Annotated in this window: 52 protein-coding genes, 1 other RNA gene and 1 other annotated feature (1 of these 54 running past the window's edge); of the genes, 27 read left to right on the plus strand and 26 right to left on the minus strand. The window is 55.3% G+C overall.

The window, feature by feature from the left end:
• The coding region (locus K5E19_RS11145) for a hypothetical protein (protein WP_221551244.1) at nucleotides 1–263 on the plus strand (263 nt) is incomplete at its 5' end.
• A 144-nt stretch (nucleotides 264–407) separates the two neighbouring features.
• Here K5E19_RS11145 and clpB read toward each other — a convergent pair.
• The 3 genes from clpB to rluD all read right to left on the minus strand — a co-directional run bounded on the left by clpB (nucleotide 408) and on the right by rluD (nucleotide 4,819).
• Entirely contained in the window at nucleotides 408–2,981 is a 2,574-nt protein-coding gene (gene clpB, locus K5E19_RS11150; protein ID WP_221551245.1) for an ATP-dependent chaperone ClpB, read from the minus strand.
• A gap of 129 nt (nucleotides 2,982–3,110) precedes the next feature.
• Nucleotides 3,111–3,842, minus strand: coding sequence for a purine nucleoside phosphorylase YfiH (gene yfiH / locus K5E19_RS11155; RefSeq protein ID WP_221551247.1), 732 nt, complete (start codon nucleotides 3,840–3,842; stop codon nucleotides 3,111–3,113).
• Nucleotides 3,839–4,819, minus strand: coding sequence for a 23S rRNA pseudouridine(1911/1915/1917) synthase RluD (gene rluD / locus K5E19_RS11160; RefSeq protein WP_221551249.1), 981 nt, complete (start codon nucleotides 4,817–4,819; stop codon nucleotides 3,839–3,841). The genes yfiH and rluD overlap by 4 nt, the downstream gene beginning before the upstream one ends.
• Before the next feature lie 131 nt (nucleotides 4,820–4,950).
• Here rluD and bamD point away from each other — a divergent pair, with 131 nt between their 5' ends.
• The 4 genes from bamD (at nucleotide 4,951) to pheA (ending at nucleotide 7,726) form a co-directional block, all read left to right on the plus strand.
• The gene (gene bamD / locus K5E19_RS11165) at nucleotides 4,951–5,688 is read left to right on the plus strand and encodes an outer membrane protein assembly factor BamD (RefSeq protein ID WP_010434129.1); all 738 of its coding nucleotides are present in this window, start codon (nucleotides 4,951–4,953) and stop codon (nucleotides 5,686–5,688) included.
• 269 nt (nucleotides 5,689–5,957) lie between these two features.
• Entirely contained in the window at nucleotides 5,958–6,299 is a 342-nt protein-coding gene (gene raiA, locus K5E19_RS11170) for a ribosome-associated translation inhibitor RaiA (protein WP_008502470.1), read from the plus strand.
• Nucleotides 6,300–6,409: 110 nt separating this feature from the next.
• Nucleotides 6,410–6,535: a sequence feature (Phe leader region), on the plus strand.
• Nucleotides 6,411–6,458, plus strand: a complete 48-nt coding sequence (gene pheL / locus K5E19_RS11175; RefSeq protein ID WP_100249759.1) for a pheA operon leader peptide PheL — start codon at nucleotides 6,411–6,413, stop codon at nucleotides 6,456–6,458. It overlaps the preceding feature by 48 nt.
• 30 nt (nucleotides 6,536–6,565) lie before the next feature.
• A complete protein-coding gene (gene pheA, locus K5E19_RS11180) occupies nucleotides 6,566–7,726 on the plus strand; it encodes a bifunctional chorismate mutase/prephenate dehydratase (protein ID WP_010434130.1) in 1,161 nt (386 codons plus the stop codon).
• On the opposite strand, the gene K5E19_RS11185 is transcribed toward pheA, so the two are convergent.
• The 3 genes from K5E19_RS11185 to aroF are packed head-to-tail and all read right to left on the minus strand — an operon-like array spanning nucleotide 7,723 to nucleotide 10,857.
• Nucleotides 7,723–8,595, minus strand: coding sequence for an SMP-30/gluconolactonase/LRE family protein (locus tag K5E19_RS11185; protein ID WP_221551250.1), 873 nt, complete (start codon nucleotides 8,593–8,595; stop codon nucleotides 7,723–7,725). The two genes, pheA and K5E19_RS11185, sit on opposite strands and share 4 nt — an antisense overlap.
• A gap of 59 nt (nucleotides 8,596–8,654) precedes the next feature.
• Nucleotides 8,655–9,776, minus strand: coding sequence for a bifunctional chorismate mutase/prephenate dehydrogenase (gene tyrA, locus K5E19_RS11190; protein WP_126544790.1), 1,122 nt, complete (start codon nucleotides 9,774–9,776; stop codon nucleotides 8,655–8,657).
• A 10-nt stretch (nucleotides 9,777–9,786) separates the two neighbouring features.
• Nucleotides 9,787–10,857 carry a 3-deoxy-7-phosphoheptulonate synthase AroF gene (gene aroF, locus K5E19_RS11195; protein ID WP_010434135.1) on the minus strand — a complete coding sequence of 357 codons (1,071 nt, stop codon included), beginning with the start codon at nucleotides 10,855–10,857 and terminating at the stop codon, nucleotides 9,787–9,789.
• A gap of 214 nt (nucleotides 10,858–11,071) precedes the next feature.
• Here aroF and K5E19_RS11200 point away from each other — a divergent pair, with 214 nt between their 5' ends.
• The 4 genes from K5E19_RS11200 to K5E19_RS11215 all read left to right on the plus strand — a co-directional run bounded on the left by K5E19_RS11200 (nucleotide 11,072) and on the right by K5E19_RS11215 (nucleotide 13,845).
• Nucleotides 11,072–11,446, plus strand: coding sequence for a DUF2799 domain-containing protein (locus tag K5E19_RS11200; protein WP_221551251.1), 375 nt, complete (start codon nucleotides 11,072–11,074; stop codon nucleotides 11,444–11,446).
• A gap of 153 nt (nucleotides 11,447–11,599) precedes the next feature.
• A complete protein-coding gene (locus K5E19_RS11205; protein WP_409334603.1) occupies nucleotides 11,600–12,136 on the plus strand; it encodes a YfiR family protein in 537 nt (178 codons plus the stop codon).
• Nucleotides 12,129–13,349, plus strand: a complete 1,221-nt coding sequence (gene dgcN, locus K5E19_RS11210; RefSeq protein ID WP_221551253.1) for a diguanylate cyclase DgcN — start codon at nucleotides 12,129–12,131, stop codon at nucleotides 13,347–13,349. Before K5E19_RS11205 ends, dgcN begins: the two co-directional genes overlap by 8 nt.
• 13 nt (nucleotides 13,350–13,362) lie before the next feature.
• Nucleotides 13,363–13,845 (plus strand): OmpA family protein, encoded by a 483-nt coding sequence (locus K5E19_RS11215; RefSeq protein WP_108416517.1) that lies wholly within the window; start codon nucleotides 13,363–13,365, stop codon nucleotides 13,843–13,845.
• Nucleotides 13,846–13,847: 2 nt separating this feature from the next.
• Here K5E19_RS11215 and K5E19_RS11220 read toward each other — a convergent pair whose 3' ends face one another.
• The 7 genes from K5E19_RS11220 to ffh form a co-directional block, all read right to left on the minus strand.
• Nucleotides 13,848–15,218, minus strand: a complete 1,371-nt coding sequence (locus K5E19_RS11220) for a PepSY domain-containing protein (protein WP_221551254.1) — start codon at nucleotides 15,216–15,218, stop codon at nucleotides 13,848–13,850.
• 38 nt (nucleotides 15,219–15,256) lie between these two features.
• Nucleotides 15,257–15,661: a DUF2946 domain-containing protein gene (locus K5E19_RS11225; RefSeq protein ID WP_221551255.1), complete on the minus strand. Its 405-nt coding sequence runs from the start codon at nucleotides 15,659–15,661 to the stop codon at nucleotides 15,257–15,259.
• A gap of 132 nt (nucleotides 15,662–15,793) precedes the next feature.
• On the minus strand, nucleotides 15,794–16,141 hold the full coding sequence (rplS, locus tag K5E19_RS11230; protein WP_002914145.1) for a 50S ribosomal protein L19: 348 nt from the start codon (nucleotides 16,139–16,141) through the stop codon (nucleotides 15,794–15,796).
• 43 nt (nucleotides 16,142–16,184) lie between these two features.
• On the minus strand, nucleotides 16,185–16,952 hold the full coding sequence (gene trmD, locus K5E19_RS11235; protein WP_221551256.1) for a tRNA (guanosine(37)-N1)-methyltransferase TrmD: 768 nt from the start codon (nucleotides 16,950–16,952) through the stop codon (nucleotides 16,185–16,187).
• A gap of 31 nt (nucleotides 16,953–16,983) precedes the next feature.
• Entirely contained in the window at nucleotides 16,984–17,523 is a 540-nt protein-coding gene (gene rimM, locus K5E19_RS11240) for a ribosome maturation factor RimM (RefSeq protein WP_021241995.1), read from the minus strand.
• A 15-nt stretch (nucleotides 17,524–17,538) separates the two neighbouring features.
• Entirely contained in the window at nucleotides 17,539–17,787 is a 249-nt protein-coding gene (rpsP, locus tag K5E19_RS11245) for a 30S ribosomal protein S16 (protein ID WP_003863133.1), read from the minus strand.
• Between the two features lie 271 nt (nucleotides 17,788–18,058).
• Nucleotides 18,059–19,420 carry a signal recognition particle protein gene (ffh, locus tag K5E19_RS11250; protein ID WP_221551257.1) on the minus strand — a complete coding sequence of 454 codons (1,362 nt, stop codon included), beginning with the start codon at nucleotides 19,418–19,420 and terminating at the stop codon, nucleotides 18,059–18,061.
• 166 nt (nucleotides 19,421–19,586) lie between these two features.
• Here ffh and K5E19_RS11255 point away from each other — a divergent pair, with 166 nt between their 5' ends.
• Nucleotides 19,587–20,378, plus strand: a complete 792-nt coding sequence (locus K5E19_RS11255; RefSeq protein ID WP_041951454.1) for an inner membrane protein YpjD — start codon at nucleotides 19,587–19,589, stop codon at nucleotides 20,376–20,378.
• Nucleotides 20,379–20,396: 18 nt separating this feature from the next.
• Nucleotides 20,397–21,683, plus strand: a complete 1,287-nt coding sequence (locus tag K5E19_RS11260; protein ID WP_221551447.1) for an HlyC/CorC family transporter — start codon at nucleotides 20,397–20,399, stop codon at nucleotides 21,681–21,683.
• A 50-nt stretch (nucleotides 21,684–21,733) separates the two neighbouring features.
• Here K5E19_RS11260 and grpE read toward each other — a convergent pair whose 3' ends face one another.
• Entirely contained in the window at nucleotides 21,734–22,327 is a 594-nt protein-coding gene (gene grpE / locus K5E19_RS11265) for a nucleotide exchange factor GrpE (RefSeq protein WP_221551259.1), read from the minus strand.
• 122 nt (nucleotides 22,328–22,449) lie between these two features.
• Between grpE and nadK the strand changes: the two genes are divergently transcribed.
• The 3 genes from nadK to bamE all read left to right on the plus strand — a co-directional run bounded on the left by nadK (nucleotide 22,450) and on the right by bamE (nucleotide 25,552).
• On the plus strand, nucleotides 22,450–23,328 hold the full coding sequence (gene nadK / locus K5E19_RS11270) for an NAD(+) kinase (RefSeq protein ID WP_042717523.1): 879 nt from the start codon (nucleotides 22,450–22,452) through the stop codon (nucleotides 23,326–23,328).
• A gap of 85 nt (nucleotides 23,329–23,413) precedes the next feature.
• Nucleotides 23,414–25,075: a DNA repair protein RecN gene (recN, locus tag K5E19_RS11275; RefSeq protein WP_221551261.1), complete on the plus strand. Its 1,662-nt coding sequence runs from the start codon at nucleotides 23,414–23,416 to the stop codon at nucleotides 25,073–25,075.
• A gap of 138 nt (nucleotides 25,076–25,213) precedes the next feature.
• Entirely contained in the window at nucleotides 25,214–25,552 is a 339-nt protein-coding gene (gene bamE, locus K5E19_RS11280) for an outer membrane protein assembly factor BamE (protein WP_014884883.1), read from the plus strand.
• A 108-nt stretch (nucleotides 25,553–25,660) separates the two neighbouring features.
• Here the strand turns inward: bamE and K5E19_RS11285 are convergent, their stop codons facing one another.
• Together K5E19_RS11285 and K5E19_RS11290 are read right to left on the minus strand one after the other, a co-directional pair.
• Entirely contained in the window at nucleotides 25,661–25,948 is a 288-nt protein-coding gene (locus tag K5E19_RS11285; protein ID WP_100165715.1) for an RnfH family protein, read from the minus strand.
• Nucleotides 25,938–26,375 (minus strand): type II toxin-antitoxin system RatA family toxin, encoded by a 438-nt coding sequence (locus K5E19_RS11290; protein WP_010434164.1) that lies wholly within the window; start codon nucleotides 26,373–26,375, stop codon nucleotides 25,938–25,940. Before K5E19_RS11290 ends, K5E19_RS11285 begins: the two co-directional genes overlap by 11 nt.
• Nucleotides 26,376–26,531: 156 nt before the next feature.
• Between K5E19_RS11290 and smpB the strand changes: the two genes are divergently transcribed.
• Complete coding sequence (gene smpB, locus K5E19_RS11295; RefSeq protein ID WP_174340940.1) at nucleotides 26,532–27,014, plus strand: SsrA-binding protein SmpB; 483 nt, start codon at nucleotides 26,532–26,534, stop codon at nucleotides 27,012–27,014.
• A gap of 89 nt (nucleotides 27,015–27,103) precedes the next feature.
• Nucleotides 27,104–27,467: a transfer-messenger RNA gene (gene ssrA, locus K5E19_RS11300) on the plus strand.
• Between the two features lie 265 nt (nucleotides 27,468–27,732).
• Here ssrA and K5E19_RS11305 read toward each other — a convergent pair.
• The 3 genes from K5E19_RS11305 to K5E19_RS11315 all read right to left on the minus strand — a co-directional run bounded on the left by K5E19_RS11305 (nucleotide 27,733) and on the right by K5E19_RS11315 (nucleotide 30,380).
• On the minus strand, nucleotides 27,733–28,272 hold the full coding sequence (locus K5E19_RS11305; protein WP_221551263.1) for a 3-isopropylmalate dehydratase: 540 nt from the start codon (nucleotides 28,270–28,272) through the stop codon (nucleotides 27,733–27,735).
• Nucleotides 28,262–29,617, minus strand: a complete 1,356-nt coding sequence (locus tag K5E19_RS11310) for an aconitase/3-isopropylmalate dehydratase large subunit family protein (protein ID WP_221551265.1) — start codon at nucleotides 29,615–29,617, stop codon at nucleotides 28,262–28,264. The genes K5E19_RS11305 and K5E19_RS11310 overlap by 11 nt, the downstream gene beginning before the upstream one ends.
• Before the next feature lie 109 nt (nucleotides 29,618–29,726).
• On the minus strand, nucleotides 29,727–30,380 hold the full coding sequence (locus K5E19_RS11315) for an MFS transporter (protein ID WP_260411755.1): 654 nt from the start codon (nucleotides 30,378–30,380) through the stop codon (nucleotides 29,727–29,729).
• 257 nt (nucleotides 30,381–30,637) lie between these two features.
• On the opposite strand from K5E19_RS11315, the gene K5E19_RS11320 reads away from it, so the two are divergent.
• Complete coding sequence (locus K5E19_RS11320) at nucleotides 30,638–31,417, plus strand: L-threonylcarbamoyladenylate synthase (RefSeq protein WP_221551267.1); 780 nt, start codon at nucleotides 30,638–30,640, stop codon at nucleotides 31,415–31,417.
• 152 nt (nucleotides 31,418–31,569) lie between these two features.
• On the opposite strand, the gene K5E19_RS11325 is transcribed toward K5E19_RS11320, so the two are convergent.
• A complete protein-coding gene (locus tag K5E19_RS11325; protein ID WP_042713371.1) occupies nucleotides 31,570–32,484 on the minus strand; it encodes a LysR family transcriptional regulator in 915 nt (304 codons plus the stop codon).
• A 340-nt stretch (nucleotides 32,485–32,824) separates the two neighbouring features.
• On the opposite strand from K5E19_RS11325, the gene K5E19_RS11330 reads away from it, so the two are divergent.
• The 3 genes from K5E19_RS11330 (at nucleotide 32,825) to K5E19_RS11340 (ending at nucleotide 35,504) form a co-directional block, all read left to right on the plus strand.
• Nucleotides 32,825–34,231, plus strand: coding sequence for an MFS transporter (locus K5E19_RS11330; RefSeq protein WP_221551448.1), 1,407 nt, complete (start codon nucleotides 32,825–32,827; stop codon nucleotides 34,229–34,231).
• 184 nt (nucleotides 34,232–34,415) lie between these two features.
• On the plus strand, nucleotides 34,416–34,772 hold the full coding sequence (locus K5E19_RS11335; protein WP_221551268.1) for a hypothetical protein: 357 nt from the start codon (nucleotides 34,416–34,418) through the stop codon (nucleotides 34,770–34,772).
• 174 nt (nucleotides 34,773–34,946) lie between these two features.
• Nucleotides 34,947–35,504, plus strand: a complete 558-nt coding sequence (locus tag K5E19_RS11340; RefSeq protein WP_221551269.1) for a YceI family protein — start codon at nucleotides 34,947–34,949, stop codon at nucleotides 35,502–35,504.
• On the opposite strand, the gene K5E19_RS11345 is transcribed toward K5E19_RS11340, so the two are convergent.
• Genes K5E19_RS11345 through K5E19_RS11355 form a run of 3 tightly spaced genes read right to left on the minus strand, consistent with a single transcriptional unit; the run spans nucleotide 35,496 to nucleotide 37,349 of the window.
• Nucleotides 35,496–36,287 carry an anti-sigma factor gene (locus K5E19_RS11345; RefSeq protein WP_221551270.1) on the minus strand — a complete coding sequence of 264 codons (792 nt, stop codon included), beginning with the start codon at nucleotides 36,285–36,287 and terminating at the stop codon, nucleotides 35,496–35,498. The two genes, K5E19_RS11340 and K5E19_RS11345, sit on opposite strands and share 9 nt — an antisense overlap.
• Nucleotides 36,284–36,814: an RNA polymerase sigma factor gene (locus tag K5E19_RS11350; protein ID WP_221551271.1), complete on the minus strand. Its 531-nt coding sequence runs from the start codon at nucleotides 36,812–36,814 to the stop codon at nucleotides 36,284–36,286. Before K5E19_RS11350 ends, K5E19_RS11345 begins: the two co-directional genes overlap by 4 nt.
• Before the next feature lie 7 nt (nucleotides 36,815–36,821).
• Complete coding sequence (locus tag K5E19_RS11355; RefSeq protein WP_221551272.1) at nucleotides 36,822–37,349, minus strand: tetratricopeptide repeat protein; 528 nt, start codon at nucleotides 37,347–37,349, stop codon at nucleotides 36,822–36,824.
• A gap of 763 nt (nucleotides 37,350–38,112) precedes the next feature.
• Between K5E19_RS11355 and K5E19_RS11360 the strand changes: the two genes are divergently transcribed.
• From K5E19_RS11360 to nudI, 6 genes are all read left to right on the plus strand, one after another.
• Complete coding sequence (locus K5E19_RS11360; RefSeq protein WP_221551273.1) at nucleotides 38,113–48,528, plus strand: BapA/Bap/LapF family large adhesin; 10,416 nt, start codon at nucleotides 38,113–38,115, stop codon at nucleotides 48,526–48,528.
• A 79-nt stretch (nucleotides 48,529–48,607) separates the two neighbouring features.
• A complete protein-coding gene (locus tag K5E19_RS11365) occupies nucleotides 48,608–50,011 on the plus strand; it encodes a TolC family outer membrane protein (protein WP_221551274.1) in 1,404 nt (467 codons plus the stop codon).
• Nucleotides 50,008–52,200, plus strand: a complete 2,193-nt coding sequence (locus K5E19_RS11370; RefSeq protein ID WP_221551276.1) for a type I secretion system permease/ATPase — start codon at nucleotides 50,008–50,010, stop codon at nucleotides 52,198–52,200. The genes K5E19_RS11365 and K5E19_RS11370 overlap by 4 nt, the downstream gene beginning before the upstream one ends.
• A 10-nt stretch (nucleotides 52,201–52,210) precedes the next feature.
• Nucleotides 52,211–53,380, plus strand: a complete 1,170-nt coding sequence (locus K5E19_RS11375; RefSeq protein WP_221551449.1) for an HlyD family type I secretion periplasmic adaptor subunit — start codon at nucleotides 52,211–52,213, stop codon at nucleotides 53,378–53,380.
• Between the two features lie 327 nt (nucleotides 53,381–53,707).
• On the plus strand, nucleotides 53,708–54,145 hold the full coding sequence (locus tag K5E19_RS11380; protein ID WP_221551277.1) for a hypothetical protein: 438 nt from the start codon (nucleotides 53,708–53,710) through the stop codon (nucleotides 54,143–54,145).
• A 147-nt stretch (nucleotides 54,146–54,292) separates the two neighbouring features.
• The gene (nudI, locus tag K5E19_RS11385; RefSeq protein WP_221551278.1) at nucleotides 54,293–54,718 is read left to right on the plus strand and encodes a nucleoside triphosphatase NudI; all 426 of its coding nucleotides are present in this window, start codon (nucleotides 54,293–54,295) and stop codon (nucleotides 54,716–54,718) included.
• Here the strand turns inward: nudI and K5E19_RS11390 are convergent.
• Nucleotides 54,690–55,421, minus strand: coding sequence for a helix-turn-helix domain-containing protein (locus K5E19_RS11390; RefSeq protein ID WP_221551279.1), 732 nt, complete (start codon nucleotides 55,419–55,421; stop codon nucleotides 54,690–54,692). The two genes, nudI and K5E19_RS11390, sit on opposite strands and share 29 nt — an antisense overlap.
• A gap of 97 nt (nucleotides 55,422–55,518) precedes the next feature.
• Here K5E19_RS11390 and K5E19_RS11395 point away from each other — a divergent pair, with 97 nt between their 5' ends.
• Nucleotides 55,519–55,938 (plus strand): nuclear transport factor 2 family protein, encoded by a 420-nt coding sequence (locus K5E19_RS11395; protein ID WP_221551280.1) that lies wholly within the window; start codon nucleotides 55,519–55,521, stop codon nucleotides 55,936–55,938.
• A gap of 54 nt (nucleotides 55,939–55,992) precedes the next feature.
• Here K5E19_RS11395 and K5E19_RS11400 read toward each other — a convergent pair whose 3' ends face one another.
• Nucleotides 55,993–57,174: a PLP-dependent aminotransferase family protein gene (locus K5E19_RS11400; protein ID WP_221551281.1), complete on the minus strand. Its 1,182-nt coding sequence runs from the start codon at nucleotides 57,172–57,174 to the stop codon at nucleotides 55,993–55,995.
• 20 nt (nucleotides 57,175–57,194) lie between these two features.
• Nucleotides 57,195–57,671: the 3' portion of a LysR family transcriptional regulator gene (locus tag K5E19_RS11405; protein WP_221551282.1), read on the minus strand. 411 nt of this gene lie beyond the right edge of the window; the window shows 477 of its 888 coding nt (coding positions 412–888); the start codon falls outside the window, past its right edge — the gene reads right to left on this strand; it ends in the stop codon at nucleotides 57,195–57,197.

The raw sequence follows: 57,671 nt of genomic DNA on the forward strand, positions 1-57,671 counted from the left end.
AACTTCGTAATGAATTACGTATGTTCACTCAGAGACTTGGTATTCATTTATTGTCCGAAGACATTAAGAATCCATGTCACTTTGAGTGCCCACACAGATTGTCTGATAAATTGTTAAAGAGCAGTGCCGCTTCGCTTTTCGCTGCGGCGCGGGGTGTGCATATTACGCTTTCCCGCTTCAGAGTCAAGCATTTATTTTCGCTTTTCTCTGCTGACCCGGCGGCGTGTGTGCCGTTGTTCCGTGTCAGTGGAGGCGCATTATAGGGAGTAATTCCGAAGCTGCAAGGATAAAGTGAAAATTATTTACTGACCGCTCACTTTCCAGGCAAAACACATCCCACGCCTCAATTTTCGCCTGGTTTTTAAACAAAAACGAGCCGCGAGCGGCTCGTTTTTGCGTTTTGTGACTTACTGCACTGCCACAATGCGATCGTCGTTGGCTTCCAGACGAATAACTTTGCCAGGAATCAGCTCCCCGGAAAGGATCTGCTGCGCCAGCGGGTTTTCGATCTGCTGCTGGATAGCTCGTTTCAATGGACGAGCCCCGTAAACCGGATCGTAACCATTCTCGCTCAGCAGCTTCAGCGCATCGTCGGAGATGTGAATTTCATAACCACGCTCTTCCAGACGTTTGTACAGACGCTGCAGCTGGATCTGCGCAATTGACGCGATGTGTTTCTCACCGAGAGGATGGAAGACCACCACTTCATCTATACGGTTGATGAACTCCGGACGGAAGCTATGGCTGACCACACCGAGTACCAGATCCTTCATATGGCTGTAATCCAGTTCACCGAAGCGTTCCTGAATCAAATCGGAACCCAGGTTAGACGTCATAATCACTACCGTATTACGGAAATCGACCGTTCTCCCCTGCCCGTCGGTCAGTCGACCATCATCCAGCACCTGCAGCAGAATGTTGAACACATCCGGGTGTGCTTTTTCCACTTCATCCAGCAGGATGACGGAATAAGGACGGCGGCGAACCGCTTCTGTCAGGTAACCGCCTTCTTCATAACCGACATATCCCGGAGGCGCACCGACCAGACGCGAGACGGAGTGTTTCTCCATAAACTCAGACATATCGATACGCACCATCGCGTCGTCGCTGTCGAACATAAAGTTAGCCAGCGCTTTACACAGCTCGGTTTTACCGACACCGGTTGGCCCCAGGAACAGGAACGAACCGATTGGACGATTAGGATCGGAAAGTCCTGCACGACTACGACGAATAGCGTTCGATACCGCTTCAACCGCTTCATTCTGGCCAATAACCCGATTGTGAAGATCCTGCTCCATGCGCAGCAGTTTCTCACGCTCGCCTTCGAGCATGCGTGCCACCGGAATACCGGTCCAGCGCGCCAGCACCTCAGCAATTTCCGCATCCGTCACTTTATTGCGTAACAGACGCATCGTTTTGCCTTCGGACTGAGTCGCAATCTCAAGCTGTTTCTCCAGCTCAGGGATTTTGCCGTACTGCAGTTCAGACATACGCGCCAGATCGCCGACGCGACGCGCCTGCTCAATGGCAATTTTTGCCTGTTCGAGCTCTGCTTTGATCGTCTGGGTGCCAGAAAGAGACGCTTTCTCGGCTTTCCATTCTTCTTCCAGCTCTGAATACTGGCGCTCTTTATCGTCCAGTTCTTCATTGAGCATATCCAGGCGTTTCTTACTGGCTTCATCAGACTCTTTCTTCAGCGCCTGCTGCTCCAGCTTGAGCTGAATGATGCGTCGGTCGAGTCGGTCAAGCTCTTCAGGTTTCGAGTCAATCTGCATACGAATGCTCGATGCCGCTTCGTCGATCAGGTCAATCGCTTTGTCCGGCAGCTGACGGTCAGCAATATAACGATGCGAAAGCGTCGCCGCCGCCACGATGGCCGGGTCAGTGATCTGCACGTGGTGGTGCAGCTCATAGCGCTCCTTCAGACCACGCAGGATCGCGATGGTATCTTCAACGCTTGGCTCAGCAACAAACACTTTCTGGAAACGACGTTCAAGAGCAGCATCTTTCTCAATGTACTGGCGATACTCGTCAAGCGTGGTGGCACCAACGCAGTGAAGTTCACCACGCGCCAGCGCAGGTTTCAGCATGTTCCCGGCGTCCATCGCGCCGTCTGCTTTACCCGCTCCGACCATGGTGTGCAGTTCGTCGATAAACAGAATGACGTTGCCTTCCTGCTTCGCCAGGTCGTTAAGCACGCCTTTAAGACGCTCTTCGAACTCGCCGCGGTATTTCGCCCCCGCCACCAGCGCGCCCATATCCAGCGCCAGCACGCGGCGGCCTTTCAGCCCTTCCGGCACTTCGCCGTTAACAATACGCTGCGCCAATCCTTCTACGATGGCGGTTTTACCAACGCCCGGTTCACCAATCAGCACTGGGTTGTTTTTGGTACGACGTTGCAGTACCTGAATCGTACGGCGAATTTCTTCATCACGGCCGATCACCGGGTCAAGTTTGCCCTGCTCAGCACGCTCGGTCAGATCGACCGTAAATTTCTTCAAAGCCTGACGTTGGTCTTCGGCTCCCTGATCGTTCACGCTTTCACCTCCGCGCATTTTCTCAATCGCCTGAGTCACATTGGCGGTGGTTGCACCAGCAGATTTCAGCAGGTCGGTTAAGGTACCGCGTGATTCAAGCGCCGCCAGAACAAACAGCTCTGACGAGATAAAGTTGTCCCCACGTTTTTGCGCTAGCTTGTCGCAAAGATTCAGCACGCGCACCAGATCCTGAGACGGTTGCACGTCGCCGCCGGTGCCTTCTACCTGCGGTAAACGGCTCAGCGCCTGATCGATAGCTGTGCGTAGCTGGCCAGCATTAATGCCAGCGGACGTTAATAAAGGACGTACCGATCCCCCTTCCTGATTCAGCAAGGCGCTCATTAAATGAAGAGGTTCGATAAATTGGTTGTCGTGCCCCAGTGCGAGAGACTGGGCATCGGCGAGAGCAAGCTGGAATTTATTAGTAAGACGATCCAGACGCATAACTCCTCCCATTACAGGTCAAATTTGCTACTGGAGATTAAATGAGGTCATCCCTCAATTATTCAAGGTTAATGACCTGAATTATGTGAAAAGAAAACGGCACGTGCCGGATCGTCTTGATTCTTTAGGTTATATCAGCCAAATGAAACTTGCCATACGCCCCGTCGTCTTGTCGCGGCGATAAGAGAAAAAATCACCCTTTTCGGTGAATGTACAGCGATCGCCGCCAAAGATCTGCGTCACGCCGACATTATTCAGGCGCTGGCGCGCAAGCTGGTAAATATTGGCCAGGAATTTCTCCCCGGACGGGAGGAAAGCATCCGCTGCCTGCGGATCTTTTTCTATAAATGCTTCGCGGACCTCTGGTCCCACTTCAAATGCACGGGGGCCAATGGCCGGGCCGAGCCAGGCGATGATATTGTCTGGCTCATCGTTAAAGCAGGCGACCGTCTCTTCCAGCACACCTTCACACAGACCACGCCAACCCGCATGGGCTGCCGCGACTTCGGTGCCCGCACGGTTACAGAACAGAACCGGCAGGCAGTCAGCGGTCATCACGGCGCAAACCGTTCCCGGCGTGTTGCTGTATGAGGCATCGGCACGTTTAGACGCATAGGGTTCCCCCGACAGCGTCAAGACATCCTTACCGTGAACCTGCTCAAGCCAGACCGGTTTCGACGGTAACTTGCCCGCAGCAAACAAACGTTTACGGTTTTCTTCAACGTGTTCCAGGTTGTCACCACAGTGCGCGCCGAGGTTCAACGACTCCCACGCGCCCTGGCTCACACCGCCGATTCGGGTCGAACTGCAGGCAGCCACGCCTTCGGGCAGCGGCCACTCCGGAACAATAAGTTTGGTCATAACCAGTCCACGTGATCCTTATGTTCTTCAAAGTCAGCGCGCATGGCGTCGATAAGTTCCACCATATCCTGTGGGATCGGCGCATGCCATTCCATTTGAATCCCCGTAATCGGGTGATAAAGACGCAGCATGGTTGCGTGCAGTGCCTGACGGTCAAACTTACGCAGCACAGAAATGAACTCATCAGACGCGCCTTTTGGCGGTCGCGGACGGCCACCGTAAACCTGATCGCCCACCAGCGGATGGGTAATGTGGGCCATATGCACGCGGATCTGGTGAGTACGCCCGGTTTCCAGACGCAGACGCAGGCGCGTATGAATACGGAAGTGTTCCATAATGCGATAGTGCGTCACCGCCGGTTTACCCATCGGATGCACCGACATATGAGTACGTTTGGTTGGGTGGCGGCTGATAGGCTCTTCCACCGTGCCGCCAGAGGTCATATGCCCAATGGCTACCGCTTCATATTCACGAGTGATTTCGCGCAGCTGCAGAGATTCCACCAGACGTGTCTGAGCGGGAACGGTCTTTGCCACTACCATCAGACCCGTGGTGTCTTTATCCAGACGGTGCACGATACCGGCGCGCGGTACATCAACGATTGGCGGATGATAATGGAGAAGTGCGTTCAGCACCGTGCCGTCAGGGTTACCCGCGCCCGGATGAACAACCAGGTCACGCGGCTTGTTGATCACCAGAATGTCATCATCTTCATAAACGATGTCCAGTGGGATATCCTGCGGCTCGAAGCGGATTTCCTCTTCGATTTCAGCATTGATGGCGACAGCTTCCCCACCTAACACTTTCTCTTTTGGTTTGTCCCAGATCTTGCCGTTTACCATCACGCGCTGGTCAAGGATCCATTCTTTTATGCGTGAACGCGAATAATCAGGGAACAATTCGGCCAAAGCCTGATCTAAGCGTTGACCGAGCTGATTTTCGGAGACTGTTGCGGTGAGTTCTACTCGTTGTGCCATAAACTGCTTCTTCGTTTAACGTTGGGTTTTACGGCTTTGCCGTTTAATATAGTGTGCTATTGTAGCTGGTCTTAATCGGGAGCAGGAACAGAGTTTCTCCCGGACAAACATTTGAGGAAAGTCAAAACGTCATGACGCGCATGAAATATCTGGTGGCAGCGGCCACGTTGAGCCTGGCTTTGGTGGGCTGCTCCGGTTCAAATGAACAGGTCCCTGACAATCCGCCGAATGAAATCTATGCGACTGCACAACAAAAGTTGCAGGACGGTAACTGGAAACAGGCGATAACGCAACTGGAAGCGTTGGATAATCGCTATCCATTTGGTCCCTATTCACAGCAGGTACAGTTAGATCTTATCTACGCGTACTATAAAAATGCCGATCTTCCGCTGGCTCAGGCCACCATCGATCGCTTCATGCGTCTGAACCCAACTCATCCTAACATCGATTATGTCATGTATATGCGCGGCCTGACCAACATGGCGTTGGATGACAGTGCGCTGCAGGGCTTCTTCGGCGTGGATCGTTCTGACCGTGACCCGCAGCACGCGCGTGATGCCTTCAATGATTTCTCCAAGCTGGTGCGCGGCTACCCGAACAGTCAGTACATTACCGATGCCACCAAGCGTCTGGTGTTCCTGAAAGATCGTCTGGCGAAATACGAATACTCCGTGGCTGAATATTACACTCGCCGTGGCGCTTGGGTTGCCGTGGTTAACCGTGTTGAAGGCATGCTGCGTGACTACCCGGATACTCAGGCAACGCGCGATGGCCTGAAGCTGATGGAAAATGCGTATCGTCAAATGCAGATGACGTCGCAGGCTGAAAAAGTGGCGAAAATCATCGCCGCGAACAGCAGCAACACCTGACAGAAACGTCAATGCAAAACGGCAGCCCGAAGGCTGCCGTTTTTTTATTCATTTTAGAGCGTCGCTGAAGCGCGTTAGCCTCAACACATCCAGTCAACTATGGCCCCAATTTTTGCCTTCGACAAGGTATATCTCACCTCTTCCTGCCCTGCCTCACAAAAAAGATTCCCTGACAAAAACCGACAAAATAACGTGATCTAAATCACACATTTTGACATTAGGTCGGGTATGCTGGAATCACCAAGACGGAAAGACAAGAGGTAAAATTTATGACAATGAACATTACCAGTAAACAAATGGAAATTACTCCGGCAATTCGCCAGCACGTCGCAGACCGTCTCGCCAAACTGGATAAATGGCAAACACATTTGATTAACCCACATATCATTCTGTCCAAGGAACCACAGGGTTTCATCGCTGACGCAACTATCAATACTCCAAACGGCCATCTGGTCGCCAGCGCAAAACATGAAGATATGTACACCGCCATTAACGATTTGATCAACAAGCTGGAACGGCAGCTCAATAAAGTGCAACACAAAGGTGAAGCCCGTCGCGCCACAACATCGGTGAAAGACGCCAGCTTCGCGGAAGAAGTTGAAGAAGAGTAATCCTTTAAATTGAGTGTACCGCCAACGCGCCTTCGGGCGCGTTTTTTGTTTTTTATTGACAGGGTGAAAACAGTACGGGTACTTTAACGGTATCAATCACAGGGTGACTTCATGAAACTTACGCCGTTCTTCTTCGCATTCTTTTTTACCTTCCCCTGACTGGGAGGCGTTTCGTCGTGTGATAAAGAATGCGAAGACGAACAATAAGGCCTCCCACAGCGGGAGGCCTTTTTTATTGATAACGATAAAACGAGACAGACAACACTATGACACCGGAAAACCCGTTACTGGATCTGCGCGTTAAAATCAGCGCCCTGGATGAGAAATTACTGGCGCTGTTGGCTGAACGCCGCGCCCTCGCCGTCGAAGTTGGTAAAGCCAAGCTGGACTCTCACCGTCCCGTGCGCGATATTGACCGCGAGCGCGATTTACTGGAACGGTTGATTCAGCTCGGCAAAGCGCATCATCTGGATGCCCACTACATCACCCGTCTGTTCCAGCTCATCATCGAAGACTCCGTTCTCACCCAGCAAGCGTTACTCCAGCAGCATCTGAACAAAACCAACCCGCACTCTGCACGCGTCGCGTTCCTCGGTCCAAAAGGCTCCTACTCCCACCTGGCTGCGCGCCAGTACGCAGCCCGTCATTTCGAAGAGTTCATTGAGAGCGGCTGTGCGAAGTTTGCTGATATTTTCAATCAGGTAGAAACCGGCCAGGCGGATTACGCCGTGGTGCCTATTGAGAACACCAGTTCCGGCGCCATTAATGATGTCTACGATCTGCTCCAGCACACCAGCCTGTCGCTGGTTGGCGAGCTGACAATCCCAATTGACCACTGCGTGCTGGTCTCCGGTTCAACGGATTTAAGCAAAATTGAGACGGTTTACAGCCATCCTCAACCGTTCCAGCAGTGCAGCCAGTTCCTGAACCGCTATCCGAACTGGAAAATTGAGTACACCGAAAGCACTTCGGCGGCGATGGAAAAAGTGGCGCAGGCTAACTCCCCAACCGTCGCCGCGCTCGGCAGCGAAGCGGGTGGTGCGCTGTATGGCCTGCAGGTGCTTGAACGCAATCTTGCAAACCAGACGCAAAACATCACCCGTTTCGTGGTGCTGGCGCGTAAAGCTATTGATGTCTCGGATCAGGTTCCGGCAAAAACGACCCTGCTCATGGCCACCGGCCAGCAGGCAGGTGCACTGGTTGAAGCGCTGCTGGTACTGCGTAATCACAACCTGATCATGACGAAGCTGGAATCACGTCCAATCCACGGCAATCCGTGGGAAGAGATGTTCTACCTCGATATCCAGGCCAACCTGGAATCTGCATCCATGCAGAAAGCCCTGCGCGAACTCGGCGAAATCACCCGCTCCATGAAAGTGCTCGGCTGCTACCCGAGCGAGAACGTGGTCCCGGTTGACCCGGCTTAACGTTCGATAAACCGGCTTTTCTTCATCCCTGCCACGTTGACGGGCAGGGTGAAAATGGCACCGGAGAGCGGGTACTTCGCCACCTCCTCCGCATCCATATTTTCCCGCGTAGTGGTAATAAACAGCGTTTTCATGTCATCGCCGCCAAAACAGACCATCGTCGGGCAACGTACCGGCATGCGGTATTCTTCCAGTTGCTCCCCTTGCGGAGAAAAACGCGCAATACGCCAGCCGTCAAACAGCGCGCTCCAGTAGCAGCCTTCCACATCCATGGCCGCGCCGTCCGGTATCCCTTCGCCCTCTTTAAACTGACGAAACACCTCACGCCTGCCGGGTTCGCCCTGCTCATCAAGCGGCGTACGGTAGATCACGCCGTTTGGCGTGTCTGAGGTAAACATCCACTGCTTATCCGGACTAAACGCTAAGCCGTTATGTCCGTGAATATCGCACTGGATCACTTTCGGCGTCAGGTCGTTATCGATACGCATCAGCATGGCGCCGTTATAATCTCCCGGCCCCCAAAACGTGCCTGCATAGAACCGTCCCAGATGATCGGTGCCCCCATCGTTAAAACGAGCAAGCTGCGGGTTGGACGGGTTATCGCACACCTTGCGCCGGAGCAGACCATGTTTATCGGTCAGCCAGATCCCCGTACGCATCGCCACAATAAACCCATCACGCTCGCGCAGTGCGAAACAGCCCACCTCTTCGTGGAATGAAAGAACGGTGTGTTCTGCCGTGGGCAGATGATAACGATGGATCTCCCCTTCCAGAATATCCGCCCAGTAAAGTGCATTCTCCTCCGCACTCCACGTCGGACACTCTGGCAAATGTCCGGTGTAATTCAACAGCAACTGTGGTTCAGCCATGACAGTCCCCAAAATGAAAAAAGCCAGCAATGCTGGCTTTCAGTATATACATCATCGCATTACTGGCGACTGTCATTTGCCTGGCGCAACAGCGTCCGGCTTTCACTCTGGAAGCGCGTAGCGTAATCGCCAAACCAGTGCTCGACCTTGCGGAAGCTGTCGATAAACGCCTGCTTGTCTCCGTGCTCCAGCAGCGTAATGGCTTCGCCAAAGCGCTGATAGTAGCGCTTGATGAGCGCGAGGTTGTTTTCGGAGGACATAATGATGTCCGCGTAAAGCTGTGGATCCTGAGCAAACAGGCGCCCAACCATCGCCAGTTCCAGGCGGTAGATAGGTGATGAGAGCGCCAGCAGCTGTTCTAACTGCACGTTCTCTTCCGCCAGATGCAGACCATAAGCAAAGGTCGCAAAGTGGCGCAGCGCCTGAATGAAAGCCATGTTCTGATCGTGCTCAACCGCGCTAATGCGGTGCAGTCGCGCACCCCATACCTGAATCTGTTCCAGGAACCACTGGTATGCTTCCGGCTGACGACCGTCGCAGTAAACCACCACCTGCTTAGCCAGGCTGCCGCTGTCCGGGCCAAACATCGGGTGCAGACCCAGTACCGGGCCAGTATGCGCGGCCAGCATCGCCTGCAGCGGCCCATTTTTGACGGAAGCCAGATCCACCAGGATGCAATCATCCGGTAAAGGAGGAAGCTTGCCGATGATCTGCTCCGTCACGTGTATCGGTACGCTGACAATAACCATTCCGGCATCTTTCATGAGTTCCGGAGCATGTCCCCAGTCCTCTTTTTCCAGAATGCGTACCTGGTAGCCAGAAAGCGTCAGCATTTTTTCAAACAGACGTCCCATCTGACCGCCGCCGCCGACAATCACTACCGGGCGCAGCGACGGACAAAGGGTTTTAAAGCCTTTGTCATTTTCACTGGAGTAAGATTCGCGCATCACGCGGCGCAGGACATCTTCAATCAAATCCGGCGAAACGCCCAGCGCCTGAGCCTCTTTACGGCGGGAGGCGAGCATAGAGGCTTCGCGCTCCGGGACGTAAATCGGCAGGCCGTATTTGCTTTTGACCTCACCGACCTCAGCAACCAGTGCCATACGGCGCGCCAGCAGATCCAGCAGCGCCTTATCCACTTCATCAATTTGATCGCGTAATGCGGTCAATTCAGCAACCATAACTACCCTCTTAAGCCAGACGCGTCGCCAGCTGGCCGTTCAAATCTTTGTGGATCTCACGCAGCAGCGCATCGGTGGTTTCCCAGCTGATGCAGGCATCCGTCACGGAGACGCCATGCTTCATTGCGCTACGCGGTTGTTCCGATGACTGATTGCCTTCATGAATGTTGCTCTCAATCATCAGACCGATAATGGAACGGTTGCCATCTTTAATCTGTGCGATCACCGATTCCGCAACCGCAGGCTGACGACGGTAATCTTTATTCGAATTACCATGACTGCAATCTACCATCAGTGCCGGGCGCAGTCCCGCCTGCTCCATCTCTTTTTCACACTGCGCGACATCTGCCGGACTGTAGTTTGGCGCTTTACCGCCGCGCAGGATCACATGGCCATCGGGGTTGCCCTGCGTTTGCAGCAGGCACACCTGGCCCGCCTGGTTGATACCGACAAAACGGTGCGGCATGGCGGCAGCGCGCATCGCATTAATCGCCGTCGCCAGACTGCCATCGGTGCCGTTTTTAAAACCGACCGGCATCGACAGGCCAGACGCCATCTCGCGGTGGGTTTGTGATTCCGTGGTACGCGCACCAATCGCGGACCAGCTGAACAGATCGCCCAGGTACTGCGGGCTGTTCGGATCCAGCGCTTCGGTTGCCAGCGGCAGCCCCATGCTCACCAGTTCCACCAGCAAGCGACGCGCAATTTTCAGACCTGCTTCTACATCAAACGAGCCATCCATGTGCGGATCGTTAATCAACCCTTTCCAGCCAACGGTAGTACGTGGCTTCTCAAAATAGACGCGCATCACGAGATAGAGGCTATCGCTGACCTCCTCCGCTAATGCTTTAAATCGACGAGCATATTCAATGGCGGTTTCAGGATCGTGAATGGAGCAAGGACCGCAAACCACCAGCAGGCGCGGATCGCGGCCAGCGATGATGTCAGAAATGGTCTGGCGCGAATGCTCGATTTGAGCTTCCTGCGCAATGCTCAGCGGGAATTCCGCTTTCAGCTGATCCGGAGTGATTAAAACCTGTTCGTCAGTGATATGTACGTTGTTCAGCGCGTCTTTTTGCATGATGGCGATCCTGTAAAGCTCGTTTGCGATAGTTGTTTTCCTCAATGAGGTGAAACCACGATACCATAAAAAGTAAACATTTCAATCCAAAATACGTACACTTTAGTTTACACAAACCAATTTAATGCAAAAATCAGCCGGTAAAAATGTAAACTTTAAATTACAGACGGATTTTCTTTAGCCAGGCTATGCTGAAGAAAAAAGGAGAATGGCTATGCGTTCAATTGCTCTCGCGCTGTTGTCGCTGTTTTTAACGGGCTGTCAGATCAATCCTTACACCTTCCAGCCCGACTGGACCAGCCCATCCTGGTTTGATGCAGGTAAAGAAGACGCCATGAATGGCCTGCCGGTTAAAGATAATCAAACCTTGGCCGATAGTTTTAACGACCCCCATGTCGATCGGAGTGAATATCTCCGGGGTTATACTGACGGTCAGAAGAAAGTGTGTGAAGAGGGTTTTATTCACGCATGGGGATTAGCAGGTAAATCTTTTCCTGCCAGTTGTGATACTGCCGAAAATGCAGCAAAACTGCATGAGTCATGGCAAAAAGGGATGGATGAAAGTATGAGTACCAGCAGACTTAATTGAGTCTAGCTTTTAATTTCCAGATATAAGCAACTGTAGGATTTAGCTTAAGTCTGATCTGCGATTTTTCTGACATAATGACGGCATTGATAAACAATGGTATTCTGCCAACAACTCTTAAGGACATCTATTTCCAGAGCAGTGTGGCGGAATCTGGTGAGAAATTTATTCTTGATCTCTTTGTTCCGATTCACTCTGGTGATAATGCTGTTCTTTACGGCAGGCCCAGCGACGGCAGCACCGTTCACAGATACCGATAAATCGGTGCGTTCGATTGTTTCCGGTATTGTGAGCTATACCCGATGGCCATCGCTTTCCGGGCAGCCTAAGCTCTGTATTTATGCCTCGTCTCACTATACGCATGTACTCAGCAGTGAAGATGCGCAAAACCCGTTACCTTATACGCCTGTCATTGTACATAACGATCGGGAAGCACTCTCCGCGACGTGCGATGCTATTTATTTCGGGGCTGAATCGCCTGCAAAACAACTTGAATTAATTAGTCAATATCAGGGCCGAGCGTTGCTATTAATCTCAGAGCAAAATCCTGAATGTGTTATTGGCAGCGCATTTTGCCTGATAACAGAACAGAACCAGGTCAGGTTTTCCGTCAATCTGGATGCACTGACGCGCAGTGGCGTACGCGTCAATCCAGATGTATTAATGCTTGCACGGAATACAAAGCATGAATAAGGATTTCGACTCTACATCGCGTCCGACGTTTAAAAGAACGTTGCGACGGATCAGCATGATAAGCGTCATCATTACAATGACATTTATATGGTTGTTGCTGTGTTTCGCTTCCGTGGTGACATTAAAGCAATACGCGCAAAAGAATCTCGAACTCACCGGCTCGACCATGAGCCACAGCCTTGAAGCCTCGCTGGTTTTCAATGATTCACTCGCGGCCAATGAAACACTTGCCGCCCTGGGAAAACAGGGGCAATTTGCCGTGGCCGAAGTTCTCAATGCCCACCAAAAGCGTTTCGCTTACTGGTCATGGGATCCGGAAGACAACACCGACACCCTGGGTGCGCTGGTCAGTCGCTGGCTGTTTCCTGTTCCTGTTGCACAACCGATCATACATAACGGCACGACGATCGGCGAAATTCGCCTTACCGCACGAGACAGCCTTATCAGCCACTTTATCTGGCTGTCGTTTGCTGTGCTGACCGGCTGCATTCTGTTGGCTTCTACCGTTGCGCTTACCATTACGCGTTCCCTGCATCACGGTATGGTGACGGAGATGCAAAATATTACCGACGTCGTCCATGACGTGCGCGCCAACCGTAATTTTTCCCGTCGGGTGACGGAAGGCCGTATTGAAGAATTTCACCAGTTTGGTGAAGACTTCAACAGCCTGCTGGATGAGATGGAAGAGTGGCAGCTTAAGCTTCAGGCAAAGAATGCACAGTTACTGCGTACTGCCATGCACGACCCCTTGACCGGGCTGGCCAACCGCGCCGCGTTTCGTAATAGCATTGCGGCACTGATGAACGATTCATCGGCAAAGGCAAACTCGGCTCTGCTTTTCCTCGATGGAGATAACTTCAAGTTTATCAACGATACCTGGGGACATGCGGCAGGTGACGGCGTGCTGATAGAAGTCGCGAGCAGGATGGTTGAGTTTGGTGATAAACGTCATCAGTCATACCGCCTCGGCGGCGACGAGTTCGCCATGGTGCTGTACGGCGTCCATTCCGAGCATGAAGTTGAACGTATTTGTGCTGCGTTGTCGCAGCAGTTTATCCGTCCGTTTGATCTGCATAACGGACAAACCGCATCATTGTCACTCAGCATTGGCTTCGCTCTGGCGTGGGAAAATGCCTCCGTGGAAGCGTTACTGGAGCAAGCCGACCGCAATATGTACCTGGTCAAGAATCAGCGTACAAAAACAATAACTTAGAAAGGAATGCACTATGTTAAAGCGATATATCGCGCCCTTGTTACTCGGATCGCTGGCCCTGGCAGGCTGCCAGACACCGCCAGGTAAATTCACACCAGAACAAGTTGCGGCGATGAAGTCTTACGGCTTTAACGAACTGAATGGCGACTGGTCCCTGGGGCTGTCGGATAAAATCTTGTTTGATAAAAATGACGCAAGACTGCGCCCGGAGAGCGAAACGCAGATCCAGACTATGGCCTCGCGTCTGGCGGCAACCGGTCTGAACCACGCCCGGATGGACGGTCACACGGATAATTATGGCGAGGATAGCTATAACGAAGCGCTCTCGTTAAAACGCGCGAATGCCGTTGCAGACACCTGGGCGAAGGGTGCGAATATCCCACGCAGTAACCTCACTACGCGGGGATTAGGCAAAAAATATCCTGTTGCCAGCAACAGCACCTCGCAAGGGCGCGCTGAAAATCGCCGGGTCGCGGTGGTCATCAGCACGCCATAAGGCTATTTAACGGAGGATTCGGCGAGCGACACGCCTGACGCCGCTCGCCAGCGTAGCCAGTCGATAAATATAAACAAGGACAGACTAACGCCCATCACCGGTAACGCCAGCCCCAGCAGAGCACTAACCACTATCGTGACCGTCCTCCCCCAGAATGACAGCGCCGGCCAGCTCTGACAAAGCGTCTGCACCGGGTTCGCATGAGACTTCGCCGGACGACGCATCCACCACATCCGGTATCCCCAGATGATGAGCACGCAAAGGGCAAGCCCGAACGCAACGAGCAGCAGCTGATTCACCAGCCCAAATAAGATACCCATATGGAAATCTACGCCCCAGCGCGTCAGTTTTGCCATTAAGGGGAAATCCTCAAAGCGGGTTCTGTCCATGACCTGCATCGTATTGGGATCAACCGCAACGGCATCAACCTGCGTTGGCCAGCTGCGATCGATTTCCGTCACCGTCCAGGCCCGATCGGAGGTACTGGCGGGGCGGATCTCAAGCTTGTTAGCATCAATTCCCGCTTTTCGCGCCGCGCTTAGCACGCCATCAAACTGCGTCAGATCCATTGCCATTTCCGGCACGATCGTTCCGCCATGATGACCCCGATGTTCGGCGTGTTCATCCATAACCATTGGCGTACCGGAAAGCATGGTATTTACCTGCGGCGTCAGCCAGTTCATCTCAGCCCGCAGCTTATCAACGTTACTCCCGGCCCACTGGGACCAGGTCAGGCCGGTTGCTGAGAATAACAACATTCCGCCCAGCAGCGTCCAGCCTAAGGCTACATGCACTCGACGTCGGTTCTGAAAGGGGTTGTTAATGCGCCGTTTGGGTCGGGTATAAAACCACAGCGCAATGCCGCCCAGCGCGGCGACCCACATCCACGAGGCAGCCAGCTCGCTGTAGAGCCGCCCGACATCGCCCAGCATCAGCGAGGTATGCAGATAATCAATGGTTTGACGCAGCGGTAAAATCCCGCTGGTGCCGTACACCGTCATATCCCCCAGCACCGTCAGGCTTATCGGATCGACAAAGATAGCGCGATGTTCCGATGGACCAAGCGATGGATCAGCAAACATCACGCGGGTGGTTTCGCCTTCAGCCAGCCCCGGACGCACGGCGTGCAAACGCAGCTCTGAACCAACGGTTTTTTGCGCTACGGCAATTTGTTCCGCCAACGGCTGCCGTTCGCCCAGGCTATCCGAGTGGAGGGCGTGCCGGTACAGCGCACTTTCCAGCTGCGGGGTCGCTACATACAGCGTACCGGTCAGCGCGGCGAAGAAGATAAACGGGCCGACAAACAGCCCAACGTAGAAATGAAGGCGACGCAGCAGGTTTCCCCATGCCGCGCGCGGAGTGCAGGTAGTCATACTTTTCCTTTTTAAGGCAAAAAGTTATCGGTTTAGTTTTAAAGGGAAAAAGCAGACTGCCGCGGCGGCGCGCGGGTATCAGGGTAAAGCCAGGGGAAAAAGTGCCAGTGGCTGACCGCCTGACGCGGCGGCTTAACGCGCAGCCTTTGCAGCACCGCGCTGAGCAGGACGATCAGCGCCAGCATCACGCCAGGGACATGCGCTAACAGCACGCAGTAGCCGCAGGCTTCCGCATGGTCGACAGGCATGGAATGCTGCATATCGCCATGATGGTCATCCATCGACATCATGCTCATGTCATGATGCATGCCCGGCATGGAACTCATGGGATCTTTTTGCAGCGAGACAGAGATAAGCGGCGCGACCACGATCAGCAGGATCGCAAACAGCGCGGTCAATGCCGCTGCGCGTTTCCGGTTAGGCTGATGCAGTACGTTATCCACTTCCCCTCCACTCAAGAGGCAAGCATTGTAAATGATTTATGACGAAAGGGTTAACGTGAGAGATGCGCAGGGATAAAAAAAGGGCCAGCCTTTCGGCCAGCCCTTTCTAACAGGATGTCGCTTAAGCGAATCTTAGTTCAGACGCTCTTTAATACGAGCAGACTTACCAGTACGCTCACGCAGGTAGTACAGTTTAGCTTTACGTACAGCACCACGACGTTTAACAGCAATGCTGTCAACTACCGGAGAGTGAGTCTGGAAGACACGCTCAACGCCTTCGCCGTTGGAAATTTTACGAACAGTGAATGCAGAGTGCAGACCGCGGTTACGAATAGCGATAACCACGCCCTCGAATGCCTGCAGACGTTTTTTGGAACCTTCAACAACCCATACTTTCACTTCCACGGTGTCACCTGGACGGAAGGAAGGTACGTCCTGCTTCATCTGCTCTTGTTCAAGTTGCTTAATAATGTTGCTCATAATTTAATCTCTTATCCTGGGTAAACTGATATTCGGGAGCGTATTACGCATTCCCATCATGTTCATGCTGCTGTTGCGCGTGTTCAGTTTTGAACTCGGCCAGCAGCTTTGCTTGCTCTTCAGTCAGAGCCAGGTTTTCCAGAAGTTCAGGTCTTCTAAGCCAGGTTCGGCCCAGCGACTGTTTCAAACGCCAGCGACGTATCTCGGCATGGTTTCCAGACAGTAACACTGCCGGGACGTCCATCCCTTCTAACACTTCAGGACGAGTATAGTGTGGACAGTCCAGCAACCCATCGGCAAAAGAATCTTCCGTTGCCGAAGCTTCATGGCCCAGTACCCCCGGAATGAACCGGGCGACGGAGTCAATCAGCGTCATTGCGGGTAACTCACCACCGCTGAGAACGTAATCGCCGATAGACCATTCTTCGTCAATCTCGGTTTGAATTACGCGCTCATCTATCCCTTCGTAGCGCCCACAGACCAGAATCAGCTTTTGATTCGTCGCCAGTTCGCTCACGCCCGCTTGATCAAGCTTGCGTCCCTGAGGTGACAGATAAATCACCTTTGCGCCTTCACCTGCCGCGGCTTTTGCTGTGTGAATGGCGTCCCGTAAGGGTTGCACCATCATTAGCATCCCCGGTCCGCCGCCGTAAGGACGATCGTCCACGGTACGGTGCCGGTCATGAGTAAAGTCACGAGGACTCCAGCTCTGGATGCTCAGCAGGCCATTCTTTACTGCCCGGCCAGTTACCCCGTAATCGGTAATCGCGCGGAACATTTCAGGAAACAGGCTAATTATGCCAATCCACATAGCGCCGTCTTTTACCGTTTATCCGGAGAATTTAAAAACCAGGATCCCAATCTACTTCAATGGTTTGAGTAGTGAGATCGACTTTCTTGATAACCTGTCCATCGAGGAACGGAACCAACCGCTCCTTGATGCCAAATGCATCTTTCAGGTTTGCCTTAATGACGAGAACGTCATTTGACCCGGTTTCCATCATATCGATGACTTTCCCCAGGCTGTAGCCTTCGGTAGTGACTACCTGGCAACCCATAAGGTCTTTCCAGTAGTAGTCGCCCTCTTCCAGCTGTGGCAACTGCGACGAATCCACGACAATTTCACAATTAGTCAGCGCATTCGCGGCATCACGATCGTCAACGCCTTTCAGCTTGATGATGATGTCCTGATTGTGGTGACGCCAGCTTTCCAGCTCGACCTCTTCCCACTTACCGCCTTTCTGGATAAACCAGGGCTGGTAATTAAAAATGCTATCAGCGTCTTCAGTGGAGGAAAACACTCTGAGCCAACCACGGATACCGTAGCAAGAACCCATTTTTCCCAATACGATCGGTTCAACAGGTGCTTTATTGCTCATCATGACCACCGTGACAGATTAAGCTGCTTTGTTTGCTGCTTTGATCAGCGTAGCAACGCGATCGGAAACAGTAGCGCCCTGGCCAACCCAGTGAGCGATACGATCCAGATCCAGACGAGTTTCTTCTTCTGCGCCAGCGGCCAGTGGGTTGAAGAAACCAACGCGCTCGATGAAGCGACCGTTGCGTGCATTACGGCTGTCAGTCACAACAACCTGGTAGAACGGACGCTTTTTAGCGCCGTGACGAGCTAAACGAATAGTAACCATAACATCCTCTTGTGTGAATAAAACAACCGGGCCCCATCGAGGAACGGAGCCCGGGTGTCATATTAAAAGCCCGAAAATTTTACTGATTTCTGGGGAAAATGCAATCAGCATCTTGATACCAGGCATTAAACAAGGGATAGAAGGCGTATATCGGTGCAGCCAGTTTAGTTCCGGCGTGCGCGCAGAAAGCGGAGCGTACACGTAGTACGTGAGCATTTCGAGCACACCCCGGAGCTAAAATGGCAAACAAGATAGCCTTATACCCTTGTTTTTAACGGCCAGGGAATCCTGGTGGCATCATCCCTTTCATGCCACGCATCATCTTCGCCATGCCGCCTTTCTTCATTTTCTTCATCATACGCTGCATGTCGTCGAACTGTTTCAGGAGGCGGTTTACGTCCTGCACCTGCATGCCGCAACCGGCTGCGATACGGCGTTTACGGGAACCTTTGATGATTTCTGGCTTCGCACGCTCTTTCAGCGTCATCGAGTTGATGATCGCCTCCATACGCACCAGCACCTTGTCATCCATCTGGGATTTTACGTTGTCAGGGATCTGACCCATGCCCGGCAGTTTGCCCATCAGGCTGGCCATGCCGCCCATGTTTTTCATCTGACGCAACTGCTCAAGGAAGTCGGTCAGGTCGAAACCATCACCCTTTTTCAGCTTGCTGGCGAGCTTTTCAGCCTGTGCGCGGTCAACCTTGCTTTCGATATCTTCGATCAGCGACAGCACGTCGCCCATGCCGAGAATTCGGGAGGCAATACGATCCGGGTGGAACGGCTCCAGCGCTTCGGTTTTCTCGCCGACGCCGAGGAACTTGATTGGCTTACCTGTGATATGACGAATGGAGAGCGCCGCACCGCCGCGGGCGTCGCCGTCCACTTTGGTCAGCACCACGCCGGTTAACGGCAGCGCTTCGTTGAAGGCTTTCGCGGTATTCGCCGCATCCTGACCGGTCATGGCGTCAACAACAAACAGGGTCTCTACCGGGTTGATAGAGGCATGCACCTGCTTGATTTCGTCCATCATCGCTTCGTCGACGTGCAGACGACCGGCGGTATCCACCAGCAGCACGTCATAGAATTTTAGCTTCGCTTCTTTCAGCGCCGCGTTAACGATGTCGACAGGCTTCTGCGCTACGTCTGACAGGAAGAAATCCACGCCAACCTGCTCTGCCAGTGTTTCCAGCTGTTTGATCGCCGCCGGGCGATAAACGTCCGCAGAGACCACCAGCACTTTTTTCTTGTGTTTCTCGCGCAGGAATTTACCCAGCTTACCAACGCTGGTCGTTTTACCTGCCCCCTGCAGGCCCGCCATCAGCACCACGGCCGGTGGCTGAGCCGCCAGGTTAAGCACCTGGTTCTCTTCGCCCATCGCCGAAACCAGCTCGTTACGAACGATTTTGACGAACTCCTGACCCGGAGTCAGGCTCTTGTTAACTTCATGTCCAACCGCTTTTTCTTTTACGCGGTTGATAAAATCACGCACGACCGGTAACGCAACGTCTGCTTCGAGCAGCGCCATGCGCACTTCGCGCAGCGTTTCCTTGATATTCTCTTCGGTGAGGCGTCCGCGGCCGCTGATGTTGCGCAGCGTGCGCGACAAACGATCGGTTAAATTATCAAACATTGTCTCTCGCCTGGGGTAGAAACGTTGGGTCGCTTAAGCGACACATACACAGAATTTTGCCGGAGTATAACATGAAGGCAGCTTTGTTGTTATGCAACGGTTGGAGCACGCGTCACGTAACGTTATACTGCTTATCTTTCTTATTAAGACAACTGTCGACGCCTATATGCCTGTTTTCGCACTGATCGCCCTTGTTGCCTACTCTGTCAGCCTCGCGCTGATCATTCCCGGCCTGCTGCAAAAAAACAGCGGCTGGCGGCGCATGGCTGTTCTTTCGGCGGTGATAGCACTGATAAGCCATGCTTTTGCGCTGGAGTCTCGCATTATTCCTGGCGACGGCAGCGTGCAAAACCTGAGCGTATTGAATGTCGGCTCACTGGTCAGCCTGATGATTTGTACGGTGATGACCATTGTTGCGTCCAAAAACCGCGGCTGGCTTCTGCTGCCGATTGTTTATGCCTTCGCGCTGATCAATCTGGCGTTAGCCACGTTTATGCCCAATGAGTTCATTACCCATCTGGAAGCGACGCCGGGGATGCTGGTGCATATCGGCCTGTCGCTGTTTGCCTACGCGACGCTGATTATTGCGGCGCTTTACGCCATGCAGCTCGCCTGGATTGATTACCAGCTGAAGAACAAAAAGCTGGCCTTCAATCACGAAATGCCGCCGCTGATGGTCATTGAGCGTAAGATGTTCCACATCACTCAGGTCGGCGTGGTGCTGCTCACGCTCACGCTCTGCACCGGTCTGTTTTACATGAAGAACCTGTTCAGCGTGGAGAATATCGATAAAGCGGTGCTCTCCATCATCGCGTGGTTTGTCTATATTGTCCTGTTGTGGGGCCATTATCATGAAGGCTGGCGCGGTCGTCGCGTAGTCTGGTTCAACGTCGCGGGCGCGGGCATTCTTACCCTCGCCTATTTTGGAAGTCGCTTCATACAGCAATTTGCTGGCTAAGTAACAAAGGAGTTCCCCCTGGAACACATCTCCACCACCACGCTGATCGTCACCCTGATCATCATGGTGGTCATCTCCGCCTATTTCTCAGGCTCGGAAACCGGCATGATGACGCTCAACCGCTACCGGTTACGTCACCGCGCCAAACAGGGTAACCGTGCCGCCCGTCGTGTCGAAAAGCTGCTGCGTAAGCCGGATCGCCTGATTAGCCTAGTGCTTATCGGCAACAACCTCGTGAACATACTCGCTTCTGCGCTGGGCACCATCGTCGGGATGCGCCTGTATGGCAACGCAGGCGTCGCGATTGCCACCGGGGTGCTGACGTTTGTAGTGCTGGTGTTTGCCGAAGTACTGCCCAAAACCATCGCCGCGCTTTACCCGGAAAAGGTCGCTTACCCGAGCAGTTTCCTGCTGGCACCGCTGCTGATCCTGATGATGCCGCTGGTCTGGCTGCTGAATATGGTCACCCGCATGCTGATGCGCATGGTCGGTATCAAAGCAGACGTCACCATCAGCAGCGCGCTGAGCAAAGACGAGTTGCGCACCATCGTGAATGAATCCCGCTCGCAGATCTCCCGGCGCAATCAGGACATGCTGTTGTCGGTACTCGATCTGGAAAAAGTCAGCGTGGACGACATCATGGTGCCGCGTAACGAGATCGTTGGGATTGATATCAACGACGACTGGAAAGCCATCGTCCGCCAGCTGACGCACTCCCCGCACGGGCGCATCGTGCTGTATCGCGATTCGCTGGATGACGCCATCAGCATGCTCCGCGTGCGTGAGGCGTATCGTCTAATGACCGAGAAAAAAGAGTTCACCAAAGAGGTGATGCTGCGCGCCGCCGACGAGATTTACTACGTGCCGGAAGGGACACCGCTCAGCGTACAGCTGGTGAAGTTCCAGCGTAATAAGAAGAAAGTCGGTCTGGTGGTCGATGAGTACGGCGATATTCAGGGGTTAGTGACGGTCGAAGATATTCTGGAAGAGATTGTCGGAGACTTTACCACATCCATGTCGCCTTCCCTTGCCGAAGAAGTCACCCCGCAAAATGACGGCTCGGTGCTGATCGACGGCAGTGCGAACATCCGTGAACTCAATAAAGCCTTCAACTGGCATTTACCGGAAGATGAAGCGCGCACCGTGAATGGAATGATTCTGGAAGCGCTGGAAGAGATCCCGGCAGCAGGAACGCGAGTGCGTATTGAACAGTATGATATTGATATCCTGGACGTGCAGGACAATATGATTAAGCAGGTGAAAGTCCTGCCCGTTAAGCCACTTCGGGAAAGTATTGCCGAATAGAATGTAGGCCGGGCAAGGCGATGCCGCCACCCGGCACTACGAATGGCAGATTACGCTTTCGCTTTCGCCACGGTCACCATTGCCGCACGAATGGTACGGCCGTTCAGGGTATAACCTTTCTGCATCACACCCAGTACTTTACCGGCTTCAATCTCTTCAGATTCCACCATCGCGATCGCCTGGTGAACGTTTGGATCCAGCGGTACATTGGTATCGGCAATCACTTCCACGCCAAACTTACGCACCACGTCCAGCATGGATTTCAGCGTCAGTTCGATACCTTCGATCATCGCCGCGTTGTCTGGATTGGCTCTATCCGCCACTTCCAGCGCGCGATCCAGACTGTCGATTACCGGCAGCAGTTCATTGACGAATTTTTCCAGCGCAAACTTATGCGCTTTCTCAACGTCCAGCTCGGTACGTCGACGCAGGTTTTCCATTTCCGCTTTGATACGCAGCACGCCATCGCGTTCGCGATTTTGCGCTTCTACCAGCTGGGCTTCCAGGTTGGCAATTTTTTCATCGCGCGGGTCCACCTGCTCAGCAGACGCTTCCGGCTCTACAGCCTCAACTTCATCGTGCTGTTCCGTGATAATTTCTTCAGGGGCTTGCCCCTCAGGCGTTTTCTGTTCTTTACTACTCATGAATTTCTCCGCGTTTTTCTGCATTCATCTCGCTAACTTCGCTTATTATGGGGATCAGTTTCCGGGATTCAAGGGAACAAGACAGATTGTCATCATTCATCAGGCACAAGGACCTCCAGAAAATGAATAATCATTTCAGGTGTATTGGGATCGTCGGGCATCCGCGTCACCCTACCGCATTGACGACACATGAAATGTTGTATCGCTGGCTGTGTGGCAAAGGCTATGAAGTGATGGTCGAGCAGCAGATTGCTCAGGAGCTGCAGCTGAAGGGCGTTAAAACCGGCACGCTGGCAGAAATTGGACAGCAGGCGGATCTCGCCGTGGTGGTGGGCGGCGACGGCAACATGCTTGGCGCGGCCCGCACGCTGGCGCGTTATGATATCAAGGTCATTGGCATCAACCGTGGCAATCTCGGTTTTTTAACCGATCTCGACCCGGATAACGCCCAGCAACAACTGGCTGACGTGCTGGAAGGGCACTACATCAGCGAAAAACGTTTTTTACTGGAAGCGCAGGTGTGCCAGCAGGACTGCCAGAAGCGCATCAGCACCGCGATCAACGAGGTGGTTCTCCATCCCGGTAAAGTGGCACACATGATTGAGTTCGAAGTGTATATCGACGAAATCTTTGCCTTTTCGCAGCGCTCTGACGGGCTGATTATCTCAACGCCGACAGGCTCTACCGCCTACTCGCTTTCCGCTGGCGGGCCAATCCTGACGCCATCACTGGATGCCATTACCCTGGTGCCCATGTTCCCGCACACGCTCTCGGCGCGTCCTCTGGTGATTAACGGTGACAGTACGATTCGTCTGCGCTTCTCACACCGTCGTAACGACCTGGAGATCAGCTGCGACAGCCAGATAGCGCTGCCGATTCAGGAAGGCGAAGATGTGCTTATCCGTCGCTGCGATTACCACCTGAATCTCATCCATCCGAAAGATTACAGCTATTTCAACACATTAAGCTCGAAGCTCGGCTGGTCAAAAAAATTGTTCTGATTTTGCATCCAGCGCTTTACTGTATAAAAAACCAGTTTATACTGTATGAAAACACAGTTATGGTTTTTCATACAGGAAAACAATTATGCTGGCACAACTGACCATCAGCAACTTTGCCATTGTTCGCGAACTTGAGATCGATTTTCATAGCGGTATGACGGCGATCACCGGTGAAACCGGTGCGGGTAAATCTATCGCCATTGATGCCCTCGGCTTGTGCCTTGGCGGCCGCGCAGAGGGCGACATGGTGCGCCGGGGCGCAAACCGTGCCGACCTGTGCGCCCGCTTTTCCCTGAAAGACACCCCTGCAGCCCTGCGCTGGCTGGAAGCGAACCAGCTCGAAGACGGACGTGAGTGTTTACTCCGCCGCGTCATCAGCAGCGACGGTCGTTCCCGCGGTTTTATCAACGGCACAGCGGTCCCCCTTTCCCAGCTTCGCGAACTTGGCCAGCTGCTTATTCAGATCCACGGTCAGCATGCACATCAGCAGTTGATTAAGCCCGAGCAGCAGAAGGCCCTTCTTGATGGCTACGCAGGTGAGTACGCGCTTACTCAGTTGATGGCAGAACACTACCGCCAGTGGCATCAGAGCTGCCGTGAGCTCGCCCAGCACCAGCAGCAAAGCCAGGAGCGCGCCGCACGTGCGGAACTGCTGGCGTACCAGCTTAAAGAGCTGAACGAATTCAACCCGCAAGCGGGAGAGTTTGAGCAAATCGACGAAGAGTACAAACGTCTGGCGAACAGCGGTCATTTACTCTCAACCAGCCAAAATGCGCTCAACATGCTGGCAGATGGCGAAGACGTAAATCTGCAGAGCCAGTTGTATAACGTCCGTCAACTGGTCACCGAGCTGGTCGGAATGGACAGTAAACTCTCTGGGGTCCTGGATATGCTGGAAGAAGCGGCCATTCAGATCTCCGAAGCGGGTGACGAACTGCGCCACTACTGTGAACGTCTGGATCTCGACCCGAACCGTTTGTTCGAGCTTGAGCAGCGTATATCCCGTCAGATCTCACTGGCGCGTAAGCACCACGTCACGCCGGAGGAGTTGCCTGCCTTTTATCAGTCTCTCCTTGATGAACAACAGCAGCTCGACGATCAGGCAGATTCGCTTGAAACGCTGTCTCTGGCGGTAAACCTGCATCATCAGCAGGCGCTGGCAACGGCGAAACAGCTGCACGATATCCGTCAGCACTATGCGCAGGAGTTAAGCCAGCACATCACAGACAGCATGCACACCCTGGCGATGCCGCACGGCGTGTTCAGTATTGATGTTCGCTTCGAAGAGAGCCACCTGACTGCGGAAGGTGCAGATCGCATCGAATTCCGCGTCACCACGAACCCAGGTCAGCCTTTGCAGGCCATCTCTAAAGTCGCCTCCGGCGGCGAACTGTCGCGTATTGCACTGGCGATTCAGGTGATTACCGCGCGTAAAATGGAAACCCCGGCGCTGATTTTCGATGAAGTGGATGTAGGGATCAGTGGTCCAACAGCGGCCGTTGTAGGCAAACTGTTGCGCCAGCTGGGCGAATCGACTCAGGTGATGTGTGTCACCCACCTTCCACAGGTGGCTGGCTGTGGTCATCATCACTTTATCGTCAGCAAAGAGACGGATGGAGAAATGACCGAAACGCACATGAAACCGCTCGATAAACGCGCGCGTCTGCAGGAGCTGGCGCGCCTGCTCGGTGGTAGCGAAGTCACCCGCAATACGCTCGCGAATGCGAAAGAACTGCTGGCGGCATAAACTTTTTCGGGATCTCAGAGTCATAGAGAACAACAAAAACGCCGCCAGACCGGTTTCAAAGTGGGGCAAGGTCTATTATCATCGGCATATTACATATGAGCCGCGTTCTGCTCGGGCCCGAAAAGGAATCAAATCACTATGCGTTGTAAAATGCTGACCGCTGCCGCAGCGGTTCTTCTGATGTTGACCGCAGGCTGTTCCACTCTGGAGAAAGTGGTTTACCGTCCTGACATCAACCAGGGGAACTACCTTACCCCTAACGATGTGTCCAAAATCCGCGTGGGGATGACACAACAGCAGGTCGCTTATGCACTGGGAACCCCGATGATGTCCGATCCGTTCGGTACAAATACATGGTTCTATGTCTTCCGTCAGCAGCCAGGCCACGAAGACGTGACCCAGCAAACCCTGACGTTGACCTTCAGCAGCGCTGGTGTCTTAACCAACATCGACAACAAGCCTGCCCTGACCAAGTAATCAGGCGTCAGAAATGCAAAAAGGTGCTCATTGAGCACCTTTTTTGTATCTGAATTCTTACGCAGAATCGTAGCCCCGGTAAGCGAAGCGCCATCGGGGGAGAAAGCGCTACTTACCCGCTTTCTCCGCACGCTGACGACGCAGCTCTTTCGGGTCGGCAATCAGCGGGCGATAAATCTCAACCCGGTCGCCCTCTTTCAACAGGTCGCCAAGCTTCACCGGACGGCTGTATATCCCGACCTTATTCTTCGCCAGGTCGATATCGCTGCGAAGCTCAAGGATGCCGGAAGCGCGAATAGCCGCCTCGACGGTCGCCCCCTCTTCCAGCGTCACGCGCTGCAGATACTGCTTTTCCGGCAGCGCATATACCACTTCCACCGCAATCTTATGCGACACTGTAAACCTCTTTGGCGCGGGTCGTGAACGCCTGAACCATGTTAGACGCCAGCTCTTTGAAGATGCGGCCAAACGCCAGCTCAATAAGCTTATTGGTAAACTCGAAATCCAGCTGGAATTCGATACGGCAGGCATCCGCGCTCAGCGGCGTAAACTTCCAGCCGCCCATCAGGGTCTTAAACGGACCATCCACCAGATGCATCAAAATACTCTGATTATCGGTCAGCGTATTGCGTGTGGTGAACGTCTTGCTGATCCCCGCTTTGGAGACATCCACCGCCGCGGTCATCTGCGTCGGGCCGGACTCCAGAACGCGGCTCCCGGTGCATCCCGGAATAAATTCTGGATAAGACTGAACGTCGTTCACTAACTGATACATTTGTTCCGCGCTATAAGGCACGAGCGCAGTACGGCTAATCTGAGGCATAGCATTTTCCATGGTCACACAACGGACAAATAATAACATTTATCACCTGTTAAAAAAACGCTAAGCCTCATCTCGTGCTAATATAGCGCGTTAGACCTCACAGGACGCAATGAGGTGACTTTTTGAAATCAGATTACCGACGGCTTTACGACACTTATGACGAAGAAAAAAGCACATAAACCAGGATCGGCGACCATTGCGCTCAACAAGCGTGCTCGCCACGAGTATTTCATCGAAGAAGAATTCGAAGCAGGCCTTGCGCTGCAGGGCTGGGAAGTAAAATCGCTGCGCGCGGGTAAAGCGAACATTGGTGACAGCTACGTGATCCTGAAAGACGGCGAAGCTTTCCTGTTCGGTGCGAACTTTACGCCACTGACCGTCGCCTCTTCACACTACGTATGCGACCCAACGCGCACGCGTAAACTGCTGCTGAACAAGCGTGAGCTTGAATCTCTTTACGGGCGTATCAACCGTGAAGGATTTACCGTTGTTGCGCTCTCTATGTACTGGAAAAATGCCTGGTGCAAAGTGAAAATCGGCGTCGCGAAAGGTAAGAAACAGCACGACAAACGTACTGACCTGAAAGCGCGCGAGTGGCAGTTGGACAAAGCGCGCATCATGAAAAACGCAGGACGTTGATTCTGCACACTTATTGTACTATTCAATAAGTTAGCGTTTCGGGCTGGTATCCAGGAAGTGAAATCTGGTATACTGAGTTCAACACTATTGGGGCTGATTCTGGATTCGACGGGATTTGCGAAACCCAAGGTGCATGCCGAGGGGCGGTTTGCCTCGTAAAAAGCCGCAAAAAAATAGTCGCAAACGACGAAAACTACGCTTTAGCAGCTTAATAACCTGCTAAGAGCCCTCTCTCCCTAGCTTCCGCTCTTAAGACGGGGATCAAAGAGAGGTCAAACCCAAAAGAGATCGCGTGGAAGCCCTGCCTGGGGTTGAAGCGTTAAAACTAATCAGGCTAGTTCGTTAGTGGCGTGTCTGTCCGCAGCTGGCGTGCGAATGTAAAGACAAACTAAGCATGTAGTACCGAGGATGTAGAAATTTCGGACGCGGGTTCAACTCCCGCCAGCTCCACCAAAATTCTCCATCAGCGATCACCAGAGTCGACTGATGAAGTCCTGAAAGCCCGCACGGTGCAAGCCCTGCGGGCTTTTTTGTGCCTATGACTGTCAGAGATATGAATCGCCACGGGTTTAACAGACACCTCCGAGTCATTTATGGACTGACCCCGCTCCGGTAGACGATCCTGCCCTATAGTTTGATTGCCTTATGTACGCTCAAAACAGACGCTGCACCCTGAGAAAGTAAGGCGTCTTGTTTTGAGTCTTATGGTTGTAATGGATTAAATCTTTCCTGTTTGCCTTGCGTAAGCGAACAAGCCACCCGCGGCGACTATGTTCGCAAGTTCCCCTACCGGAGCGGTTTTCAGAATCCCATCAGCAGTAGCGATCTGATGAGCGTCTAAATCGATTTCAATGGTATCCCCCGTTTTCAGCGCACGGATATCGCAGCCTTCATTCAGCGTGACGGGCATGATTTGGCCCGTGGATACACAGTTGCGGAAAAAAATACGGGCGAACGACTGCGCGACAACGGCCTTCACGCCGGATGCTCCCAGTGCCACTACCGCATGCTCGCGTGAAGAGCCACAGCCAAAATTTTTCCCGGCCACAATAAAGTCATAACCGGCACGCTGCGTCTGCGGATTGATAAACGGCAGCACTCCTTCCGGCAGTCCGCACATGGCAAGCGTTGCCAGCTCCTCACGCCCCTCGGCAGAGGCCGGGTTAATTTTCAAATATTCCGCCGTTAATATCTGGTCGGTATCGATATTGTCGCCTAACACATAAACCGTACCGCGCATTACGTTATTAATAGTCATTAGTTAAGTACCGTTCTGGATTAGTAATAAAACCGGACACTGCTGCGGCAGCCACGGCATAAGGTGAGGCCAGATAAATCATCGCGCCCTTATTTCCCATTCGTCCCACAAAATTACGGTTGGTGGTTGAAATCACGCTTATCGGATCCCTGACTCTGCCAAAGGTATCCGCGGGTCCGCCGCAGCAGGCCGCGCAGCCGGGTTCAGACGATAATTTGACGCCAGCACGGGTCAGAATTTCGTATACGGAACGACCCTTCACCTGCATGGTGATCAGATTATGAAATACCTCTTTGGTCGCAGGGACGGCATAGGTTGGAATGGTCACCTTGCGCTGCCAGAGTATTTCTGCAGCAGCAATAAAATCATCCGTTTTACCGCCTGTGCAGGAGCCAATATAGGCTTGCGAAATAGCAATGTTTTCCAGCTGCGCTACCGACACCACATTATCGGGCGAGTGTGGCCGCGCAATAACGCTGGTTAATGACGAGACGTCAATATCAATCGTGCGAACGTACTGAGCATCTTCATCAGGCGTCACCACGGTATACGGGATGCGGGTTCTGGTCGCCAGATAATCCAGCGTGGCCTGATTTGGCACCATAATGCCGTTTTTAGCCCCGCACTCCACGACCATATTGCACATCGTCATCCGTTCTTCGACCGATAACTCGTCGATGACGTTTCCGGTAAATTCGATGGCATTATAGGTCGCCCCTTCCACGCCCAGTTCTTTCATCAACACCAGAATTAAATCTTTCGCCTGAACGCTTTTCGCTTTCTTTCCGAAGTAATTCACTTTTATGGTGGCGGGAACCATCAGCGGGATCTCCCCCGTGCCCAGGGCATACGCCCCGTCAGTGATCCCCACGCCAATGGCGAAAGTGCCAAAGGCGCCCGCGGTCACGGTGTGAGAATCGGTCCCCAACAGCACCTCTCCCGGCCGGGTATGTCCCCCTTCCGCCAGACCGATATGGCACACACCTTTATAATCTGGGGTACCCACATCATAAAAATGCGTAATATTTTGCGCGGTTGCGAATTCCCGCATCACCCGAATATTTTGATTCGCCTGTGGGTCTGCGGAATAAACAAAGTGATCAGGGATCATAATAAAACGATCCGGGTCCCAAACTTTTGCTTCTTCACCAAACTCTTTTTTAAATACGCTGGCGACGCCAGGCGTGCAGGGGTCGTGGGACATCAATACATCAACATTCACGAAAAGAACTTCACCCGGTGAAACATGCGTTCTGTTACTGGCTTTGGCGATAATTTTTTCGGTTAACGTCATCCCCTGATTGATATTTACCGACGCATAATCATCAGTCTCGTGAATATTCATTTTTTTTCTCCTCATTATCTGATGAGGAAATTACACCGTACAGAGGAGGGTCTTTCAACGGGAATCCGTTATTAGTCAGGTTAGTTTCATTTTGCGTGTGAATTGTTCCTCAGGTGGAACTGTGGTCCCCGCTGCGCAGATTCTTTAAGTAAAGAAGAGCAGATATGCATACCACCGAAATATAGATCAGACAGAAGATCAGCATCAGCGTGGTAAAGTCCCTGCTCACCAGCAGCCACGCCCCGACGGCCAGTAAAAATGCATTGGCCAGCCCGAAATCACGCTCCATGCGTGCAAACACGCGCATGCGTTCATCCGGGGTATTGGCAGAGAGATCGAGGTTAGCAAGCGTGACGGGCCGAATCGTCCCTGAGCCAAACCCCAGCAGCACCAGCGCCAGCAGCCCGGAGATAAAATAGTCCATGCCTTTCGCTGAAAGCCATTCATTGCTGGCAAAAAGTCCCAGCGCCGCCGTCATGAAAAGGCAGGTCGTCGCCAGCAACGCCGTTACCCCAAACCGGGCGATGAAAGGTCCGGCTATTTTGATTGCCCCCCAGGACGAGAGCGTGAAGCAGCTCAGCACGGCACCGAAAAGCAGAGGATCGACATTCACCATAATAAAGTAGAACGGAATAAAAGCGGTGATGGTAAAACTTTTGGTCCCTTGCGGGACATCTCCCCAGGACAAGGCGGGAGAGACATTATCGCCATTTCCGCCAAAATTATGATATTCGTTCGCTTTAGTAAGAAACCATAGTCGCATAAACCTGCAATAGATAATTTCATAGCGTTAACCTCTGCTTGATAGTTGGCATTTACCGGTGGGTTGTTCTATTGGTAACCGATTGAAAGCAAAACCAGTAACAGAATTCGCCAACCCGGCGAATTGCCCAGGAATAACGCGATATTGTTCCAACACTGAAACAATGCGGTGAAAATTTCTCTGCCGATTGCGAAGCCTCTTATTACACGACATCCTTGCCCTAAATTTATGACACCAGTGTGGTGCAGGGAGAATGAATGATGAATAAGAAAGTCGCGTGGAATGGTCAGGTTCAGCCGGAAGCAATTAACGTATTATCGGCGGAAGGCGGAATGATTGTTTGCCCTACGAAAGTGGGTTATATCATTATGACCTCGGATAAAGAGGGGCTTGAGAGAAAATTCGAAGCGAAACAGCGAAACCGTAATAAACCCGGCGTGGTATTGTGCGGCAGTATGGAACAGCTGAAATCGCTGGCGGAAATGAACCCGGAAATTGACGCATTTTATCAGGCACACTGGGATGCAGACGTATTACTGGGCTGTATTTTGCCGTGGCGAGAAGATGCCATCGCCAGATTGCCTGATAACGGCCTGAAAGATCTGATGATGGATGGCAGAAAAACCAGCTGCTTCGTGATTAAATTTGGCAAACCCGGTGAAATGATTGCCAAAGAGCTGTGGGAAAAACATCAAAAATGCTCTTTTGCCAGCTCGGCGAATCCGTCAGGCAAAGGCAACCGCGGCATGGTGGAGTTCATTGGGGAACGCATCGAAGCGCGTGCAGACGTAATTATTTGTGCCAACGAGTACGTTAAGTCTATTCAGTCTGATGAAACCCAGGAGAGTCGCTATGAACAAGGCGTCATGGTGTCAATGGTAGACAGTGAAGGGAAACTGGTTCCTGAACAGGGTAGCGCCCGAAAAGTGACCCCTTGCCCGGTATTAATTCGCAAAGGTCTCGACGTCAATAAAATTATTAACTTCATGTCAGCCCAGTTTAATACCTGGGACTATCGCCACGGCGATTATTATTAATATTTTGGGTTTAACCACGTCATAGGGATATCGATAATTATGTCATTGATAGACAAGGCCATTACCGTATTGCGTAATAGCGGGATCATACTGATCCCTACCGATACCCATTTTGCACTGGCAGCCGATCCTTCGTCATGGCGAGCTGGATATCAGTAGCCTGCTTTGACCTCAGCTCCGGTGATAAGCTGCTGAAGTTCGTCGCTAAAACGCTTAATGCCCGACGTCATCGTATTTTTATTTTTTGACAGCAGCCAGACTTTATATTCATCCATTTGCCAGCCGGGTAAAAGCCGGACCAGTTTTCCGGTGGCGAGACTTTCTCGCGCAATGTAATTAGGCAAGTAAGCAATGCCCAGACCGGAAAGTGCCATGCTGATCAGCGCCACGCTGTTATTGCTTCTGAAGCGGCTATGGACGTCAATATTAACCTTCTGTTTCTCTTTTCTGAACGGCAGCGAAACCGTACGTGCCACACCACGGAACAGGATGTAGTTATGGGCGGGGAGATCGCTCGGGGTCTGGACAGGACGCATCCGGGCGATAAAGTCAGGGGTGGCATACAGCCCCCACTGGATGGAGCATAAAAATTTGGTATGCTCATGCGTTGGCGTGTCCTGGGCCACGATGATGGACAGATCGTACGGGCTCTCTTTGATATCCACCGCTTTATCGGATAAATCGAGATCGACGTTGGCCATAATGTTTCGTTCTAAGTAAGCATTTAAAGCTGGCACAACATACTCTTTTCCGAACGTCACCGGGGCAAGTATTTTTATTGTCCCCGCCGGCTCCTCATAATAATCCCGTATAAAGCGTTCTGCGGCACGCAGCTCATTCAATATTTTGAAGCAGTGCTGATAGTAGCTCAACCCCAGCTCCGTAATCTCTATTTTCCGGGTGGTACGCTTAAGCAGCATTGCACCAATACGTTTTTCCAGCGTTGAAATATCCCGGCTAACTGACGACTTCGACATTCCCAAAGAGAGTGCGGCCTCGGTGAAGCTCAGGGTTTCGACGACACGCGCGAAAACCACCATCGGAATTAAATTCTCGATTTTTTCCATTCTACAATCTGCACCCGATCAGCAAACGTCACCCGACAATTAGTCGCAAAAGTCCTTGCTAGCGTCAAGTGAAAAATTCCCAGCGTGCCGCCCTCTTTCCGTTTGTTATTAACGCCGCTCAGGCGTGTTGATATTTTTTCTCATCGACACAAGGATATATTTTCGTCGAAAACTGAGAGAAGCCAGCAGGTGAATATCCACGCACTAAAAGAAAAATATCTGGTTTTTTATGCTTTATTTATTGCCTCTGAATATGAATTAAATATTTAAATCCGCTAATTTCCCACTAGCATAACGACTCAGGGTGAATGTTACTAGAGGGTTAACAGTGAGTGAATGCATAGTTTCAGGAACACAATGGGGGGCACAGAACCCCATCCGCGAGGACGATCTTGCGGCAAGGATCGATGCCTTACCGGCTTCCGCCGGGCTTTGGCGATTCATCGCCTTGCTGTCTCTTGGCGGTTTTTTTGAGCTTTACGATCTGTTTCAAACTGGCTACATCAGCGCCGGGCTCATTGCTGATGGGATCTTTCATACCGGGCAGCAGGGTGTGTTAGGTATGGCCGACCAGGCCGCATTTGCTTCCGCGACCTTTCTAGGACTTTTTGTCGGTGCCAGCCTGCTGAGCCCCTATGCTGACCGCATTGGCCGACGCGCGACCTTTATGTATGCCCTGCTCTGGTACGGGCTGTTTTCCCTCGTCATGGCATTTCAGCATCAGGCGGAATGGGTGATCTTTTTCCGCTTTATGGTGGGGATCGGGCTCGGCGTTGAACTGGTGACCATTGATACCTATCTGACTGAGTGGGTACCCGCTCACCTTCGCACCCGCGCATTTGCTTTCGCCTTTTTCATTCAGTTTCTCTCCGTTCCTGCCGTGGCGCTGATGTCGTGGTGGCTGGTCCCGCAGACGTGGTTTGGCCTGAGCGGATGGCGGTTCGTGGTGATTGCCGGCGCGCTGGCGTCCATCGTCATCTGGCTTGTACGTAAGGGGCTGCCGGAATCGGCACGCTGGCTGCTGCAGCAAAAGCGCTATCTGGAGGTGAGGAACGTCATACATGAGATGGAAAAACGCTGCGGTGCCGACGAGCAGGCTGATTTCCCTCTCCGTGCCGGGCAGCACAACGACCAGGCTTCCATCAAGGGCAGATTTAAAGACATCTGGTCCCCGCGCTACCGTGGCCGGGTTGTCATGCTGGTGGTGATGAATATCTTTCAGGCGATCGGCTTTTTTGGCTTCGGAAACTGGCTCCCTGCCCTGCTGTCCGGCAACGGGACATCGGTCACGCACAGCCTGCTGTATGCCTTTTTCATCACGCTCGCCTATCCTCTCGGCGCGCTCATCTGTAGCCGCTATGCCGATCGGATGGAAAATAAATGGCAAATCGTCTTGTCCTGTCTGACCACGGTCATCTTTGGTTCGCTGTTCGCGCTTCAAAGCAACCCGCTGCTGTTGATTGCCTGCGGCTTCTTTATTACCTGGTCCAATGCCTGGCTGACCTACAGCTACCACTCCTATCAGTCTGAGATTTTCCCCACCCGTATTCGGGCGCGCGCGGTCGGCTTTTGTTATTCCTTTAGCCGTTTATCCACCGTATTCAGCAGTATAATTATCGGTCTTATCTTGCAATATAGCGGCTCGACGGCGGTGATTGCCTTTATTGTAATAAGTATGCTGATTGTGATGCTGACTATTGGTATTTTTGGCCCCAACACGCGCGGTATCGACCTGGAAAACATTTAATCACCGTGACTAATAAAATGCCGTCTCACGTCGAGTGAGCGGCATCCATGATTATTTTGGCTGCCACGAAGATAATAGCGCCGTCGTGGCATCTCCTTTTTTACAGTTTTTTCCTAAAGCCACCCCGCTTCGCCTGTGACATGCTGAATCACGCTCATAACCGATAACGTTAAATGAGGATATTATGAAAAAAACAATTATCGCATTATCTGCCGTTCTGCTGGCTTCCCCAGTATTTGCTGCGACCACACATGCAACTGACGACACTGTCGCCGCGGCGAAAGCAAACGCCAACGACGCGAAGCAAAAACTGCACGAAGAGCAGAACAAAGGTGAAGAACTGAAGCTGAAAAACGAGCATGCCGCAGAAGGTAAAAGCGAAAGCTTTGGCAGCAAGGTCAGCGAAGATTCCCAGAAAGCCTGGCATAAAACCAAAGAAGGCACCGAAAAGGGGTGGGATGCCACCAAAGAAGGCGCTGAGAAAGGCTGGAATAAAACCAAAGAAGGTGCCAGCGAGCTGGAAAAGAAAGTCACCGAGTAATCCCTTCGAAAGGCCGCAGACGCGGCCTTTTTTATTCCCCGCAGCTCTGTGTTCTCAAGGCAACACTTGTCACCAGGTCCGGTTATCGCGCTCCGGTTGAAATAATGTCAACAAAGCCGAATAGATCCCTGAGGTGACGCGTTTACTCCCTGCCCCCCTAAAAGAGATCCTGAGATGCTGCGACGCCTGGTGATAGTGCTTGTTTTGGTTTGTCCGTGGGCGATAGCTGCCCCGAAGAGCTACATTATCGACACCGATAACACCGCCATTCGGCTATCGTGGCATGCCTTCGGCGGCATCCTCTCCTGGGCGACGTTCAGCGGCGTGACGGGCGCCGTGACGCTCAACCCGGAGAACGACGTCGACGACCATATTCACGTCACCATCCCCGTAGCGACGCTTGTGGCCTCAAACAAGCTGCTCACCTGGCAGCTGAAAAGCGACATGTTTTTTGAATCCGAGCGCTACCCGACTATCGAGTTCACCAGCTCTCGCGTGGCCGCTCAGGGCGACGGGCGGTTCAGGGTGTTCGGCACGCTGACCGTGCGAAACATCGCCCGCCCGGTAATCCTGGAAGCCATCGTGAAAGACCCGCGCGCGCAGGCCCTCACGCTGGATGCCACGACGGCGATCTCGCGCGCGTCCTACGGGATGGATAAGTTTGCGCTGGTCGTGGACGATCGTATTACCATCGCCATTGCGATTAAGACAAACGACGTGCCGTCATCCTGAGATGAGCCGCTGTAGCTGCTCCGCGTTTCCCCGCAGTTGAGACGGCGGATTGCGGCCAATCAGGACAAACTGGTAGCCCGCCTCCTGCCACCACGCCAGGTTCATGCTGTGCCGCTGCTCCTGGCGCAGAGGGGCCGTCGTCTTCTCATCTACAGGAGAGATACAGAGCGCCATCGGGCCGTAGTCGGCGTTTATCCAGGCAATCTGCGCGATCGAGGTGGTTTCATAGCGCAGCATGCGCACCATTTTCAGCTCTGCCCCCTGCAGGACAAGCTGCGACATTTGCAGCTTCACGCCGATATCCTGCGCGGCCCGCTCCAGCCCGCGCTGCAGGACCGGCGTTGCGCTGTCCATATCCAGCAGCGTCTCGACGCTGTACAGGGACATATATTGCGCTTCAAGGTCGCGAATATGGGCGTTCTCATCCGCTGGCGCGGAAGCGGGCCGCAGCAGGTAGCCCAGCCCGGAGCCGACCATCAAAAAACTGACCGACGCGGCAATCAGCGCCCGCCTGCTGACGCCAGCCGGCGTGGAGGACTGTGGATCGGGAATCGCTGCCAGACGCGCCTGCATTGTCTCCTGAGGCGCGTCATCCAACAGGGAGGCAAACGCCCCGGCGAAATCCTGGCTGCTTTTCATCAGTTCGGCGGTTCGCACGGAGAGGCGTTCGTCGCTTTTCATCTGTTCTTCAAATTGCTGCGCGTCGGCGCGGCACATCTCGCCATCTATCCATGCCACGATAGCGTCGTCGTTATAGGGCGGTGCAAAACGGTGCGCGTTCAAGAGCGTTTCTCCTTTACCGGGGGCAGTGCGTCAGCGGACCTGGCAAGCCGAGCCCGTGCCGTCGCCAGCCGGCTCATCACGGTACCGATCGGCACCGCCAGCGTCTCCGCCGCCTCCTGGTAGGTAAAGCCTTCGACATAAACTAAAAATACCGCGTTGCGCTGGGCTTCAGGCAGCGTGTTAACGCGCTGCATCACCTTCAGGTAATGCAGGCGCGTCTCATCCTGTTCGCGGGTGTCCGGCGCCAGAAGCTCGTCGCTGGCTACAAATCCCTGCCCCTGACGCACGTGCCGTGCCCGAAGCTCAGAGATCCAGATGGAGTGCAGTATCGCGAACAACCACCTGTCGATGCGCGTGCCCGGCGTATACTGGCTGCTCCTTTCAAGCGCACGCACGCAGGTGGACTGAACCAGCTCTTCGGCGATATCTCTGTTTCGCGACAGCACCAGCCCATAGCGCCAGAGACGCGACAGGTGTGCCGCTAGCTGTTGACGAACCTCACGGGTAGCGATGTGTTTTCCCTCCACGAGAAAATCAGGATTCCGGCTGTCCGTTAATGGCGGCCTGCAGGTCACGATACTCTTCGCAGGACTGGCCACAAATACCGGCAATCACCTTCAGCTGTTCTTTAGCGAGGTCAGGACGTCCTTTTACCATCCACGCTTCACCAAGGTATTCCCGGGCTTTGGCATAATCCGGTGCGATAGCCAGCGCCCGCTGGTAGTAACCAATGCCTTCATCCGTGCGGCCAAGCTTGCGCGTGGCGAACCCGCGATAATTCCACGCTTCAGCCGTATTGCCATTTTTCAGCGAATCAAGCAGATTCAGCGCCGCCTGGTACTCTCCTTTCTTCGCGAGATGGTACGCATAGTTGGTTTTGTCCTGGTCGCTGAGGCTGCTGCTCTTGTCCGGCACGCATTTCTGGGTGGCGCTGTCATACACCTGTCCGGAAGGACAGTCGGGCGTTTTGCTCTCGGTACTATTATCGCCCATGGCCAGTGCCAGCGGAGAGAGCAGGGAAAAAATCAGCGCCGGGATCAAACGAAGCGAGGTCGTGTTCATATAAAGCTCCAGGTAAAAGGAAGTGACGTCAGTAAACGCCCGACTGATGATTTTTATTCGTTCTTTGATGAAGTTTTTGCGGGGCCAAAATCATGCTTATGTCGTCACCGCACTGAAAATAAAGCAGGTTATTTTACCCTTGCCGTCCAGCGTTGTTATTTTTCCGCACATTAGCAGAAATTTAATCCGGCATAAGAATATATTTTTCATTTACCAAGTGACTTAATATATCTTACATCAAAAACGTTACCCTAACTTAAATGTACATTAAGCATGCATAAACAATACCTTTTAAATTTATATTCTGGATGCCACTACCAATTATCACACTGCATCAAGAGCATTAATTGCAAGCATCAGACAACAAAATAAAATCAATATAAAACAACAAGATATAAAAATAAAATTATAAATACCCTCAGTACATTAATCCCTCCTTCATTGTTTTCATCTCTATTTACGAAAGCTTAATTTGCACATTCAGAGTTTTCTGGCTATATCATTTTTATATCCTCAAAAACCAATTCATCTATTAATTACAGGGTTTTATAAGGTACAAAACACGAATAAAAACCATTTTCTTTGATACGTAATTAGATTCGCTCTGATGTTGCCACTCTAAATCCTGGCGGGTATCGTGCGCGCTAAAAATAACGGTCAGTGCTGCGTGATAACAGCAACTGCGCCGGGGGCGCCCTTTACCTTCAGCAGAGATGGCTCGTCTTACACGCGTTCACGACAACTCAGCTGGAGTAGCAATTAAATGAGCCAAATCTCTGTTATATCGAAACTTACCGGTGTGGAAACCACCACAGAGGGTACACAAGTTACGCTGAGCCATTCCTCTATCGTTGAGCTTCATGTCGAGCGAGCCAATGTCTCTGATTTCGCCCGTAGCGGCAACGATCTGGTGATCACGCTGCACTCTGGTGAGGTCATTACCATTAAGAATTTCTACGTTACTGATGCTCAGGGGGTAAGCCAGCTGGTGCTGGAGGAGAGCGATGGAGCGCTATGGTGGATTGAAGATCCCACCGGAGCTGCCACGTACGAATCCATCGCCTCCACGGACGTCTTACTTGCCGCTTCGGGGAGTGATGCGGGCGGTGCGGCCATCTGGCCGTGGGTACTGGGTGGTCTTGCCGTCGCCGGCGGGATAGCCATTGCGGCTGGTGGCGGTGGAGGTGGCGGCGATGACGACGATGATAACAACACAAACCCTGTCACCCCCGGGAATCCGTCCTCTCCGGATACAACCGCCCCCGCGGCACCAGGCAATTTACAGTTCTCGGCCGATGGCTCAACGGTAACCGGTACCGCGGAACCCGGCAGCACAATTACGTTGAAAGATGCGGATGGCAATCTGGTTGGCACGGGTAAAACCGGCAGTGACGGTAAATTCTCTATCGAGCTGGGAACCCCGCTGACCAACGGCGAGCAGCTGACCGCCACCGCGACGGATCCAGCAGGCAACACCAGCCAGGCCGGACAGGTAACCGCGCCAGATTTAACGACACCGGATGCGCCAGATATTCTGATCGTTAATGACAATGTGGGTGCTGAACAAGGCCCGCTGGACAATGGCCAACGCACCGACGATCCGCGCCCTACTTTTAGCGGTATCGCTGAAGCGGGAACCACCATCACCATTTACGATAACGGTACGCAAATTGGCACCAGCAAAGCGGATGCCAACGGCAACTGGAGCTTTACCCCAACCAAAGATCTCGCCAACGGTAATCACACCATTACCACTACCGCGACCGACGCGGCAGGCAATACCAGCCCGGCCTCCGGTGCCGTCACCTTTGTGGTAGACACCATCGCGCCAGCTGCTCCCGCCATTACCAGCGTGACGGACGATGTTGACCCGGTAACGGGTTCAGTCAGCAACGGCGGCAGCACCGACGATCGGCGGCCCCAGATCTCTGGCACCGGTGAAGCAGGCTCCACGATCACCATTTATGACGGCACCGTCGCGATTGGCTCGGCCGTCGTCGCCAGCAACGGCACCTGGAGCTTCACCCCGTCCGTGAACCTCAGCGAAAGCACCCACTCGCTCACGGTCAGAGCAACGGATGCCGCCGGGAATACCGGGCCAGCGTCGCCGGTGTTTACCCTCACCGTGGATCTCACCGCGCCAGACGCGCCAACCGCCCTGGTACTGAACGATAATATCGGTCTTATCAAAGGGGCGATTACCGCGGGCGTACCCACCGACGCCTCTCAGCCGCTCCTGGTCGGGAGAGGAGAGCCGGGCGGGACAATTACGCTCTACGAAAACGGCGTGGTGATTGGAACAACGACGGTTCTGCCCAACGGCACCTGGAGCCTGACGCCGACTACACCGTTTGCGGATGGTACACACACCATCACCGTGCAAATCACGGATGCAGCTGGTAACCAGAGTACGGCCTCACAACCCATCACCTTCACCGTGGACACCACGCCGCCGCTGGCACCTGCCGTGGTCATTTCGGATGACGGCACGACCATCAGCGGCACCGCAGAGCCTGGAAGTACGGTAACCATCCGTGAAGGGGGCGTCAAAATTGGGGATGTCGTGGCCGATGACCAGGGCAACTATAGCCTGACCCTGACGCCGCCAAAACTCAACGGCCAAACCCTGACCGCGGAAGCAACTGACCCGGCAGGCAATACCGGACCGACCGCGCCCGCCGTTGCGCCTGACACGACCGCAGCACAAACTCCGGTCATCGTGTCGGTGGTCGATGACGTTCCTGCGTCGACCGGTCCTGTTGTCCAGAGCGGGATCACCAACGACCGAACTCCTACCATTAACGGGACGGGCGAACCCGGCACGACCATCACCCTCTCCAACGGCAGCACGGTTCTTGGCACGGTGGTCGTGCAGACGTCCGGCCAGTGGAGCTTTACACCGCCCTCGCCGCTGGTTGACGGCACCTATGTGCTGACGGCGAAAGCCGTGGATCCTGCCGGTAACCCGAGCGGGCAATCGAATAGCTGGAGCTTTACCGTGGACGCGACTGCGCCCGTCGCCCCGGTGATTTCAGAAGTGGTGGATAATGTCCCCGGCCGCACCGGCGCGCTCGATACCAATGAGCCCACCAACGATCCGACCCCGACCCTCAACGGCACCGCAGAACCCAACGCGACGGTCACCATCCTTGTAGATGGTATCAGTGTCGGTACTGCCGTAGCGGATAGCGGCGGTGCGTGGACCTTTACCCCCTCAACACCGATTGGCAACGGTCAGCACGCCCTGACCGCCATCGCGACCGATCCGGCAGGCAATGCCAGCGGAAGCTCGAATACCTGGAACTTAACGATAGACAGTACCGCGCCCTTTGCGCCGGTTATTACGCAGGTGGTGGATGATGTGCCAGCACGCACGGGTGTACTCAATGCCAACGACACCACCAACGACACGACGCCAACGCTCAATGGCACCGCCGAGCCGAACTCGACGGTCACCATTCGTCTGGACGGCACCGCTATCGGCACGGCGGTGGCCGACACCAACGGCGCGTGGACCTTTACCCCCACCACGCCGATTGGCGAAGGCCAGCATACCCTGACCGCCGTTGCGACCGACAGAACAGGTAACACCAGCCCTGCGTCTGGCGGCTTCACCTTCACGGTCGATACTGTCCCGCCACCCGCGGCGACCATTAGCACCGTTACCGATGATGTCGGCGGCGTTCAAGGCACGCTCAGCAGCGGCGATACTACGGATGACACTCAGCCACTGCTTCAGGGAAGCGCCCCGGCAGGGACGGTGATTACCGTCTATGACGGAACAACCCTGCTCGGCACCGCGACGCTTAACGGCAGCGGTGGCTGGAGCTTCAGCCCCACCACGCCGCTTACCGATGGCCCGCATACCCTCACCGTATATGCCACTGACGCAGGCGGGAATACCACCGTCTCCAGCCCATTCGAGCTTGTGGTGGATACCGTCGCGCCCGCAACGCCGGATATCCCGACAATCACCGTAAACCCTGACGGCGGCCCAACACAAACGCCGCTGAACCCGGGTGAAACCACCCGCGATACCACGCCAACCCTGAGCGGTACCGGCAATCCGGGCGAAACCGTGACGATTTACATTGATGGCGACAAACTGGATGATGTTGTGGTGGACGGCACAGGCAACTGGAGCTGGACGCCGACAACGCCGCTCCCCAGCGGTACCTACGACATCACCCTGACCGTCACCAACATGGACGGCACGGGCAACGAAAGCGCCCCGTCCATACCCGTAAGCATCACCATTGACACCGACGCGCCAGTTGCCCCAGAGCCTCCGGTCATTACTGACAGCGTCAGCCAGATAACCGGCCCTGTTGCCGATGGGGAAACCACCAACGATCCGCGTCCGATCCTGAGCGGAACCGGTACGCCAGACGAGCTGATCACTATCTATGACAGCGTTGATGGCGGCACAGCGACAGCGGTGGGTAGCGTCACGGTCGACGGCTCCGGCAACTGGAGCTGGCGTCCCGGCAGCGACATTGCGGAGGGCAGCCACGAATATACGGCAACCGCCACCGACGAAGCTGGCAACGTCTCACTCCCGTCAACGGGGATCACCATCACGGTAGATACCGTCGCACCTGCGACTCCGGTGATTGTTGCCATTGGCGGTGAGCCGGATGACGGCGTCACCGCGGATGCAGCCCCAATCGTAGGCGGAACCGGCCCTGCGGGCGAAACGGTGATCGTCTACAACAACGGCGTTGAGTTAGGCCGCGTGGTGGTGAGTAATGCTGGAGAATGGACCTTCACCCTGCCCGCTCAGAGCGATGGCCCAGTGAACGTCACCGTTGCAGCCGTTGATGACGCAGGAAACGTCAGCGATCTCAGCCCGGTCTTCACCGTCACAATTGACACCACGCCGCCAGCGGTCCCGCAGATTAACGCCGTCACTGACAGCCTGCTGACAAACGGAACGCTTTACACTCGCGACGGTACGCCGACCCTGACCGGGACTGGCGAACCGGGCTCCACCGTGATTGTGTCTGTGGACGGTACGCCATCTGGCGCGCCGGTAACGGTGCAGCCCGACGGCACCTGGAGCTGGACTGCCGGAAGCGTGCTGTCGGATGCTTCGCATGATTTCACCGTCTCGTCCCGCGATCCGGTCGGTAATACCTCCGCCAGCTCTGCTCCGCTTAGCGTGACGGTGGATACCGTCGCCCCGGCAGACCCGAGCAATATGGCGCTGACCCAGCAGGGGACACCGCTGACCGGTACGGCAGAAGACGGCGTGACCGTGATCGTTCGCGATGCGAGTAACAACATCATCGGCACAGGCGTTGCCACGGGCGGCAGCTTCTCCATAGCACTGAGCCCGGCGCAGCTGGATCCCGCCACGCTGACCGTGACAGCCACGGATGCCGCTGGAAACAGTAGCCCGGGCGCGACCTTTATCGTCGTCGATTCGCCGCTCGAACTGCCGGACGTGCCGATCATCACCGCCATCAATGATGACGCGGCGCCGGTGACGGGTGATGTGAAAGATAAAACCACCAACGATACCACCCCTACCCTCGTCGGTAAGGCTGAAGCCGGAAGCGTTATCACACTCTACCTGGACGGGGTGCTGATTCCGCAAACCAACATCGTTGCCGATTCAGGTGGCAACTGGAGCTACACGTCGCCAGCGCTTGGCGAAGGGCCGCACACCTTTGAGGCGACCGCCACCCTCAACGGCGAAACCAGCGGTCGCTCGCCGATCTCAACCGTTACCGTGGATCTTACCGCTCCGGGCACGCCGTCCATCGGTGCGGTGATTGACGATGTTGGCCCCGGCACCGGTCCGCTGACAAACGGGCAGACCACCAACGACAGCCAGCCGACGCTCACCGGCACCGGTGCGGTTGGCGATACCATCTCCATCTACAGCAACGGGGCGCTGCAGGGTACCGTGGTGGTCGGTGATACGGGCAACTGGAGCTTCACAACGCCTGCCCTGGCACAGGGCAATAACGTCCTGACCATCCGTGAAACCGATCCGGCGGGTAACCAGAGTGCCCCATCGGCGGGCTTCACTATCGTGGTCGATACCGTGTCCACCACGCCGGTGATTACCAACGTCACGGATAACGTCGGCAACGCCGCCACTACCGTCGTCAGCGGCACGCCAACTAACGATGCCACGCCAACCCTCACCGGCACGGCTGAAGCAAACAGCGTGGTGACGATCTTCGACGGCGCCACACCGATTGCTACCGTCACGGCTGACGGTACCGGCGCGTGGAGCTTTACTCCGGACACCGCTCTCGTCGAAGGTCCGCACACCTTCACCGTCACAGCCACCGATCCGCAGGGCAACGGCAGCCAGGTATCAAACACCTGGAGCGTGACGGTCGATCTGACTGCACCGACGATCCCGACCCTTAATAGCGTCAACGACAACGTGGCGGGCGGGACCCTCGGCGATCTGACAACCGGGCAGACCACCAATGACAATACGCCAACCCTCAGCGGAACGGGGGCTGTGGGCAGCACGATCCACATTCTGAATAATGGTGTGGAAATCGGCACCGCAACGGTTAACGGCAGCGGCAACTGGCTCTTCATACCAGACCCGGCTCTCGACGATGGCAGCTACAACATTCGCATCAACGCCAGCGATGCGGCGGGTAACGTCTCAGCCAATTCGCCGGTCTTCGTCTTTACCGTCGATACCGCAGGCCCCGCCGCGCCGCAGGTCACCAGCGTGATTGACGATGTTGCGCCGGTCAACGGCACCCTTACGTCGGGCAACAGCACCAACGACGCGCGGCCAACCTTCAACGGCACGGGCGACGTGGGGTCGACGGTGCACATTCTGGTGGATGGCACCGAGATCGGCACTGCGGTGGTGAACGCCAAGGGGAACTGGACCTTCACGCCTGGCGCCGACCTGGTCGACGGGCCTCATGCCGTCACCTTCAACGCCACCGACGCGGCAGGCAACACCGGCAGCACGACGGCACCGTTTAACCTGACGGTGGATACCGGCGTGCCGACCGCGCCGTCCATTACCTCCGCGAGCGACAACGTGGGCAGCGTACAAACGTCGCTCACCACCAGCCAGAGCACCGACGACACCACGCCGACGCTGAACGGCACGGCGGCAGCCAACACCACGGTGACTATCTACGAAAACGGACAGCAGGTCGGCACCGCGCTGGTGAACGGCAGCGGGGCATGGAGCTTTACGCCGTCAACCCCGCTGGTCAATGGCAGCCATACCTGGACCGCCACGGTTACCGATGCGGCGGGGAACGTCAGCCCGGCCTCCTCCGCCTTTACGCTGGTGGTCGATACCTCCGCACCAAACGCGCCCGTTATCAGCCAGGCGATTGACGATGTGGGCAGCGTCACCGGTCCGCTTGGATCCGGGCAGACCACGGACGATACCCAACCGCGTCTCGTCGGCACCAGCGAGCCGTTTGCCACCGTGCGTATCTATGAAGGCGCAACGCTGGTCGGTTCGGGCACCGCTGATGCTGGCGGCAACTGGAATATCGCGCTCAATACCACGCTGACAACCGGCCCGCACAGCTTCACGGCGCAGGCCACGGATGCGTCAGGCAATACCAGCACGTCATCAACGGCCTTTAGTCTGACTATCGATGCCACACCGCCTGCGCTGCCGGTACTGACCAACATTGTGGATGATGTGGGCAACGCGGCGACGACCATCGCTAACGGCGGATTGACCAACGATGCACAGCCAACCCTCACCGGTACGGCGGAAGCCGGCGTCACGGTAAAAATCTTTGATAACGGCGTACAGATTGGCAGCGTCATTGCCACCGGCGGAGCGTGGAGCTTCACCCCTTCCCCGGCGCTGGGCAACGGGCCGCACAGCCTGACCTTTAGCGCCACCGATGCGACAGGCAACGCCAGCGCGCAAACGGCCGGGTACGTCATAAACATCGATGCCACCGCGCCAGCCGCGCCGGTCATCAGCGCGGTTGTCGATGATGTGGGCAGCGTCACCGGGCCGGTAACGGGCAATAACCCGACCAACGATACGCGTCCGACGCTGAGCGGAACGGCGGAGGCCAATGCAACGGTACGCATCTATGACGGCGCAACGCTGGTCGGCTCGGCCATCGCCGATAGCAGCGGCAACTGGACGCTGGCGCAAACCACCACCACGCTGACGCAGGGTACGCATAACTTCACCGCCACCGCCACCGATGCCGCGGGCAACACCGGCCCGGCTTCGGCCGTGACGACAATTATTGTCGATCTCACTGCGCCAACGGTCCCTACCGGAACCTTTAACGCAGACGGCAGCGTGTTGACCGGTAATGCCGAAGCAGGCAGCACCGTCACTATCCGTCTGGCGGACAATTCGACGTTCACCGCCACGGCGGACAGCAACGGAGCCTGGAGCTATACCTTCCTCAATAAACAGACGGAAGGCCAGACGCTGCAGATCACTGCCACCGATGCCGCAGGCAACGTCTCACAGCCTGGCTCGGTCCTTGCGCCAGTGGTGCCGCTGTCGGCCAGCAACAACGTTGAAGAGCTGGAACTCACCACCACCGCAACGGTGACCAATTCGCAGTACAGCGATTATGGTTTCCTGCTGGTGGGTGCCGTGGGTAACGTGCTGACGCTCCTGGGTAACGACACCGCACAGGTAGAGTTCACCGTAGGCAGCGGCGGCAGCGCGGATATCGAGGTGAATGCCAATGCCACGGGTGCGGTTCTCTCCCTGCTCAACACCCTTGAGCTGGTCGTCCAGCGCTTCGATACCGTCAATAACACCTGGACCACGGTGGTGGACACCGGACAGCCGCAGTTTGCTGACCTGCTGACGCTCGGCGCAACCGGCGTCTCGCTGAACCTGACCGGGCTGGAAAATGGTCAGTATCGCGTGCTGAGCTACAACACCAACCTCCTGGCGACCGGTTCTTACACCAGTCTGGATGTCGCCGTGAAAGAGACCAGCGCGGGTACCGTTTCTGGCGAAACCAGCCTGACGGGCAACGTCATCACCGATGTCGACCCGACCGCAGGCAGCGACAACGCCCCGGCAGGCGCCAGAATCACCGCCGTGACCAATACGGATGGCGACCTCACCAACGTGACCGCTGACGGTACCGTGATCCAGGGCGAGTACGGCACGCTGACCATCAACCGCGACGGTAGCTATACCTACACCCTGACGGACACCAGCGCCGCGGTCATTGGCCGCACGGAGAGCTTCAGCTACACCATCACCTATAACGGCGTCAGCGCGTCGGCGAACCTTGTACTGTCGCTGGGTACAGGAACCGCCACCAGCGGCGTTGTGGCGGTGGACGATACCGCCTCGCTGACCTTTGACACCACCGTTACGGCCATTGATAACGGCACCTCGTCGCAGAGCGGCTTTACCCTGGTCGGGATTAACCTCGGCAACACGCTGGGGCTGAATCTGCTGGACGATATGACCAACCCAATCATCTACAGCGTGGAGGAAGGTACCACCCGCACCATGACCATACAGGCTTCCGTCGGCGGCGTGGCGCTGGCCTCAGTGTTCGACCTGTACATCTATAAGTTCAACAACGCGACGCAGACCTTTGAACAGATGCGCGTGGAGTCGGGCTGGCTGCGCGCGCCGCTGCTGGGCGGAACCTCGCCACAGCTGACGCTGAACCTGCCCGCCGGGGAGTACCTGTTCCTGCTCAATACGGCGGCAGGGATCACCGCGCTGACGGCCTATACGCTGAGCGTCCTGCAGGATCATGTCTACAGCGTGGCGAGCATTAGCGAGACCACCTCCGGGGATGTGCTGTCGGATGATATTGCCCCAGTCGGTACGCTGGTGACGGAAGTGAACGGCGTGGTGGTTAACGGCAGCGGCCTGACGGAGATCGATGGGGAATACGGTAAGCTGAGCATCAACGCGGCCGGGGAGTACACCTACACCCTGAATAGCGGCGTTGGCTCCGACCATATCAGCACGCCAGATACCTTCGTCTACACCATCACTGCGCCGGACGGGACGAAAGACACGGCATCGCTGAACATTACCCCTACCGCGCAGGCGATGAATGCGGTTAACGATGTCAGCGCCGTGATGGATGTAACGTCAGTGCACCACACCGCCGCGTACTCGGATACTACCGTCGGGTCGGCGAGCTGGAACGCCGCGCTGCTCACTTCAACCCAGGGCTCCGGCTCCGGCACCTTCGTGGTGGATGCCAATACCGCGCTGCACAACGTGGTGCTGTCGTTTAACGTCGCCTCGCTGCTGACGCTGACAGGGCTAACGGTTGACTGGACGCTGACCAACGGCGCCACCACCGTCAGAACCGGCTCGTTCAACGGCGGGCTGCTGCTGGGCGGCACGGCGACGGTCAACCTGACGGGTCTCGACCTGGAGGCGGGAACCTACACCCTGAGCTATACCGGCAGAATGGGGCCGCTGGGAGTAGGAAATATCACCATCACCCCAAGCGTCACTGGCACCAACTACTCGCTGTCGCAGTTCGACGCCACGGGCACCCACACCGTTGACGGCAACATTTTCGACGGTACCGGTTCTGCAGGGACGATGGACCAGCTGCACTCGGTGGATACCCGCGTGAGCATTACCGGCTACGACGGCGTCACCACTACGCTGGATCCCTACACCGGCAGCACGCAGTCGAGCATCACGGGTCACTACGGCACGCTGGCGATTGCCGCAGACGGCAGTTACACCTATACGCTCAACCCGGGGGTATCGCTCTCAACCATCACCTCGAAGGAGACCTTCAACTACACCCTGACCGACGCCAACGGCAACACGGATACCGCCACGCTGACCATCAACATGGCGCCGCAGTTCATCAGCTCTGAACATAACGACGTCATTAGCGGCACGGCCTACGGCGACACGCTGATTTACCAGGTGCTGAACAGCACCTCAGGCAACGCCACCGCAGGCAACGTCAGCAGCACGACCGGCGACCACTGGAGCACCTTCTCGCTGGCGCAGGGAGACAAAATCGACATCGGCGATCTGCTGGTGGGCTGGAACGGTAGCGCATCGACGCTGGGTAATTATCTCCATGTTACTCAAAGCGGTAGCAACACTGTGATCTCCATCGACCGTGATGGTGCAGGCACCACCTACACTAATACCACGCTCGTTACGCTTGATGGCGTTCAGACCACCTACGACGAGCTTGTTAACCAGCAGCACATCATTACCTGATAGCAACAGAACCACCTGACCCGGGCGCACAGCGCCCGGGCACAACAATAAAGCTGTACCATTTTATTAGGGATAAGACATGGGAAAGAAGATGCCTTACTGGTGGCTCTCGTGCTGCCTGATATCTGTGCCCGCTGTCGCAGCCAGTCCGGCAGCGACGATCAATACTGAGCAACTCCGCGAAACGCAGGAACTCCCCTCTCTGAACGGCCGCGTGGCTCCTGTCGCCAGCAAAGCCGCTCCCGGCACGCTGCAACTGGATGACGCGGTTAACCGTGCGGTGACCTGGCACCCGGCCATCAGCGAAGCGGTGGGCAAACTCTACCAGCAGAGCGAAAATGTCGACGTCGCCAAATCGAAATACTATCCGCAGATCAATGCCGGCGCGGAGAACGGTTATACCCACGACGGCGACGATAACGGCTTCACGCCGTCGCTTGTGCTCTCGCTCTCACAAATGCTCTACGACTTTGGCAAAGTGGCAAGCCAGGTGCGCGCCGAAAGCGCGGGCGTCGCCCAGCAGCAGGCTAACGTGCTGGTCAGCATTGACACCATCGCCCACGATACCGCCATCGCCATGGTGCAGGTCCAGACCTGGCAGCAGATGGTGGACACCGCCAGAGAACAGCTTGATGCCCTCTCCTCCATCGGGAAACTGACGAAACAGCGCAATGACGAAGGGGCCACATCCCTCTCTGACGTGGTGCAGACCGATGCCCGTATCGAAGGCGCGCGCGCACAGCTGATGCAGTATCAGGCCAGCCTCGACAGCGCCCGCGCCACGCTGATGAGCTTTCTCGGCTGGGACAGTCTGAACGCGGTCAGCAACGATTTCCCACAAAGTCTGGCCCGCAGCTGTGAGATCGCCGAGCCGGACGATCGCCTGGTGCCCGCTGTATTAGCCGCCTGGGCGCAGGCCAACGTGGCGCAGGCCAACCTTGACTACGCCAACGCGCAGATGACCCCGACCATTTCGCTTGAACCGGAAGTGCGCCATTACCTCAACGACCGCTACGCGGGCAACGAAACGCGGGATCGCACCCAGTATTCCGCGTGGGTAAAAGTGCAGATGCCGCTCTATCAGGGCGGCGGCCTGACCGCCCGACGTAACGCGGCCGGACACGCGGTCGAGTCGGCGCAGTCCACCATTCAGCGCACGCGCCTCGACGTGCGGCAAAAACTGCTTGAAGCACGCAGCCAGGTGATGAGCCTGATGGCCACGCTGCAAATTCAGGGGCGTCAGGAAGCGCTCAGCGCCCGCACCCGCGAGCTGTATCAGCAGCAGTATCTCGACCTCGGCTCGCGTCCGCTGCTCGACGTGTTAAACGCCGAACAGGAGGTTTATCAGGCGCGTTTCACCCAGCAGCAAACCGCCGGACAGCTGCACCAGCTTCAGCTCAACTGCCTGTACAACACCGGGCGCTTACGCCACGCGTTCGAACTTGATAACCGCACCATCCAGACTGTGGAGATCCAGCCATGAAGCAACGCGATATCCCACAGGGTGAAAACATGACGGATGATGCGCTGGAGCAGTGGGCGCAGGCGTTTGGCTACGTGGCCACGCGTTATCGCGTAGCCTGTTCACCTGGCGCGCTGATGGCGGGTGCGCCGTGGCTGAAAGGTAAACCGATGGTGCCTGCCCTCACGCAGCTTGCGCGCGAGGCCGGCCTGTCATTTCAGCTGCTCACGGCGGATCAGCAGTCCATCAATAGCTGGCGCTTGCCCGTCGTGGTGGAGCTGAGCGAGGGCAAAATCGGCGTCATTGAACATTTCGACGGCGAAGATACCCTTGAGGTCAGCTTTTTCGACGACAAACCGCACACCAACCGCCTGTCGATGACGGCCATGCTCCCGGCCATCCGCCACGTGATCGCCCTGCGTCCCCTGGCCGCCCTGAAAGACAGCCGGGTGGATGCCTATATTTCCAAATATCGCCCGGACTGGCTCTACAGGCTGGTGATGCGCGACCTGCGCCCCTACAGCTGGGTGATGCTCGCCGCGCTGTTTATCAACCTGCTGTCGCTTTCGGGGATCGTTTTTTCCATGCAGGTCTACGACCGGGTGATCCCGGCCCAGTCCTACCCGACGCTGTACGTTCTGACTATCGGGGTGCTGATCGCCACGCTGTTTGGTTTTGTGCTGCGCGTGGCGCGCGGGCACATTATGGATCTGCTGGGCAAGCGCTCAGATCTGCGCGTGTCGGATCGCGTCTTTGGCCATGCGCTTCGCCTGCGCAACAGCGCCGTCCCCCGCTCCACCGGCAGCTTCATTTCCCAGCTGCGCGAGCTGGAGCAGATCCGCGAAATGGTCACCTCCTCGACCATCTCCACGATTGTTGACCTGCCATTCTTTCTGCTGTTTGTGGTGGTGCTGGCGATCATCGCCCCGCAGCTGGCGTGGATCGCCCCGGTCGCGGCGGTGATCATGGTGCTGCCCGGCCTGCTGCTGCAAAAGCGGCTGGCGGAGCTGGCGAAGCAGTCGGCCCATGAATCCACCCTGCGCAACGCGGTGCTGGTGGAGAGCGTGCAGGGTCTGGAGGACATCAAATTGATGCAGGCGGAAAACCGCTTTTTGCAGCAGTGGAACAGCTACATCCAGATCACCGCAGAATCCGGCCTGCGCACCCGCGAGCTGACGCAGAACCTGATCAGCTGGGGGATGACCATTCAAAGCCTGGTCTACGCAGGCGTCATCGTGGTCGGCGCGCCGATGGTGATCGACGGGACGCTCACCACCGGTTCAGTGGTGGCCGCCTCGATGCTGGCCTCCCGCATGATCGCGCCGATGGCGACGCTGTGCGGCGTGCTGGCCCGCTGGCAGCAGGTGAAGGCCGCCAAAGAAGGGCTGGACAGCATTATGCAGCTTCCCACCGAAAACCAGCGCGAAGAGACGCCGATCCGCCAGGACGTGCTGCGCGGTCATTACCTGTTCGAGCAGGCGCAGTTCCGCTATCACCCGGAAGATCCCCGCATGGCGCTGCGCATCAACCGTCTGGAGATCAAACCTGGCGAGAAAGTGGCGATCCTCGGGCGCAACGGCGCGGGTAAATCAACCCTGCTGCAGGCGATGGCGGGCGGGATGGATCTGGCGGGCGGCGAGCTGCGGCTCGACAACTTCAGCCTGCCCCATCTCGACGTGGCGGACGTGCGGCGTAACGTCGGCTTTATGACCCAGAACGCGCGGCTGTTTTACGGCACCCTGCGCGAGAACATCACGCTCGGCATGCCGCGCGCCACCGATGAAGAGATTTTTGAGGTGCTGGAGATGTGCGGCGCGGCGAGCTTTGTGCAGAAGCTGCCGAAGGGGCTGGACTACCCGATTATGGAGAATGGCGTGGGGCTTTCCGGCGGGCAGCGGCAGTCCATTCTGCTGGCGCGCATGCTACTGCGCGATCCGAATATCGTGCTGATGGACGAACCTACGGCGTCGCTTGACGAGCATACCGAGCGGGAATTTATCCAGCGCCTCAACGCCTGGCTTGGCAACCGTACGCTGGTTGTCGCCACCCACCGCGTCCCGGTGCTGGAGCTGGTGGAGCGCGTGGTGGTGTTGAAAGAAGGGATGCTGGTGATGGATGCGCCAAAAGCGCAGGCGCTGAGCAACAGCCGCATGCAGCAACAGCAGCAGGCAACCGGACGGGAGTGGAAAAATGAAAATCAGTCAGCGTGACGTTGCCGCAATGGACGATCTGGATAACGCCCTCGACTCCGAAAGCGGCTACACTGGCGCGCGGCGGATTGTCATCTTCTCTCTGCTGATGTTTGTGGTGCTTGGCGTCTGGGCGTGGTACGGCATTCTGGATGAAGTTTCCACCGGAACCGGCAAAGTGATCCCCAGCTCGCGAGAGCAGGTTTTACAGTCGCTGGACGGCGGGATCCTGACGGAGCTGAACGTGCACGAAGGGGATCAGGTTCAGGCGGGACAGGTGCTGGCGCGGCTCGATCCAACGCGTTCGGAATCAAACGTCGGCGAAAGTGCGGCGCGCTACCGGGCATCGCTCGCTTCCAGCGTCCGGCTTTACGCCGAAGTGAACGATCTACCGCTGAAATTCCCGCCTTCGCTGGCGAAGTGGACGGATCTGATCGGGGCCGAAACGCGCCTCTATAACTCACGTCGCGCGCAGCTTGAAGATACCCAGCGGGAATTGCGCTCGGCGTTGGATCTCGCCAATAAAGAGCTGGCGATCACCCAGCGGCTGGTGAAAACCGGCGCCGCCAGCCACGTGGAAGTGCTGCGTCTGCAGCGGCAAAAAAGCGATCTGGAACTCAAGCTGACCGACGTGCGCTCGCAGTATTACGTTCAGGCGCGCGAGGCGCTCTCCAAAGCCAACGCGGAGGTGGACATGGTTTCCGCCATTCTCAAAGGGCGCCAGGATTCCGTTACCCGTCTGACGGTGAAATCCCCGGTGCGCGGCATCGTGAAAAACATCAAGGTCACCACCATCGGCGGCGTCATCCCCCCCAACGGCGAGCTGATGGAGATCGTGCCGGTGGACGATCACCTGCTGATTGAAACCCGCCTGTCGCCGCGCGATATCGCTTTTATCCACCCAAACCAGGAGGCGCTGGTCAAAATCACCGCCTACGATTACGCGATTTACGGCGGGCTGCACGGGGTGGTGGAAACCATTTCACCGGATACCATCCAGGACGAAGCCAAGCCGGAAGTGTTCTATTACCGGGTATTTATCCGCACCAGCCAGGACTATCTGGTGAATAAGGCGGGCAGGCACTTCTCGATTGTGCCGGGGATGATTGCGACGGTGGACATTAAGACCGGAGAGAAAACGGTACTGGATTATCTGATTAAGCCGTTTAACCGGGCGAAAGAGGCGCTGAGGGAGCGGTGATGAAACGCCTTACATCATTTTCTGAAGCCGCCTCGCAGGATTTAACTTCTCCTGGGTAACCTTCTTTTTATTAGGGTTAATCGGGCGTATGTTCTTTCCACGCCAGCAAAATCTGGCGTCGGGATTGGCATCCCGGTTAAACTTAATGGCGGCGTGAGCTCTTGTTGCGCCGTGCGTCTGGCTACATTTCAATGGTGGGCTGGACGGGGGCGTCGCAAGACGCGCCGGTGTCCATTAAGGCCGGTAATGCCAACTCCGTTCAGTTCTGCCACCCGGGAAATTGGCATTTCTCTGGCAGGGTCTTAATCACTTAATGGAAACTGTCATATGACCACCAGTAACGCACTTTTCACTACCCCCTTCGACCACAATACCGACTTCACTGAACTTGCCGATAACTGCCAACGCTATTGCGAAGCATTGGTGGAAGAGACCGATCCTGCAAGAAAAATAGCGCTCTGCGGTCGTCTTGCATCCACCCTCACCCTGCTCCGCCCGATGCTGCTGGAGCCACTCCCTGAGCACTTACAGGAACGTCTTACCGTCGATGTGTTCCCCGAACGTGAGCCTGCATTCAACGCTGAATCCGATCAACTCTGTCGCTACTGCGAAGTGATTACGCAACTGCTGATGGGTGGCGCGCTCGCCCCTGAATCCGCTCGTGTGATGGGAGATTTACTCTTTGAACTGACGGGATATTTTGCCGACCAGCTTAAAGCCCCGCGCTGGCTGAGAACCGAGGCTGGCGTCGCGTTGCTGGGTTGACATGGTTTTCTCCCTCTCCCTGTGGGAGAGGGTCGGGGTGAGGGCAGCAAAACGCAGAAAACCAAGGAGCGAGAATCGAGCACCTCTAACATAATCATCCCCCCCAATCTGCTAAAGTAGCCCAAACTCATTTTTCAGGAAGAAATCATGCGCCAACGAACCATTGTCTGCCCCATCATCCAGAACGACGGGGCCTATCTGCTGTGCAAAATGGCCGACGATCGCGGCGTATTCCCCGGCCAGTGGGCTCTCTCCGGCGGCGGAATGGAGCCGGGTGAAACGATGGAACAGGCGTTGCGCCGTGAGATCCGTGAAGAGCTGGGCGAAGCGCTGGAGATCGCCTCGGTCACGCCATGGGCTTTTCGCGATGACATCAGGGTGAAAACCTACGCCGATGGCACCACTGAGGAGATATACATGATCTATCTCATCTTCGACTGCATCAGCACCAACCGGGCAGTCACGTTTAATGATGAGTTTCAGGAGATCGCCTGGGTTAATCCGGAATCGTTAAAAGAGCTGGATCTCAACGAAGCCACGCGCATTACCTTCGCCCAAAAGGGCCTTCTTTAATTGCCCACTGCCCCGGCGTTTTACCGGTCCATGCTCTGAAAACCTCAATAAATGCGCTGACGCTGCTGTAGCCGCAGGACAGCGCAATCCACCCTACCGGCTTCCCCGCCGCCAGCCACTCCATTGCCCGCATGACGCGTGCCAGCTGCCGCCAGTTAACGAAGTTCATTCCGGTCTGGGCGCTAAACCGACGGTTAAACGTACGCACGCTCATCCCGGCATGGCTGGCATGGCTCTCGACCGTCTGATTATCATCGACACACTGCAGCAAGCGGCTGACCACGTTCTTCAGACGCGGATCCGTCGGCACGGGAAGTGAAAAGTGAACCTGGGGCGTCAGGGCAAGCTCATCCAGCAGCAAAGTCAGCTTTCGCGGATCGTACTCGCTCTCTGCACTACATAAACGGGAAAACAGTGCATGGGTGAGATCGTCGGGCTCGAACAGCACGGGCGCATCGGGAAGCATTGCACAGCACGCAGGGTCAAGATAGATAGCGCAGCCTTCAATCGCGCTTTCAGAGAAGGCGGCGTGCTGCTGGCCCGGCGGGATCCAGCCGATATGTTTTGCCGGCACGACCGAGCGCGCCTGTTGCGTCTCAATGACCAGCAGCCCCGTTGCAATGCGCCACAGCTGGCCGGTGCGATGACTGTGCCACGGCGTTCGGTACCCGCCGGGATGAAGGAGCGTTTCAACACTGACCATATCATTTTGACCGAAAATAGTTATTCATCGACGTATTACAGAAACTGCGTCTTCGGCTGTCAAGGATAATGGTGATTCAACCACATAAGGAGTCCGCATGAGCATTATCACGTCCCTGATAGCCGACACCGACAACGCCGCGCAGCGCGAAAAGATGGCGTGCCTGTTAACCCGCTTATTCAAAGGCGACGTCGATCCGGCAGAGCTTTTTACGCCCGATTACCAGCAATTTACGGACGGTCACGCGCTTGATTATCAGGGTTTTGTGCAGCACCTGAACCACGTTCGATCGCAGATCCGCGAGATAGCATTCAGGGTAGAGGAGTTCACCTGTCACGATGGTCTTTTGGCAGACCGGCACCGGGTTACCGTAACGTATCCGGATGGTCGGCAGGCAGAGATTGAGGTGTATATGTTTGCCGCACTGCGAGAAGGAAAAATCTGTCGTATCCATGAGGTGACGCAGGTGATCGGCGGAGAAGCTTCAGACCGCGCGCTCGCCCACGCCACGCAATAAGCTCACCCTAAACGCGAACGGCGCATAACAGCATTTGCCGTTATGCGCCCCCTCTTACAGCGAGATCTTCAGGCGTCGAACCGCTTCTTTCAGCTGCTCATCCGTTGGGGTGACGAATGACATACGCAGCGTTGTCTGGTCCGGTTCGTTGCAGTAGAAGAACTCACCCGGTACAAACACCACGCCGTTGCTCAAGGTTTTTTCCAGCCAGCGTGTGGTGTTCATGCCGTTGTTCATTTTCGCCCACAGGAACATGCCGCCCTTCGGCTTGTGGAACGACATCACATCGCCCAGCTCGGCCTCCAGCTCAGTTGCAAACGTCTGGTATTTCTGGCGATAGGCTTCGCGGATCATCTTAATCTGCCCCGCCAGACGTCCGGTTTTCAGGTACTCATAGGTCATCAGCTGCGACAGCGTGCTGGTGTGCAGATCGGTGGTTTGCTTCAGATTAACCACCGCACGTTTCAGCCACTCGGGGACCAGCACCCAGCCCACGCGGGTTCCCGGCGCGAGGATTTTAGAGAAGGTGGAGGTGTACACCACGTTCTCTTCGTTGCCGATATCTTTGGCGTGAGCAATCAGCGGGCGGAACACTTCGTCGGTATAATTAATTTCGCTGTACGGGTCGTCTTCGATAATCACGAAATCATAGCGCTTCGATAATTCCACCAGCTGTTTACGGCGCGCTTCGGAAAGCGTCACACCGCCCGGGTTACCAAAGGTTGGAACGATATAGACCGCTTTGATGGCTTTCTTTGCCACCAGGGCCTCAAGTTCGTCGACCTTCATACCGTCGCCGTCGGTGCCAACGGATTCAAAGCTGGCCTGCGCCAGACCGAAGACCTGCAGCGCGGCAAGATAGGTTGGACGCTCAACGACAACGGTGTCACCCGGGTTAATTAGCGCACGCGCCAGCACGTCAAGCGATTGCTGCGAGCCGGAAGTAATAACGACATCATCGCCCTTACAGGCGATGCCGCGCCCCTCGCAGATGCGTTTAATTTCCTCGCGCAGCCCCGGTACGCCTTCCGTCAGGCCGTACTGAAACGCCTCGCCAAAATGCTGTGATAAGACGGCATCGGCGGCAATTTTAAGCCCTTCGTGATCGAACAAATCGGGGTTAGGAATACCCCCGCCCAGCGAAATCACCCCTGCCATTTTGCTATGTTTTAATAATTCACGGATGGCAGATGATTGCAGGCCCTGCGCGCTGCTGGCGAGTTTGTTTGCAGACATTCTTTGATTACCTTCTTTTTTTATATTGTGCCCAATCTTAGCAGAATATGAGCGATAAATTCCGTTAGCTTAGGCAGTTGACGTAAATCCTGACGCCACAATAAATGCACCGGCCTCGGCGCGGGCGTGTACTGCTCCAGCACCCGCACCAGCCTGCCGCTTGCCAGCTCTTCCGCCACCAGCACCTCCGGTTGCAGCAGTAATCCTGCGCCAGCGCGCGCCGCCATGCGCAAGCCGTAGCCGTCGTTGCATCTTAAGATCGCATCGCGCTTCCAGCGCACTTCTCCTTCCACACCCGGCAGCCGCCACTCGTTACGTGCCGTCCACACCGTGTGCGAAAGACACAGATGATCCACCAGATCGTTTGGCGTTTGCGGCGTGCCGTGTCGCGCTAAATAGTCCGGCGCAGCGCAGATCACCATGTTGTAGGGGCACAGGTATTTCGCCACCAGATCGTCATTGCGAATGTCGCCAATGCGGATGGCCAGATCGACCCC

Source organism: Enterobacter sp. RIT637 (assembly GCF_019718755.1).
Classification (GTDB): Bacteria; Pseudomonadota; Gammaproteobacteria; order Enterobacterales; family Enterobacteriaceae; genus Enterobacter.

Coding starts and splice junctions, on each gene's coding strand:
- clpB (WP_221551245.1), bottom strand. CDS start 2,981: ATGCGTCTGGATCGTCTTACTAATAAATTCCAGCTTGCTCTCGCCGAT.
- yfiH (WP_221551247.1), bottom strand. CDS start 3,842: ATGACCAAACTTATTGTTCCGGAGTGGCCGCTGCCCGAAGGCGTGGCT.
- rluD (WP_221551249.1), bottom strand. CDS start 4,819: ATGGCACAACGAGTAGAACTCACCGCAACAGTCTCCGAAAATCAGCTC.
- bamD (WP_010434129.1), top strand. CDS start 4,951: ATGACGCGCATGAAATATCTGGTGGCAGCGGCCACGTTGAGCCTGGCT.
- raiA (WP_008502470.1), top strand. CDS start 5,958: ATGACAATGAACATTACCAGTAAACAAATGGAAATTACTCCGGCAATT.
- pheA (WP_010434130.1), top strand. CDS start 6,566: ATGACACCGGAAAACCCGTTACTGGATCTGCGCGTTAAAATCAGCGCC.
- K5E19_RS11185 (WP_221551250.1), bottom strand. CDS start 8,595: ATGGCTGAACCACAGTTGCTGTTGAATTACACCGGACATTTGCCAGAG.
- tyrA (WP_126544790.1), bottom strand. CDS start 9,776: ATGGTTGCTGAATTGACCGCATTACGCGATCAAATTGATGAAGTGGAT.
- aroF (WP_010434135.1), bottom strand. CDS start 10,857: ATGCAAAAAGACGCGCTGAACAACGTACATATCACTGACGAACAGGTT.
- K5E19_RS11200 (WP_221551251.1), top strand. CDS start 11,072: ATGCGTTCAATTGCTCTCGCGCTGTTGTCGCTGTTTTTAACGGGCTGT.
- dgcN (WP_221551253.1), top strand. CDS start 12,129: ATGAATAAGGATTTCGACTCTACATCGCGTCCGACGTTTAAAAGAACG.
- K5E19_RS11215 (WP_108416517.1), top strand. CDS start 13,363: ATGTTAAAGCGATATATCGCGCCCTTGTTACTCGGATCGCTGGCCCTG.
- K5E19_RS11220 (WP_221551254.1), bottom strand. CDS start 15,218: ATGACTACCTGCACTCCGCGCGCGGCATGGGGAAACCTGCTGCGTCGC.
- rplS (WP_002914145.1), bottom strand. CDS start 16,141: ATGAGCAACATTATTAAGCAACTTGAACAAGAGCAGATGAAGCAGGAC.
- trmD (WP_221551256.1), bottom strand. CDS start 16,952: ATGTGGATTGGCATAATTAGCCTGTTTCCTGAAATGTTCCGCGCGATT.
- rimM (WP_021241995.1), bottom strand. CDS start 17,523: ATGATGAGCAATAAAGCACCTGTTGAACCGATCGTATTGGGAAAAATG.
- rpsP (WP_003863133.1), bottom strand. CDS start 17,787: ATGGTTACTATTCGTTTAGCTCGTCACGGCGCTAAAAAGCGTCCGTTC.
- ffh (WP_221551257.1), bottom strand. CDS start 19,420: ATGTTTGATAATTTAACCGATCGTTTGTCGCGCACGCTGCGCAACATC.
- K5E19_RS11255 (WP_041951454.1), top strand. CDS start 19,587: ATGCCTGTTTTCGCACTGATCGCCCTTGTTGCCTACTCTGTCAGCCTC.
- grpE (WP_221551259.1), bottom strand. CDS start 22,327: ATGAGTAGTAAAGAACAGAAAACGCCTGAGGGGCAAGCCCCTGAAGAA.
- nadK (WP_042717523.1), top strand. CDS start 22,450: ATGAATAATCATTTCAGGTGTATTGGGATCGTCGGGCATCCGCGTCAC.
- recN (WP_221551261.1), top strand. CDS start 23,414: ATGCTGGCACAACTGACCATCAGCAACTTTGCCATTGTTCGCGAACTT.
- bamE (WP_014884883.1), top strand. CDS start 25,214: ATGCGTTGTAAAATGCTGACCGCTGCCGCAGCGGTTCTTCTGATGTTG.
- K5E19_RS11290 (WP_010434164.1), bottom strand. CDS start 26,375: ATGCCTCAGATTAGCCGTACTGCGCTCGTGCCTTATAGCGCGGAACAA.
- smpB (WP_174340940.1), top strand. CDS start 26,532: ATGACGAAGAAAAAAGCACATAAACCAGGATCGGCGACCATTGCGCTC.
- K5E19_RS11305 (WP_221551263.1), bottom strand. CDS start 28,272: ATGACTATTAATAACGTAATGCGCGGTACGGTTTATGTGTTAGGCGAC.
- K5E19_RS11310 (WP_221551265.1), bottom strand. CDS start 29,617: ATGAATATTCACGAGACTGATGATTATGCGTCGGTAAATATCAATCAG.
- K5E19_RS11315 (WP_260411755.1), bottom strand. CDS start 30,380: ATGCGACTATGGTTTCTTACTAAAGCGAACGAATATCATAATTTTGGC.
- K5E19_RS11320 (WP_221551267.1), top strand. CDS start 30,638: ATGATGAATAAGAAAGTCGCGTGGAATGGTCAGGTTCAGCCGGAAGCA.
- K5E19_RS11325 (WP_042713371.1), bottom strand. CDS start 32,484: ATGGAAAAAATCGAGAATTTAATTCCGATGGTGGTTTTCGCGCGTGTC.
- K5E19_RS11335 (WP_221551268.1), top strand. CDS start 34,416: ATGAAAAAAACAATTATCGCATTATCTGCCGTTCTGCTGGCTTCCCCA.
- K5E19_RS11340 (WP_221551269.1), top strand. CDS start 34,947: ATGCTGCGACGCCTGGTGATAGTGCTTGTTTTGGTTTGTCCGTGGGCG.
- K5E19_RS11355 (WP_221551272.1), bottom strand. CDS start 37,349: ATGAACACGACCTCGCTTCGTTTGATCCCGGCGCTGATTTTTTCCCTG.
- K5E19_RS11360 (WP_221551273.1), top strand. CDS start 38,113: ATGAGCCAAATCTCTGTTATATCGAAACTTACCGGTGTGGAAACCACC.
- K5E19_RS11365 (WP_221551274.1), top strand. CDS start 48,608: ATGGGAAAGAAGATGCCTTACTGGTGGCTCTCGTGCTGCCTGATATCT.
- K5E19_RS11370 (WP_221551276.1), top strand. CDS start 50,008: ATGAAGCAACGCGATATCCCACAGGGTGAAAACATGACGGATGATGCG.
- K5E19_RS11375 (WP_221551449.1), top strand. CDS start 52,211: ATGGACGATCTGGATAACGCCCTCGACTCCGAAAGCGGCTACACTGGC.
- K5E19_RS11380 (WP_221551277.1), top strand. CDS start 53,708: ATGACCACCAGTAACGCACTTTTCACTACCCCCTTCGACCACAATACC.
- nudI (WP_221551278.1), top strand. CDS start 54,293: ATGCGCCAACGAACCATTGTCTGCCCCATCATCCAGAACGACGGGGCC.
- K5E19_RS11390 (WP_221551279.1), bottom strand. CDS start 55,421: ATGGTCAGTGTTGAAACGCTCCTTCATCCCGGCGGGTACCGAACGCCG.
- K5E19_RS11395 (WP_221551280.1), top strand. CDS start 55,519: ATGAGCATTATCACGTCCCTGATAGCCGACACCGACAACGCCGCGCAG.
- K5E19_RS11400 (WP_221551281.1), bottom strand. CDS start 57,174: ATGTCTGCAAACAAACTCGCCAGCAGCGCGCAGGGCCTGCAATCATCT.